The following is a 57,671-nucleotide window of genomic DNA, read 5'->3' on the forward strand; positions in this document are numbered from 1 at the left end:
GATGGGCAGCGTGGACGTGTTGGAAGCGATCACCGTGTCGGCACCGACCACGCTTTGCGCCGCGGCCGAGACCTTGGCCTTGAGCTCGCGATCTTCGAACACAGCTTCAATGATCAGATCGCAGCCCGCCAGGTCGGCATCGAAGGCCGTAGGCTGAATCCGCGCCAGGGTGATTTCCCGCTGTTCAGCGGTCAATTGCCCACGGCTGACCTTCTTGTCCAACAGCGCGGCTGAGTGCGCCTTGCCCTTCTCGGCAGCTGCAAGGTTGATGTCCTTGAGCACCACTTCGACGCCTGCACTGGCGCTGACATAGGCGATGCCCGCGCCCATCATCCCGGCGCCAAGCACACCGACTTTGCGCGTGACATAAGGCGCAAACCCTTTTGGCCGCGAGCTACCCGCATTGATTTCATTGAGCTGAAACCAGAAGGTGCCGATCATGTTTTTCGCCACTTGCCCGATCACCAACTCGGTGAAGTAGCGGGTTTCGATCAGGTGCGCAGTGTCGAAATCCACCTGAGCACCTTCCACGGCAGCACAGAGGATTTTCTCCGGGGCCGGGAAGCAGCCGTTGGTTTTACTGCGCAAAATCGACGGCGCGATGGCGAGCATCTGCGCCACTTTCGGGTTCGACGGCGTACCGCCGGGAATCTGATAAGCCTTGTTGTCCCAGGGCTGCTTTGCCTCAGGATTGGCGAGAATCCAGGCACGGGATTTGGCCAGCAGCTCATCGCGATCCGCCGCCAGCTCATTGATCAAGCCGGCTTGCAACGCCTGCTGCGGCCGGACTTTTTTGCCTTCCAGCAAATACGGCAAGGCCTTTTCCAACCCCAGCATGCGCACCATGCGCACCACCCCACCGCCGCCCGGCAACAAACCCAAGGTGACCTCAGGCAAGCCAAGCTGCACCGACTTATCGTCCAGTGCGACCCGGTAATGGCACGCCAGGCAAATCTCCCAGCCGCCGCCCAGCGCCGCGCCATTGATCGCGGCCACCACCGGTTTGCCGAGGGTTTCCAGGCGGCGCAGTTGCGCTTTTAACACCAGCACGCCGTCGTAGAAATCCCTGGCGTGGGCCTTGTCGACTTTGATCAATTCATTGAGGTCACCGCCTGCAAAAAAAGTCTTCTTCGCCGAGGTGATGACGACCCCGACGATCGTTTCCTTCTCAGCGTCCAGGCGCGCGACGGTGGCCGCCATGGCCTCGCGGTACACGCCGTTCATGGTGTTGGCGCTCTGGCCGGGCATGTCGAGGGTCAGCACCACAATCTGGTCCTGGCCTTTTTCGTAACGAATGGCTTCGGTCATGACAATTCCTTGGGCTCAGAGGCGTTCGATAATGGTGGCGATGCCCATGCCACCGCCGACACACAGGGTGGCCAGGCCGTAACGCTGCTGGCGCACTTCCAGCTCGTCGAGCAGGGTGCCGAGGATTGCGCAACCGGTGGCGCCCAATGGGTGACCCATGGCGATGGAGCCGCCGTTGACGTTGACCCGCGCAACGTCGATGTCCATGTCTTTGATGAACTTGAGGACTACAGAAGCAAACGCTTCGTTGACTTCAAACAGGTCAATGTCCTCCACGCGCAAACCGGCTTTGGCCAGGGCTTTACGAGTGGCCGGTGCAGGGCCTGTGAGCATGATGGTCGGGTCAGTACTGGTAACCGCCGTGGCGACAATGCGCGCCCGCGGTTGCAGGCCCAGTTCACGGCCACGGGCCTCTGAGCCGATCAACATCAGTGCGGCACCGTCGACGATGCCTGAGCTGTTGCCGGGCGTGTGCACATGGTGGATGCGCTCAACATGGCTGTAGACCCGCAGCGCGGTGGCGTCGAAGCCCATCTGGCCCATCATTTCAAAGCTGGGCTTGAGCTTGCCCAGGCCTTCGAGGGTGGAGTCGCCACGGATAAATTCGTCATGGTCCAGCAGCACGATGCCGTTCTGGTCCTGCACCGCGATCAGCGATTTATTGAAGGAACCCTCTGCACGCGCCCTGGCCGCTTTCTGCTGTGAGTGTAGGGCGAAGGCGTCGACGTCCTGACGGGTGAAGCCTTCCAGGGTGGCGATCAGGTCAGCACCAATACCCTGGGGCGTAAAGTGGCTGTGCATATTGGTTTGCGGGTCGAGTACCCAGGCACCGCCATCGCTGCCCATGGGCACGCGGGACATGGATTCGACGCCACCGACCACCACCAGGTCTTCAAAGCCGGAACGCACTTTCATCGCGCCAAGGTTCACCGCTTCGAGGCCCGAGGCGCAGAAGCGGTTGATCTGTACGCCAGCGACGCTGATATCCCAGTCCGCCACCAACGCAGCGGTCTTGGCGATGTCGGCGCCCTGGTCGCCCACCGGGGTAACGCAGCCCAGGACAATGTCATCCACCTGGCGCGTATCGAGGTCGCTGCGTTGTGCCAGCGCCGTGAGTAAGCCTGCCACCAGGTTTACCGGCTTCACGCTGTGCAAGGCACCGTCGGCCTTGCCTCTGCCTCGTGGCGTGCGTATCGCATCAAAGATCAAAGCTTCGGTCATGACGTCCTCGAACCACTGTGCATGTGTGCCCCTACCTTAGGCCCGATTGACACGGTTTCAATGACGGATGCGCTCATTGCTTTTGACCCACTCGCTCGGACGAACGGTAGGCAGCTACGGGAAACCGGTGATTAATCGTTTTAGCTGTCTAGCCCTAGGGCTGGCGCCAAGATGGCGATAGGCCTCATGCCGTTTTTAGCAAAATTTCTGATTAGCTGATATGAAATGGATCTAAGCCGCGCAGAACGAGGGCTCTAAGGTTGAATCTGTAAGGAGTTGCTGCCGGGTTTTGCTGGAGCAGCTGTAAGAAAAGTGCAACGTCACATCGCGATACTGAAAAGAAACCGGCACGCATTTGACGCTCAGGAATAACAACAAAAGGCAGTCAGCCATGTTCAAACATACGAAAGTACGTCAGGCGGGACTTATTCTCTTCGCCACCACACTGATTCTGATCTTACCCAATTTAACCAAGGTTATTGGGTGACGACCCGATTCCCACACTTCATGTACACACAGCACCAAAACTGCAGTTTTTGGCAGCACCTGCCGGGACATTGCTTATAGCGGTCCTGTTGCAGGGGCTGCCGTTTTGCGTGCGATTTTCCGGTATCGTGAGCCCCAACCGCCACTTCGATCCGGGCCCTCTCTTGAAATCGACCCTTGCCGTCCTCGCCTTGCTGTTGGCCCTGCCCGCTTCGGCCGCGCAACTGACCATTGAGTTGGACCATGCCAGCAAGACCTGGCAGACCGCGGACCTGCTCAGGCACCCAGATGCGCAAACGGTGCAGGTCGTCGATGACGTTTCCTACAAGCGCAATATGACCTATCGCGCAGTGCCACTGGCGGCGCTCCTACCGGGCCTTAAACCAGAAAACCACCTACAAGCTGTCGCCCTAGATGGCTTTGCTGCCGAACTTACCGCTGCACCTTTGCTGGAAACCCACGGCGCCCGAGCCTGGCTGGCGGTGGAAGACCCCGCCCAACCGTGGCCCGCGCTGGCGGATGGCAAACCGAGTGCAGGGCCGTTCTACCTGGTGTGGACCGACCCGCAAGCCGGGCATATCAGCCCTGAGCAATGGCCGTTTCAGATTTCCGGGATCAAGCAATTGAAGACCGTGGCCGAGCGTTTTCCCGCGTTGTTACCCGACCCGAAACTGGCCGTGAATGACCCGGTCAACAGAGGCTTTGCGGTGTTCCAGAAGAACTGCCTGGCTTGCCACCGCCTCAATGGCGCTGGCGATGCGCAGGTGGGGCCCGACCTGAATGTGCCCTACAACCCGACCGAATATTTCAGCGGTGATTTCCTCAAGCGTTACATCCGTGACCCGCAAAGCCTGCGGCATTGGCCACAGGCGAAAATGCCAGCGTTCGCTGTCAGTGTGTTGCCTGACAGCGAGTTGGATTTGCTGGTGGGGTATTTGAGGCATATGGCGGGGCGTAAGCAACAGTAAACCGATCATTCCCACGCTCTGCGTGGGAATGCCTCTTGTGACACTCCGCGTCACGCTTTGGGACGCAGAGCGTCCCGGTCTGCATTCCCACGCGGAGCGTGGGAACGATCAGTTACTGTTGCTGAACTGAAATGACGGGCGTCGGCGCCACGAACACCTTGGCGTGCATCTGCTCATGCCCACCGCCACGACGCATGCCACGCACCGGGCATGCATCCAGGTAATCCAGGCCCACCGCCAGTTTCAAATGCCGCTCCGGCCGTGCCAGTTGGTTGGTCACGTCAAAGCTGTACCAGGCGTCATCCAGCCAGGCTTCGGCCCAGGCGTGGCTGGCCAGGTGTGTACTGTCTTCGCTGTACAAATACCCCGACACATACCGCGCTGGAATCCCCAGGCTGCGCGCGCACGCCAGGAACGCATGCGTGTGGTCCTGGCACACGCCCGCACGCCCGGCAAAGGCCTGGGCGGCGCAGGTATCAACTTCAGTGGCACCTGGCGTGTAAACCATCGATTGGTTGAGCGCATGCATTAAGTCGATCAGCGCGGTACGGTCACGACGCTGATGGCAGTGCTGCTCGGCGAAGCCGCGCAGGGCCTCATCGGGCTCGGTCAGGCGTGTGCTGCGCAGGAACGGAAAGGCAGACTGGCTCTCGTGTTCGGCCTCGCGCAGCTCGTCGATATCCACTTGGCCACGGGCACCGATGATGATGCCGTCATGGGGCTCGTCCAGGGTCAGCACATGCAGGATGTTGCCGAACGGGTCCACTTGCGCCCGCACCGGGCGCGGCAGGTCGAGCTGCCAACTGAGTACATGCTGACGCTCACTGTCGTGGGGCGTGAGGCGCAGGTACTGGATGCTGGCGCGCACTTGGTCTTCGTAGTGGTAGGTGGTTTCGTGGCTGATGGAGAGTCTCATGCGGCCTCCAGATAGGAACTGTAGATGGCGTCGCCCAACTGGCGGACCAAGGGGATAAAGTCGGTCAGCCAGGCGTGCAGGCCTTCCTCCAGGATTTCATCGATAGCGGTAAAGCGCAGGCGTGCGTCCATCTCGGCGGCCAGGCGCTGGGCTGGGCGGCCGTTGAGACCGGGCAGGCTGGCGAGGATCTGGTCGATCTCTTCGCTGCAAGCACGCAGCGAACGCGGGACGTCGGCGCGCAGCAGCAACAACTCCGCCACTTGCCGGGCGCCGGGGGCGTCGCGATAGATTTCGGTGTAGGCCTCGAACGACGACAACGCGCGCAGCAAGGCACTCCACTGATAGTAGGCGTGGGCCGTACCGTCGGTGACCGCTGCGGCTCTGTCGCCAGCCATTTCATAGCGCGCATCCAGCAGTCGTAGCGTGTTGTCGGCACGCTCAATGAAGGTGCCCAGACGAATGAAACGAAAGGCATCGTTACGCATGATGGTGCCGTAAGTGGCGCCACGAAACAGATGGGACCGTTCCTTAACCCACTCACAGAACCGGCTCATGCCATAACGGCTGAGCCCCTGCTGAGCGATATCGCGAATATCCAGCCAGGTGGCGTTGATGTTTTCCCACATGTCGGCGGTGATTCGCCCACGCACCGCATGGGCGCTGGCCCGCGCAGCGCCGAGACAGCTGTAGATGCTGGCGGGGTTGGCGGCGTCCAGGGCGAAAAAGTGCAGCAAGCGTTCGGCATCCAATTCGCCGTGACGTTCGTGGTAATCCTCCAAGGTCCCGGTGATCAGCAGCGGCATAGCCAATTCATGCAGGCCATCACCGTGCCCATCTTGAGGCATCAGCGACAGCGAATAGCTGACATCGAGCATCCGCGCGAGGTTCTCCGCGCGCTCCAGGTAGCGCGACATCCAGTACAGATCAGAGGCAGTTCTACTCAACATGGCATCAGTCCTCGACCACCCAGGTGTCTTTGGTGCCGCCGCCCTGGGACGAGTTGACCACCAGCGAACCTTCACGCAGTGCCACGCGGGTCAAGCCGCCAGGCACCACGCGGGTTTCCTTGCCGGACAACACAAACGGCCGCAGGTCGATATGGCGCGGCGCAATACCGTTTTCGACGAAGGTCGGGCAAGTGGATAAACACAGGGTCGGCTGTGCGATATAGGCATGCGGCTTGGCCTTGATGCGTGCGCGAAAGGCTTCAATTTCCGCGGCCGTGGACGCGGGCCCCACCAGCATGCCGTAGCCACCGGAGCCTTGGGTTTCCTTGACCACCAAGTCCGGCAGGTTAGCCAGCACGTGGGACAATTCATCGGGCTTACGGCACTGGAACGTCGGAACGTTCTTCAGGATCGGCTCTTCATCCAGGTAAAAGCGGATCATCTCGGTGACGAAGGGGTACACCGATTTATCATCCGCAACGCCGGTGCCGATCGCGTTGGCCAGCACCACATTGCCCGAGCGATAGGCCGCGAGCAGGCCGGGCACGCCGAGCATGGAATCCGGATTGAAGGCCAGCGGGTCGAGGAACGCATCGTCGAGGCGACGGTAGATCACATCCACCGCCTTGGGGCCGTCGGTGGTGCGCATAAAGACGCGGTCATCGCGCACAAACAGGTCGGCGCCTTCCACCAGTTCCACACCCATTTCCCGAGCCAGGAACGCATGTTCGAAAAATGCGCTATTGAAACGCCCAGGGGTCAGCACCACCACACTCGGGTTATCCAGTGGGCTGGAGCTTTTCAGCGTGTCGAGCAGCAGGTTCGGGTAATGGTCGATTGGCGCGATGCGTTGGGCGGCGAACAGTTCGGGGAACAGGCGCATCATCATCTTGCGGTCTTCGAGCATGTAGCTGACGCCGCTTGGTGTGCGCAGGTTGTCTTCCAGCACGTAGTAGGTGCCGTCGCCATCGCGTACGAGGTCGACCCCAGAGATGTGGGAATACAGATCGCGGTGCAGGTCCAGGCCCTGCATGGCCAGTTGGTATTGCTCGTTGGCCAGTACCTGCTCGGCGGGAATGATCCCGGCCTTGATGATGCGTTGCTCGTGGTACAAGTCGGCGAGAAACATGTTCAGCGCCTTGACCCGCTGAATACAGCCGCGCTCGACAATCCGCCATTCACTTGCTGGGATGCTGCGCGGGATGGTGTCAAACGGGATCAGGCGCTCAGTGCCCTGCTCGTCCCCGTAAAGGGTGAAGGTGATCCCCGCGCGGTGGAACAGCAAATCGGCCTCACGGCGGCGCTGGGCCAGCAGTTCGGCAGGGGTTTCGGCCAACCAGCGGGCGAACTCGCGGTAATGGGGGCGAACCTGCCCTGCCCCGTCGTACATTTCATCGTAATAAGTGCGGGTCATGCCGTACTCCTTGTCACTCGGACGCAAGAACCATCGCAAGGCCCGTGCCAGCGGCATAAACACTTCAATATCAGTTAGTTAGATAAACGCCGAGATTCGATCGCACCGTCCTGGTGCGCAGAATGCCCGGCGTCAGATCGCATGCCTCATCGCAATGCGGGCTTTAACTATCAACAGCATAGTCAGAGTTGATTTCACTGCCCGGCCAAGCCTGCCGATAATCGCCCCCATCTGCTGAACAGGATGCGTCCTACAACTTCAGCGCTCCGCTCTTCCCTTTAGGCCACCCTCTTCGGGTGGCTTTTTTTGTGCTAAGAAATAGGGCGCACGCTCCTAACAGTTTTCCCACAGCACAAACAAAATCGGCCGACCCAAAGGTCAGCCGATACGCTGCGTTTTTCATATAACTGCATGCATTGAATTACATAGGTAACCCACGCACCTCCTGTTTGACGCCCCATCCCTCGATGATCCCGCCCAGCGGCTCGACCACCGCTCCAAAGTCTTGCTCGAAGTCTCCTATGCCGTCGTAGGTTGCGAACATGATTTTGCTCAGCTCCAGGTACCAGGCGCCATCATCGCGCGCACTGACCTGGGCATTCAGGGATTCCCCACGAAATCGACCCGCAGCCCTTCGCGCCCGTTCCTCATCCGGGAAAATGGCGTAGAACTCGATGGGGTGGAAACGCGAGAAGTCAAAGCCGCCTTCTTTCATGCGGCGCAGAACGTTGGTGCTGATGTCTTCTTGATAGGCTGTGCTCATGAAACGTCCTCCTCAAACCGATGGATAGACTTTCCGTGCTTCCCGAAGCCCGCGCCCTACTGGCGCGGGTACTACGGCAATAACAACACCGCTGGAAAACAAGCATGTAGCTGACAAGACCAGACCTTAGCGATTCATTCGCTGATCTCACTTGCAGAGTAGCGCGAAGCTATCACCTCCACCAGAGGGGTTTGGACGCCCGTCAGGGAATGTTCAGGCGGCGGGAGAAATGTCGAGGATTTGAATGCTGTTCTGGTCCTTGAGGATCTTGACCGTAGGCTCGGGCTTGCGACCTTCAAGGTCATTGAGATCAAGCTCGGCCGCAACTGGTACCAGCTTGGCGCGAATCAGGTGCGCAGCGTCTTCGAGGCTGGGCTTTTGTTCGCAAGTGAACTGCTCCACGGACTGAACGCCGTGATCATCAACGAAGGTGATTTGCCACGTTTGCATCAGTGCCTCCTCGATAAAGCCCGTGTGTGGACTCACCTCTATCTTGACCTTGAGCAGGGGTCAAACGTTCCACTCAAGGCAGGAGGCACCGGATCAGGTGCGCTTACTTTTCAGCGCGTTCTTTGAGGGCTTTCAACGTGTTAAACGGCGCGTCCACTACGAACTTGTTGGCCAACCACGATGGCACGCTGCCGCCTGGCTCGGTGTGCACCTGGTAGGTCACTTCGGTCTGGCTATCGCCTTTGGGCACCAGTTTCCAGTAACCATCCACTTGGGCCACACGCACGTAACCTTTGACTTCCGGCTGGTAGGTCGGGACTTCCAGCAGTTTGCGGGTCACGGTGCCGTCGGCAGCCTTGGAGGTGGTGATCTCAAGGATCGAGTCGCGGTCGGTTACCGGGAATGGGGCCTTGAACTGGGTGTAGGTCCAGCTCTTATCGCCGTCCTGTTTGAGCAGTTTTTGCGATTTGCATTCGTGGATCCAGGAGCAGGCACCGGCCACGTCTTCCTGCAGCGCCTGGATCTTGGCGAGCGGGGCCTTGATCACAGTTACACCGCGATACGCCTTGTACTTGGAGCCGGCAATTTCGCTCAAGGATACTTTGATGCCGTCTTCGTCCTTGGCGACTTGCCAATCCTCAGCCTGGGCAGTGGCAGCAAACAACACCGTAAAACCGCACAGCACAGCCATTCGTTTCAGCGAACCCATTGTTGTATTCCTTATTGTTGAAGTTCCGATAGTAAAGCCCATCAAGCCGCCGTCATCTGCTCCCACCAGCCGATCAACCGGATCGCATCGGCCTGGTCATGGCCACAAACTTCAAGATCCGCCTTGAAATCACTGCACACCGCCGGTCGCTCCGGTTGCCCGAACAGCAGGCATAGCTGTTCGACTGACAGGTGCAGGCAACGTTCTCCTGCGGGTTTGCCGTGGGGCATTCCCGGGAGGGGTGAACTGATGGAGGGGGCGATGCAGCAAGCACCACAGCCTTCACGGCATTTCATGACCAACAGGTCCTCGACGGCTCAATGTGGATGGCCGGGCTAGAGTACGCCCTTAAACAGCCGTTTTAAAATGGTCTAACAAGGGTTTTTCGCACAAAAAAAATGTGACTGACCAGTCTGCGACAGATGGTCAACGGCCTGCGTCACCGTTGCCGGAAAAGTTTATTGCTTGAACTCAAAATCCAGCGCCGCACCTTCAATCTCGCGTCGCTCTTCGTTACGCAGTTGCAACTTCATCTCATTGCTGAGCAAGCGGCCGTTGATCTGAAACGCGCTGTTGTCGGAAGGCTTTTCACCAAACATCGGCGGTAGCAAAGGCACACTCTTGGGTTTGGGCATGGTACCGATGGGCTGCAAGTGCCTGACCATGTCCGAAGGCAGGGACAGGTCCAACTGTGCCGGTGGCAATTTAGTCTGGGCCACTTCATTGGCCGACTTGGACTTGCTCGCGATCGGTGCGCGCTTTTTAACCGCTGCGGCTTTCTTCTTGGCTGCCGGGGCTTTTTTAACAGGCGCCGGTTTCTTCGCGGGGGTCTTATGCTCGGTACTGGCGACGGGCTTGTTTTCAGTCACAGGGGCCGCCGCCAGTGCTGTGCCCACGTTACACAGGCTTAGCAGGCCAATCACCAGAACAGCGCGAAAAATAGAAGTCATATCGCCAACAGCTTTAACGGCAGAGGGCCATATGCTCGCTTGTTGTGCGCGGCATGACAAGTACGGTGATCAGCCAGCGATCGGCATTGCCCCCTTTGTACACCTCAAAAGCCGACGGCTGTTTCCTGGCACAACTGGCTGGCCAACATCCCCAACGTCATGAGCGCCCGCTCTGCCTCGCGGTTCCACGGCGTACCGCAGTTGAGGCGAATACAGTGGTTGAACTGTTCGGTATTACTGAAGATCACCCCCGGCGCAATACTGATGCCCTGCTGCAGTGCGCGCACGTGCAGTTCCTGGGTATTGACCCGCCCCGGCAAACTGACCCACAGAATGAAGCCGCCGGTCGGGCGGGTCATCTGCGTGCCTTCAGGAAAATACTGCTGCACCGCCAACTGAAACGCGCTGAGGTTCTTACGGTATTCCTGGCGGATGTAGCGCAGGTGCCGGTCATAGCCACCGTTCTCCAGGTACGCGGCGACGCCCATCTGGGTGACGCTGCACGCCGAATGGGTGCTGAACATCTGCAACCGCTGGATTTCCTGCTGGTACTTGCCGGCGATCATCCAGCCGATGCGCACTCCGGGAGACAAGGTCTTGGAGAAACTTGAGCAGTAGATGACCCGGTCCAGGCGGTCATAGGCTTTCAGGGCCTTGGTGCGGCCCAGCTCGAACATCAGCTCGCCGTAGATATCGTCCTCGACGATCTGGATATCGAAATCCGAAGCCAGGCGCAGCAACTGTTTCTGCCGCTCCTCGGGCATGGTGGCGCCCAATGGATTGCTCAGGCGCGTGGTCAGCACCAGAGCCTTGATCGACCATTGGTTGGCCGCCAGTTGCAAGGCTTCCAGGCTCATGCCGGTGGACGGGTCGCTGGGGATCTCAATGACCTTGAGGCCCAGCAGGTCAGCCAGTTGCAGCAAACCGTAGTAAGTGGGTGACTCAGCGGCGATCAGGTCGCCGGGGCGGGTCAGCACGCGCAAGGACATCTGCAATGCATCGACACAGCCGTGGGTGATCACCACTTCGGAGGGGTCCACCACCACACCGGCATCACGCATGCGAATCGCCACTTGGCGGCGCAGCGGTTCAAAACCGGGGCTGAACATGTAGCTGAACGCCCGCGGGCTCTGGAAGCGTGTGACCTTGGCCAACTGCTGGTGCAACGCGCGTACCGGGAGGTAGTCGACGCTCGGCACGGCGGCGCCCAGCGGGAATACGCCTTCGCGACGCGACTCGACCAATACTTGCTGGATGATACTGCTGCGGGTGACCAACCCCGGACGTTCAACCCGTGCAATGTCCGGCGTCGGCGCCGTCAGCGCAGGAGTCTGGTGCACGTAATAGCCGGATTGCGGTCGCGCCCGAATCAGCCCCTGGTCTTCCAGGTTGGCGTAGGCCTGCAACACTGTGGCGTGGCTGACGTTGAGCTGGGAGCTCATTTTACGCACCGAAGGCACGCGCTCCCCCGGTTGATAGACACCGCGCCGGATATCTTCAGCCAGTTGCTGGGCGATACGTTGGTAAAGCAACAGATTGGTCATGACGCAGCACTCGATTTCACGGGTATTTTATTTTTGTGTGAAACATACCGGCACAGTTTAGAAGTGTACGGGGACAGTTGCCACAATAGTCGAGCGCGGGCGGCAGTGATAGAAAAAACTGTAAGGGTGTTGAACATGAAAAACCCGATCAGCGATCGGGTTTGCTTTGGGTGGGAGCTGGCTTGCCTGCGATAGCATCAGCTCAACTTGCCTGATGTACCGAGAGCCTGATCAGCTCCCACAGGGGTTCAGCGGGCGGCGCCGAGTTGGCCCTTCTCATCGGAGAACACAATTTCCACCCGACGGTTCTGCGCGCGGCCACGTTCGGAGGCGTTGGCTTCAACCGGGTACTGGTCGCCGTAGCCTTCGACCTGGATGCGTTTTTCGTCGATCCCCAGGTCCATCAGCACATCGGCGACCGATTGCGCACGGTCACGGGACAGTTTCAGGTTTTCCTGCTCACCACCGGTGTTGTCGGTGTAGCCCTCGATGCGCACCACGCGCTTGGGGTTCAGTTGCAGGAACTGCACGATTTTCAGCACAGTACGGTTGGCCGAATTTTCCAGCTCCGCTTCACCGGTGTCGAACAGCATATCGCCCAAGGTCATCACCAGGCCGCGATCGGTCTGGGTGGTGGTCAGGCTGGCGATTTGATCTTCGAGCCATTTGCCCTGCTGTTGCACACTGGCCAGCTTGTTTTCACGCAGGGCCAGTTGCAAACGCTGACGCTCCAGCTCGAGCTTGGTGCCGCGCTCCGCGTTAAGCCCCTGCTCGGTATGTTCGCGGGCGATCGCACTGTAGCGCTGGCTCAGGTAGGCGTAATGCACCACGTCGGCGCCGCTGCCCCAGTAGCTGGACAAGCGATCGGCGCGGGCCAGGGATTCACCGGCGCGAATCACATCCTTGGGTGCAAAACGCAGTACGTTGGAGTCTTCCTTGACCTTCTGGAAGTCGCTGCCGGCTTGTTGCAACGCCTGCTCGCTATTCGGTTGGCTGGCGCAGCCACCCAAGGCGGCACTGCCCAGCAGCAATACACAGCTCAAGCCACGGATCATCGGGCTCATTGGGCTTCTCCCAACTGCAATTGCTTGCGCAGGCGGGTGATACGGGTGTTGAGCACGTTCAATTGTTCCTGGCTTTTACGGGTCAGTACTCGGGCTTCGGCGAGGCGCGCGTCCAGCTCGGCCTGTTCAGCCTGCATGCGCGCATCCTTGTAGGATTGGTCAGCCATATCAGCCTTGGCTTTGGCGAACTTGTCTTCGGCCAGTTTCAATTCCGGCGATTCGTCGGTGCTGGTACCCACAGCGCCAGCTTGTTCCAAGGCCTGTTGGGTGAGGCGAATTTGTTCATTCGGCGCAGGATCGGCTGCACATCCCGCCAGAGCGACAACGGCGAGGGCCGCGAAAAGAGGTCGAAGAGTCACTGTAAATCCTTACTTTGCTGGGGTGCCGACGGGTTGCTGCAATTGCGCTTTCCAGCGCTCGATGTTGCGCTGCATTGCCTCTTGCGCCACACCGGACGCGGGCAATTCTGTCATCTTTTTGGCCAACTGTCCGCGCAGCCACGGATCATTGCAGGCGGAGTTGTGGGAGATTGCCAGGTACAGGCCGGGCTGATCGACGGGGATTTCGCGAGCAACCAGGTCGTTGCTCATGCCCAGGGTCTGGGCCATCGCCATGCCGGAATAACGCCCGGCGAGGACGTAGTCCACCTCCCCCAGCAGCAGTTTCTGGAAGGCCGGCGTCAACGTGGGCAGGCGTTGCAGTGTCAGCTGCTGGCCTGCGAAGATTTCGAAGTCAGCACTCAAGCGTGCGCGCTCCGACACCGCACCTTTGTGGCCATGCAGGTCAGCGGCCGTGTTGTAGACCAGTACCGAGTCCTTACGCGTCCAGACTAGATAGTCGATCTGCACCAACGCCGGATGGATGTAGTCAAGGGTGTCCAGCTCGCCCAGGTTCATCGGCGCATCAGCAAGGATGTCCATACGCCCGCTGCGCACTTCATCCAGGGCCAGGGAGCGCTTGCCGCCGTAGAGCAAGTCGACTTTCAGGCCAAGGTCCTTGCCCACTTGTTGCAGCACATCAGCGATGGCGCCGATCAGGTGCGTCGGGTCTTGTGGATCACGCCATAGCAGGGGCGGCGCGTCCGGGCTGCCGGTGATCACCAGGCGATCACACTTGCCCGCGGCCAGCGACAAGGTCGGTAGCAGCAGCGTGAGGCCCAGCAGTGCGGTCCAGGGACGCAGTTCCATGGCGGTTTCTCCAATGTTCAAAAAAGCCAGGCAAAAAAAAGCCCGGTCCAAAGACCGGGCTCTTTATAAGTGAAGCAGCTGTATTAGACCAGCTTCTCAAACTCTGGGACGGCTTCGAACAAGTCCGCGACCAGGCCGTAGTCGGCCACCTGGAAGATCGGCGCTTCTTCGTCCTTGTTGATCGCAACGATCACTTTGGAGTCTTTCATACCGGCCAAGTGCTGGATCGCGCCGGAAATACCGACGGCGATGTACAGCTGTGGCGCAACGATTTTACCGGTCTGGCCGACCTGCATGTCGTTGGGTACGAAGCCTGCGTCAACGGCCGCGCGGGAAGCGCCGACCGCAGCACCCAGCTTGTCAGCCAGGGCGTACAGGTGCTTGAAGTTGTCACCGTTCTGCATGCCACGGCCGCCCGAGACGACGATCTTGGCAGCGGTCAGCTCAGGACGGTCCGACTTGGCCAGCTCTTCGCCAACAAAGCTGGAAGTGCCTGCGTCGTGGACAGCAGCAACGGCTTCAACGGCAGCCGAACCACCTTCGGCTGCAACCGGGTCGAAACCGGTGGCACGCACGGTGATCACTTTGATGGCAGCGGTCGATTGCACGGTAGCAATGGCGTTACCCGCGTAGATCGGGCGCTTGAAGGTGTCAGCGCTTTCTACCGAGATGATCTCGGAGATCTGGTCAACGTCCAGCTGCGCAGCAACGCGCGGCAGGATGTTTTTGCCGTTGGAGGTAGCGGCAGCCAGGATGTGGCTGTAGCCAGCACCCAACTCTGCAACCAGAGGGGCAACGTTTTCCGGCAACTGGTGAGCGTAAGCGGCGTTGTCGGCCAGCAGTACTTTGCTCACGCCAGCGATTTTCGCAGCGGCTTCAGCCACGGCGGCTGCGCCCTGACCTGCAACCAGCACGTGAATATCACCACCGATTTTAGCGGCGGCAGCCACGGTGTTCAGGGTGGCCGGGGCCACAACCTTGTTGTCGTGTTCAGCGATTACCAAGATAGTCATGATCAGATTACCTTCGCTTCGTTCTTCAGTTTCTCGACCAGTTCAGCCACCGACTTGACCTTGATGCCTGCGCTGCGAGCAGCCGGCGCTTCGACTTTAACGGTCTTGTTGGTGGAGGCGGTGGAAACGCCCAAAGCTTCTGGAGTCACCGACTCAAGCGGCTTCTTCTTGGCTTTCATGATGTTTGGCAGGGACGCGTAGCGCGGCTCGTTCAAACGCAGGTCGGTGGTGACGATGGCCGGCAGTTTCAGGGAAACCGTCTGCGCGCCGCCGTCGATTTCACGGGTCACCGCTACGCTGTCGCCACTCACTTCGACTTTCGAGGCGAAGGTGCCCTGGCCGTAACCGGTCAGTGCAGCCAGCATCTGGCCAGTCTGGTTGTTGTCGCTGTCGATGGCCTGTTTGCCAAGGATCACCAGTTGAGGCTGTTCCTTGTCGACAACGGCTTTGAGCAACTTGGCCACGGCCAGCGAGGTCAGCTCTTCAGCGGACTCAACCAGGATGGCGCGGTCGGCGCCCAGTGCCAGGGCGGTACGCAGCTGCTCTTGAGCAGTGGCAGGGCCGATGGAAACCACAACGATTTCAGTCGCCACGCCTTTCTCTTTCAGGCGTACGGCTTCTTCCACAGCGATTTCACAGAAAGGGTTCATCGACATCTTGACGTTAGCAAGATCGACGCCGGAATTGTCCGCCTTGACGCGAACTTTCACGTTGTAATCGACAACGCGTTTGACAGCTACAAGAACCTTCATGGATTCCTCGTTACTCTCCGGTGAAAAGAAAGTCGCCTAGGCGAACCTGGCGGTTGATGCTCATCGGCACACAAGGGCACCTCCAAAAACCTCGGCGTATGACCTTGCTCACGGGAAGTGATGACCGTTCGTCAGTGGTGACTGAGAGGTCATTCTTAATCGCGGCGTGTAAACTACGCGCCATCGTTTGAGCGCGTATGCCTTTGCCAGTCTTTGGACGTGCTCTTGAAACCTGCTGTCTGCCTACGGTCAGCGCAAAACCGACCGTATATTGACCGGAACGCCTATTCTGGTCAATACGGCAAAATAGCCAGTCATAAGCCGCGTCTCTTTGATTTACCTAGCCTGCGAGCAATTCAAACAAACGTTTGTATTGGACGCTGACAGTGGTCTATATATAATGCGCCACCTAGAGAGAAAGGTGGGTCATGCCCTGCCCTTAAACGCAGTGCTGACGGACACGACACCGAACCTCCACCCATTAGAAAAAAAGCCTGTTGAGCCTTGAGTAGGAGATAGCCTGTGGAACGCGAATACATGGAATTCGACGTGGTCATCGTCGGCGCTGGCCCGGCAGGCCTGTCTGCCGCCTGCCGACTGAAGCAGAAGGCCGCCGAAGCCGGTAAAGAAATCAGCGTCTGCGTGGTCGAGAAAGGCTCCGAAGTCGGCGCGCATATCCTCTCCGGTGCCGTGTTTGAACCACGCGCCCTGAACGAACTGTTCCCGGACTGGAAAGCACTCGGCGCCCCGCTCAACACCCCCGTGGTGCGCGACGACATCTATGTACTGCGCAGCCCCGAAGCCTCCACCAAGGTGCCTGACTTCTTTGTGCCCAAGACCATGCACAACGAAGGCAACTACATCATCTCCCTGGGCAACCTGTGCCGCTGGCTGGCCCAGCAGGCCGAGAACCTGGGCGTGGAAGTCTACCCAGGCTTCGCCGCCCAGGAAGCCCTGTTCGACGAGAACGGCGTAGTACGCGGGATCATCACCGGCGACCTCGGCGTCGACCGTGAAGGCAACCCAAAAGAAGGCGTGTACACCCCGGGCATGGAACTGCGTGGCAAGTACACGCTGTTCGCCGAAGGTTGCCGTGGCCATATCGGCAAACAACTGATCCAGCGCTTCAACCTGGACAGCGACGCCGACGCCCAGCACTACGGCATCGGTCTCAAGGAAATCTGGGAAATCGACCCAGCCAAACACCAGCCAGGCCTGGTGGTGCACACCGCCGGTTGGCCGCTGGACATCATGAGCGCCGAGAACACCGGTGGTTCGTTCCTCTATCACCTGGAAAATAACCAGGTAGTCGTTGGCCTGATCGTCGATCTGTCCTACAGCAACACCTTCCTGTCGCCATTCGATGAGTTCCAGCGCCTCAAGCATCACCCGGTGCTGGCCCAGTACCTGGAAGGCGGCAAGCGCATCAGCTACGGCGCCCGCGCCATCTGCAAAGGCGGCCTGAACTCGCTGCCGAAGATGGTCTTCAAAGGCGGCGCGCTGATCGGTTGCGACCTCGGCACCTTGAACTTCGCCAAGATCAAAGGCAGCCACACCGCGATGAAGTCCGGCATGCTCGCCGCCGACGCCGTGGCCGACCGCCTGTTCGCCGAGTCCGAAGGCGGTGATGAACTGACCGCTTACGTCGACAGCTTCAAATCCAGCTGGCTGTATGAAGAGCTGTTCGCCAGCCGCAACTTCGGCCCGGCGATGCACAAGTTCGGTCCGATCATCGGCGCCGGCTTCAACTGGTTCGACCAGAACATCCTCGGCGGCAAGATGCCGTTCACCTTGCACGACACCAAGCCGGACTACGCCTGCTTGAAGCTGGCCAAAGACAGCAAGAAGATCGACTACCCAAAACCCGACGGCAAGCTGAGCTTCGACAAGCTGAGCTCGGTGTTCATCTCCGGTACCAACCACGAAGAAGAACAGCCGTGCCACTTGAAGTTGAAAGACCCAAGCATCCCGATCGGCACCAACCTGCCGCTCTACGATGAACCGGCGCAGCGCTACTGCCCGGCCGGCGTATATGAAGTGGTGACCAAGGAAGACGGCGAGAAGCGCTTCCAGATCAACGCCCAGAACTGCGTGCACTGCAAGACCTGTGACATCAAGGACCCTTCGCAGAACATTACGTGGGTCACACCGGAAGGTGCGGGCGGGCCGACTTACCCGAATATGTAAGCCCCGCCACTGATCGTTCCCACGCTCCGCGTGGGAACGCCTCTTGTGACGCTCCGCGTCACGACTTTAAAAGCGGACGCGGAGCGTCCAGGGCCGCATTCCCACGCAGAGCGTGGGAACGATCATCGTGTCAGTGTGATCAGGCGGCGCGTTCTTCGCCGGGGTTACGCAAGAAATAGCGTTTGTACTCACGGCTGAACTGCGACGTACTCTGATACCCCACTCTGTGCGCCGCCTGCGCCACACTCATGCCGTCCACCAGCAGCAATTGCTGGGCCTTGAGCAACCGCAATCGCTTCAGATACTGCACCGGCGACAACAAGGTGCAGCGCTTGAAATGCTCATGAAAGGTCGACGCACTCATGTGCGCATACCCGGCCAAGGTCTCGATATTCAGCGGTTCGTGGTAGTGCGCATGCAGGTGATTCAACGACGTGGCGATGCGTGAGAACTGCCCCTGCTGCTCCACCAATGCACGCAGTACATCAGCTTGCGGCCCACGCAACGCGGTGAACAACAATTCGCGTACCCGTGCCGGGCCCATGATCCGGCTTTCCAGTGGATCGTGCAGGCACTGCAACAGCCGCTCGACGCAGCCACGCATCACGTCATCCAGCACCACCGAACTCATCGACTCCAGGGTTTGCGCGGCGGGTGGCGGCCCCGCCTGAATGCCCATGGCCATGACCAATTCGCCCAGCACCACGCGGTCAATACCGACGGCTACGCCATACAACGGCGCATTCGGCAGGGCAAACGTCTCACATTCGAAGGGCACCGGCATTGCCTGGATCAAGTAATGCCCGGCGCCATACTCCAGCGTACGCGGGCCCAGATAGGCAACTTTACTGCCTTGCGCGACGATCATCAGGCTCGGCTCATAGATCTGCGGCCCACGCGCCACGTCGCAACTGGCGCGCATCACCTGCACGCCCGGCAGGTTCGTCGGGGAAAAGCCGTCACGCGGCGTAAGCCTTTCGATCAAGGAAACCAGCGCAGCATTGGCGTCGAGATGACGGGTCAACAACATGGCAAAAAACTTCGCGAAAAAGGGATGAGAGCATCATCGCAGGTCTGGCGACACATAAATCCAAACACGGGGCACTCCCGGACGAATAGGCATGAGACTCGGAGCAATCGCCATGGCCGCATCCGAGGTCGGCGCGGAGAATGCGCCGCCTCCACTGTCATTTTTTTGCGAGGTTCTCCCATGTACACCGCCATCGGTTATGCCGCCCAGTCGGCCACCACTCCCCTCGCCCCCATGTCCTTCCAGCGCCGTAGCCCACGCGCCGATGATGTGGCCATCGAGATCCTTTACTGCGGCGTGTGCCACTCCGACATCCACCAGGCACGCAACGAATGGGGCATCGCCGTGTACCCGCTGATGCCGGGCCACGAGATTGTCGGCAAAGTCACCGCCGTCGGCGCCAGCGTCACCGCGCACAAAGTCGGAGACCTGGTCGGCGTAGGCTGTATGGTCGACTCGTGCCGTCATTGCGACGCCTGCCATGCGGACCTGGAGCAATATTGCCTCGAAGGCCCGACCATGACCTACGCCACTCCAGATCGCGTGGATGGCAGCATCACCATGGGCGGTTACTCCGACAGCATCGTGGTCAGCGAGCACTTCGTGGTGAAGATCCCGGCCAAGCTCGACCTGGCCAGCGCCGCGCCGATTCTGTGCGCGGGCATCACCACCTACTCACCGCTCAAGCACTACGGCGTCAAGGCCGGCGACAAAGTCGGGGTGCTCGGTATGGGCGGCCTGGGCCATATGGGCATCAAGTTCGCCAAGGCCATGGGCGCGGAAGTGACGCTGTTCACCCGCTCCGCGAGCAAGGCTGAAGAAGGCCGTCGCCAGGGCGCCGATCACGTGATCGTGTCCACCGATGCCGAGCAGATGAAAGCCGCTGCCGGGCACTTCAACTTCCTGCTGGACACCATTCCGGTACAGCACGATCTGAACCCCTACCTCGATACCCTGCGCTTTGATGGCGTGCATATCCTGGTCGGTCTGATCGAGCCGGTGGACCCACCGGTCAACGCCGCCAAGCTGGTGTTGGGCCGTAAAGTGCTGGCAGGCTCCTTGATCGGTGGCATTGCCGAAACCCAGGAAGTCCTGGATTTTTGCGCCGAGCATGGCATCACCTGCGACATCGAAATGCTCGACATTCGCCAGATCAACGAGGCTTACGCCCGCATGATCGCCGGTGATGTGAAGTACCGCTTTGTCATCGACATGGCGACCTTGAAGGTCTGATAACTGCCGATCCATGTAGCAGCTGTCGAGCGCCAGCGAGGCTGCGTCAACGGTGTACCTGATACTCCGCTGACGCAGCCTCGCTGGCGCTCGACAGCTGCTACGTGCGGAGAACGGGAAGGTCAGTTTTTTGCGCCTAACTCTGCTGAAAGCCGGGCCGCGACCTGTTTGATAACAGGGATCAGCTCGGCCATTTTCTCCAGCGGCATATAGGGCACGGTACTCGCGATGCTGATGCCGGCGACAATCCGCCGGCTGGCATCGCGCACCGGTGCCGCCACACAACGGATCGACGGTTCGTTGTCTTCCAGATCGAACGCATACCCTCCCACCACGTATTCGCGCATGCGCTGCTCGAACTGTGCCCAAGTCTGCTCAGGGCGCTGCGGCCACTGCTGGCTTTTCCCGCCCGCGGGCAAGCTGACTTCGTACAGACGCTGCCACTCTTCCACTGAATCATCCAGCAGCAGGGCTTTACCGATACCGGTGCGCGCCAGCGGCATGCGATGACCAACCCGTGAGCGCATTTCCGGGCCATTACGGCCGGGGTTCTTGTGTAGATAAAGCACGTCGTCGTATTCGCGAATCGCCAAATGGATGGTGTCGCCGGTCAGCGCCGAGAGTTCATCCAAATAGGGGATGGCCAAGGTCACCAACGGCAGCTCTTCACGCGCCTGGAACCCCAGCTCGATCAGCTTCGGCCCCAGCAGGTAACCGACTTGCGGCACCACGCGCAGGTAACGCTCTTCCACCAGGCAACTGGCCAGGCGGTGCGTGGTGCTGCGGGTGGTGCCGATGCGCTTGGCGATCTCTTTCAGATCCCGCGCACCGGCCGCCACCGCTTGCACCACGCCCAGGCCACGCAGCAAGGTCTGGGTGCCGGTGGGCGCAGCGTCTTTGACAGAGGTGTGGGCGTTTTCCTGCATATCGGGCCTATTGGAAAGTACGAAAACGGCGCCATTATGGCAAATACCGAACCTCAACACAGCGCAGATCCAAATGTGGGAGCGGTGTCCTTTTTATCGTTGTTTCATGCGGTCGATAATCACCGCCAGCAACAGGATCGAACCACGGATCACGTACTGGTAAAAGGTGTCGATATTCTTCAGGTTCATCGCGTTTTCGATGATCGCCAGAATCAACACCCCTGCAATCACATGGCGGATCATGCCGATGCCGCCGCTCAACGACACCCCGCCCAACACGCAGGCAGAAATCACCGTCAACTCAAAACCCTGGCCAATCATCGGCTGGCCCGAAGTCATGCGTGACGCGAGGATTACCCCAGCCAATGCGCCGATCAATCCGTGCACGGCAAAGATGATGATCTTGATACGGTCAACGTTCACCCCGGCCAGCAGCGCCGCTTCCTGGTTACCGCCGATGGCCATGGTATTGCGCCCGTAGGTGGTGTAATTGAGCAGCCAACCGAAGAACACAAAGCACAGCACAGTGATGATGATCGGCACCGGCACACCCAGCAGTTGGCCGTTACCGAACACGAAGAAGTTCTCGTCCATCACCCCCACCGCTTTGCCGTTGGAGAAGATATAGGCCAGGCCGCGCACGATCTGCATGGTCGCCAACGTCGCGATCAACGCATTGATGCGCAGCTTGGCAATGACGATGCCGTTGATCAGCCCCACCACCAGGCCCATGGCCAACGCCGCCGACACCCCGAGCACCACGCTGTCGGTGTCGCGAATCACAATCCCCGCCACCACCCCGGCGCAGGCAATTACCGAGCCCACCGACAAGTCGAAGTGCCCCGACGCCAGGCAGAACAACATAGTGCAGGCAGCGATGCCCACGGTGGAAATCGCCAGACCCAGGCCACGCATATTCAGTGGCGAGAGGAAGTTGTCGATAAACAGCGCACTGAGCACAAAGATGGTCAACGCGGCGAGCAGCATCACCCAGTCATCGAGAAATTTGCGTTGGTTGAAACCCGGCCAGAAGCCCTTTGCAGTCTTTACCTGTGACATGCCTACACCCTCAATTCTTCAAGCCCGCGAACGCGGGAGAGCCAGTTGCAACAGCCGAGCTTCGTCCGCCTGGTCTCGGGTCAGTTCGCCGGTCAAGGCGCCTTCGCTCATCACCAGAATACGGTCGGAGATGCCCATCACTTCCATCAGGTCGCTGGACACCACGATCACCGCAATGCCGCTGGCCGCCAGGTTATGAATGATCTGGTAGATCTCTGACTTGGCGCCGATATCGATGCCGCGAGTCGGTTCGTCCAGCAGCAACACTTTCATCGGCATCGACAGCCAGCGGCCCAAAATAGCCTTCTGCTGATTGCCGCCGGACAGGTACATGATTTTCTGTTCCGCGTTCGGTGTTTTGACTTTCATCGCCTTGATTTGCTGGTCGGCGTTGCCTTTCTCCCAGCCTTCACGCAACAGCCAGCCGAACGCTGAATGGGCGCCACGCGCACTGATGTTGATATTTTCAGCCACGCTGGACAGCGGAATGATGCCTTCCTTTTTGCGGTCCTCCGGGCACAACAAAACACCGGCGGCGATGGCATCGCGCGGTGAGCGCAGTGGCAGATTTTCGCCGCAGAGTTCCAGATGCCCGGCGGTGGAACGCGCCAATCCGCTCAGCAGCCGAAACAGTTCGGTACGCCCCGCGCCCACCAGCCCGAACAGGCCGAGAATCTCGCCCTTGTGCACCTCAAGGCTGACCGCTTCACGCAAGCCCGGCCCGAGTAATCCCTCGACTTTGAGCGCCACCTCACCCCGCTCGCGCGGGCGGTAGTCGTAAATATCCTGGATATCGCGGCCGACCATGCACGTCACCAACTGGTCGTGGGTCAGCGCGGCCATGTCGTCGAAAGTACGCACATAGCGGCCGTCCTTGAACACCGTGACCGCGTTGCAGATGCGGAACACTTCCTCCATGCGGTGGGACACGTACAGCACCACTTTGCCCTCGTCACGCAGTCGCGTAATGATCGCCATCAAGCGGTCGATCTCCCTCGCCGACAGGCTACTGGTGGGTTCGTCGAAGGCAATCACATGGGCGCCACGGGACAGCGCCTTGGCAATTTCCACCAGTTGGCGTTGGCCCAGGGACAGGCGCCCGAGCTTTTCCTCTGGATCAATTTCATCCGCCAAACCTTTGAGGCAAGCCAATGCCTGCTCGCGCAGCCGACTGCGATTGACCACGCCGAAGCGCGACGGCAAATGCCCCAGAAACAGATTTTCGGCAACGGTCATTTCCGGCACCAGATGCAACTCCTGGTGGATCACCGCCACACCGCTGGCAATGCTGTCGGCGGCGTTTTTGAAATCCATGGTCTGCTCGCCGATCTGCAGTGTGCCGCTGCTCGGGATGTAGGCGCCGCCGAGAATTTTCAGCAGCGTCGACTTGCCTGCGCCGTTCTCGCCCATCAGCGCATGGACCTCGTGCGGCCGTGCTTCAAAGCTGATCTGCGCCAGGGCTTTCACACCGGGAAATTCCTTGCCGATGCCGTTGAAACGCAAGGCCGCCCCGGTCATTTCCACAGACCGATCTTGCTCAACTCTTCCTTGAAGTTGGCGCGGGTGATCAGGGTCACGTTGTCCAGCGCGGTGAACTTGGCAGGCTCAGTGCCTTTGGTCACCCACTCGAACATCGCCGTGGCGGTTTTGTAGCCCGACGCATCAGGGCTGAGCAGCATCGAACCGTAGAACCCGGTGTCGGATTTTTTAAGTTCTTCGATGGCATCGGTACCGTTGATGCCGACCCCGATCACATTGGCCGCCTTAAATCCGGCGCTTTCAGTGGCGCGTACGCCGCCCAGCACTGTGCTGTCGTTCATGCCGCCGATGATCAGGTTTTTCGCGGTGCCCGGCAGTTTCACCAGGGCTGAGTTGGTGGAATCCATGCTGCCCGGTACGTCGAGGGTTTTCTGTGCGCTGAACAGGATATGGTCGGCGGGCAGGCCTGCGGCCTTGAGGCCTTCTACCGAACCGTCGGTGCGTTTCTTGCCGGTTTCCAACTCGTCAAAGGTGTTGATGACGGCATAGGTTTCCTTCCAATCCCAGTTGCGATGCTTGGCTTCGGTGGCCATGGCCTCGCCTTGTTTCTGGCCGATTTTGTAGGCGTCCAAGCCGACGTAAGGCACGTCCTCCATAGGCTTGCCTTTGGCGTCGACAAAACGGTCGTCCACCGCCAGCACTTTCAAACCGTTGAGCTTGGCCTTGGCCATGATGGCCGGGCCGAGCGACACGTCCGGCGGGCAGATCACAAAGCCTTTGGCGCCGTTGGCCGCGAGGGTATCGATGGCCGAGAGGGTTTTCTCGCCGTCGGGCACGGCGATCTTGATCACGGTGAACCCCTGGTCCTTGCCGGCTTTTTCAGCGAAGGCCCATTCGGTCTGAAACCAGGGCTCTTCGGCTTGTTTGACCAGGAAGCCGATCTTCACTTCTTCGGCAGATGCAAAGCCACTGAAGGCCATCGCGAGTGCCAGGGTGCCGAGTGTTTTCTTGAACATGAACCACCTCCTTCTTGTTATTGGAGAACTATTTAGTCGTGGTACATCACAGATCGCCCGCCATCGATCATCAGGCAGGTGGCATTGATAAAAGGCGCCTCGTCGGTCGCCAGAAACAGCGCGGTCATCGCCACTTCAATCGGCTGGCCGATGCGCTTGGGCGGGTGCAGGTCAAACGCGCGCTGACGCTCGGCGTGAGGGTCGGGAAAGCCGTTCCAGTAGTCGACATTGAGCTGGGTTTCGATATAACCCGGGGCGATGGCATTGACGCGGATGCCCTTGGATGCGTATTCGATGCCGAGGGCGCGGGTCAGACCGAGCAAGCCGTGCTTGGCGACGGGATAGGGAAAGCAGCCCGGGATGATGTGGCTGGAATGGGTGGACGCGATGTTGATGATGTTGCCGATGCCTTGCTCGATCATAGGCGGCAGCACCGTGCGGCAGCCGAACCAGGCGCCGTCGAGGTCAATGGCGAAGCAGCGGCGCCAGTCTTCGTCGGTCATTTCCAGCGGGTCGCGGAACACATTGACCCCGGCACAGTTGACCAATACATCCACACGGCCAAAGCGCTCGATGGCCAGGTTGACCAGCGACTGCCATTGGTCCTTGGACGTGATATCGACGGGTTGCGCATAGATGTCGGCGCCGCGCTCGCGCCAGTGGGCGGCGACTTTCTCGACTTTTTCGCCCTGGATATCCGCAATGACCAAACGCGCCTGCTGTGCCTGGAAGCAGGCGACGATCGCCTCGCCAATGCCTTGGGCGGCGCCGGTGATGATCACCACTTTGTTCTTCAGCCGCTCGCCATACGTTGGCTCGGGCACGGCGGGTAATGACAGCGGTTGTGCCTGCATCGCTTCACCTGTTTTATTTTTGGTAGTGAGTGCTGATGCAGCCGACTATAAACCCATCACTTGAAATATCTCAATATATAAATTTGCATCCCATATAGTGAGCGAAAACATAAAAAAACCGGCCTGTAATAGCCGGTCCTTTTGGCAATTGGGCAATCAGCCGTGGGCGAAATCTCGTAGCGCGTTCCCTTCCATGCGGTAACGCACCCACTCCTCCTGCGGCTGCGCGCCGATGGATTTGTAGAAGGCAATCGCCGGTTCGTTCCAGTCCAGAACGCTCCACTCGAAGCGCCCGCAACCGTTGTCGCAGGCGATCTTCGCCAGATGGCGCAATAACTTTTTGCCCGCCCCGCCACCACGCTGCTCCGGGTTGATGTACAGGTCTTCCAGGTACAAGCAGTTGCTGCCAAGCCAGGTGGAATAGCTGAAAAAGAACACCGCAAACCCAATCGGCAACCCGTCCCGCGAGCAGATCAGGCCATGGGCGGTAGCGCCCTCGCTGAACAGGCTGCGCTGGATATCCACCACACTGGCGATCACTTCATGCCGGGCCTTTTCATACTCGGCAAGCTCGGTGATGAAGGTCAGGATCTGCGCAGCATCGCTGGGCACGGCGGGGCGAATCTCGATGGTCATGGGCGAACCTTGGGCAAATTCAAAGCCCACATACTAAGACGGTTTCATGACCGATTGCAGTGCAATTTATGCACGCAGTGCCAAGGCGCCAACCAGCCCTGCCGGTAAGCCCACCTCAACGGTACGACAGCCTCGCGCTGCCCGCGGCGACCATTCGCCCAGCGCCTGCCCCACACACTTGAGGCGCGCCTCACGCTCACACCATGCGCGAGTGAACAAGTGGGCACGCTGCGCCTGAGTCGCAGCACTTAATCGCGCCAGCACCTGGGGGCCCAGATAGTCACTAGCGACAATCCGCCAATCAGGCGTGTCCTGTACGGCCATCACATCGATCCCGACCGGGCCATGCAAATGCACGGCGGCCACCGAAAAATCGCCGTCGTGGCTGATGGAAAGCCCAGCGTTCTCATGACCCGGCACGCGAATCTCTGGAGGCTGGCCAGGCTTGGAGTGGTAGTCGATGCGGCACTTTGGCACATCGAGCACCTGCAACAATGCCTCACTCAGCGCCTGACGTACCCTTAACCGAGCTGTATCGCGCGCCGTGCCGGGCAAATGCTGCATGCCCACCAGCAAAACACCGTCCTGCCAGCGCGGCCTTGCTTGGGGCCACATAAACACCTGCATCGTTATCAGCTCCGCGCCGGTGCCGCCGGGCAACCGACCCAACTGCTGGACGCCGGAATGCACTCCCCCTTCATCACCAGGGTCAACGGCCCGAGCCACGCGCCGTTGCCGACTTCAGCGCTGTACAGCACAGAACTGCGCGGCCCCATGTAGACCCGCTCACCGATCAGCACCTGATCAATTTTCATCACACGGTCTTCGAACAGGTGGGTCTGCGGGCAGGCGCCAGCGTTCAGCTCGCTGTGGTCACCGATGGTCACGCAGTCAAATTCAGTGATGTCGGTAGTGTCCATGTACACCCCGCGGCCGATCTTGCAGCCCAAGCCCCGGAAGGCCAATGGCAGCCACGGCGTACCGCGCAGGTAACTCATGAAATTGGGTGCGGCCATGCCTTCGTAGAGGCTGGTGATGCCTTCGGACAACCAGACAAAGGGCGTCCACATCGCCTCGGAACGTTTGCGGTAGCGGCCCATCAGCAGCCATTTCAACGCCGCCACCAGCAGGTAATTACCCAGGCTGTAGGCCAAGCCGATCAGCGCCAGATAACCCAACACCGCACCCCAGCGTTCCTCTTCAGCCATCGGCATCAAGTCCATCATCACGGTGTAGCCCACGGCGATGACCGTCGCGTGGGGCAGCACAATGCGCAGGCCCTCGATCGAACCACGGGCCAGACGACGCCACAGGGATGGCCGGAATGTCAGGTTGTCCGGATAGCCGCTGACCTGCTCGCGCGCCGGCAGGTTGATCGGTGGCGAACCCAGCCAAGTGTCGCCGCTGGCGATCTCGGCATTCGATGGCGCACGTGAGTGCACACCGATCAGCACGTTCTCGGGCAAGGTCGTGCCGTCAGGGATGTAGCTGCCGTTGCCGACAAAACTGCGGTGGGAAACCACAGTCGGCTGAATACGCATCCAGCCGCCATCGACCTGTTCATCACCGAGCATGACCGCGTCGGCGATAAAGGTTTCATCGCCAAGGGTGAGCATGTCGGGAATCACACCCTGGGCCGTGGAGATTTCCGCATCGCGGCCCACCCGCGCGCCGAGCAAGCGATACCACAGTGGCGCGTAAACCGTCGCATACAGGCCCGACAACACATTAAGGCTGGCTTCCTGGATATGGCTGACCAACCATTTGCTGCAATACACACGACTATGTACCGGGTAGTTGCCCGGTTTCAGGCGCGGCAGCACGGCCCAACGCAGCGCGGCCGAGACCAGCATCATCACCACAATCAGCACCGCAGCAGCCGGAAGCGCCAGGGCAAAGTAACGCAGCAGTTGCACGCTCACGTGCTGCTCCTGCAGCCAAGGCAGTATTTGCTGCTCATCGAACCAGTCGATCAGGAAAAACGTCGGGAATACCGGGATGAAAAACAACGTGGCGATCAGCAGGATGCCGAACACATAGAACAGGTTCTCCAGCGCCAGTTGCCCACGCCCAACCACCGGCCGCGGCGGCAAGCTTGCGAGGTCAAACGCGCCGATATCGACAGCGGGCGAGCCACTCCAGATCCGCTCGGCCGGCACGCTACGCCCATCCGCCAACGCCGATTGACCTTGCAGATGGCCACTGCGGCCGACGGCGGTATTGCCTTCAAGAATCGTGTAGGAACCCAGGCAGGCGTTGTCGTCAATCGTGACCCGGCCCAAATGCAGTTGACCACGCTCGACCCGGGCGTTTTCCAGGCTCACACCGTTGCCGATGCTGACCTCATTGCCGATGTGCAGCAGGTCCGGCACACGCACGCCCAGCGAGCCGATATTCACCTCGTGACCGACCTTGGCGCCCAGTGCTCGAAGCCAGAGGCTATACAGCGAAGAACCACTCAACAGGTAGACCGGCGCCGACTCGACCATGCGCGAAGCGGCCCACCAGCGAAAATATGTCATCCCCCAAAGCGGATAAACGCCCGGCTTCAAGCGCCCGGCGATCAACCACTTGCCGGCGATGGCCAGCACGAACTGCAGCAGGGTTGCCAACAGGAACACGCCGATCGACGCCGCAGTTGCCGAGACAACGGAATCGCCAGGGATACCGGTGAGGTAGTGATAAGTAAAGAAAGGCGCCAGCCACTGGCTCATACGCAAGCAGATCATCGCCGGCATGACCACCGCCTGGGCCAACCCGCAGCGCCAGCGGGCCCAGGCCGACGGCGGTGTCCAGGCGGCTTGCTGCGCGGCCGGTTGCGGCATGGCTTGCAGGACTTGCGCGATGGCACCGACGCGGCGCTGCTGATAAATATCGCGCACGGTGATGTGGGCGAAACGCTCATCCGCACGCAGGGCCGAGGCCAGCCGCGCAGCGAAGAACGAGTGGCCGCCCAAGTCGCTGAAGAAGTCGGCATCACGGCGAATCGGCTGGCCGGGGAAGAGTTTTTCCAGGGCGCCGAACAGCACGGTTTCACCCGGGTTTTCCGGGGTGTCCGACTCCAGGTTCGCACCACGGGTGTCCACACCCAATGGCCGCGCCTTGAGGGCTTTGCGGTCGATCTTGCCGGAGGTCAGACGCGGCATGCCGTCGAGCAATTCAAAGCGGCCCGGTACCATGTACGCCGGCAGCCGCGCCTGCAATGCCTTACGCAGCTGTGCAGGTAACCCGTCGACCGACAGGCCGCCCTCCGGTACCAGATAGGCAATCAACTGATCCATGCCACCGTCATTACGCAGCAGCACCGCCACGGTTCCGACGCCTGGTTGCTGGGCGAGCAAGGCTTCGATTTCACCCAGCTCGACACGAAAACCACGGATCTTCACTTGGTCATCAGCACGCCCCAGGCACACCACTTGGCCGTCGGCATCGATACGCGCCAGGTCACCGGTGCGGTACAGCCGCTCATCGTAGTAACCGGTGGACCAGGGGTTTTCGATAAATTTTTCGCGGGTCAGGTCGGGGCGTCCCAGGTACCCATCGGCCAAGCCGGGGCCGATGATGCACAGCTCGCCGGTTTGCCCACGCGACAGCAAGGTCGGCGTAGCACCGAGGACGAGGTCGGCTTCGATCACCAGCAACCCGTAGTTGGGCAGCGGCGTGCCGATGGTCACCGGCGCGCCGGGCACCAGGCGGGCCAGGCTTGCGGAGACGGTGGCCTCGGTGGGGCCGTAGGTGTTGAAGATCTGCCGGCCGGGACGGCTCCAGCGCTCGACCAATGACTCCGGGCACATCTCGCCGCCAAGGTTGATCAGGCGCAGGCTGGGCACGTCTTCGCTGAACAGCGCCAGCAACGTAGGCACCGCGTGCAGCACGCTGATCCGCTGCTGAGTGAGCATGCGCGGCAGCGCTTCGGGGTCGCCGGTGATGTCCTTGGGGCCGATCCACAGGGTTGCGCCCACCAGGTAGGCGATCCAGATTTCTTCGAACGACATGTCGAAGGCCACCGAAAATCCCTGGTAGACCCGGTCGCTGGCCTGGATGCCGAGGATCGCATTTTCACTGCGCAGGAAGTGGCAGATGCTGCCTTGGGAAATCAGGATGCCCTTGGGTTTGCCGGTAGAGCCGGAGGTGTAGATAACGTAGGCCGGGTCTTCGGGCATGGCATTCGAGCGACGCTGCAAAGGGCCCGCAAGCGGCGCAAGCATTTCACTGGCGCACCACGCTGTCAGCCCTGCCTCACGCAGCGCCTGGGCGTTGTCGTCGCCGCACACCACACCGACCGCCTGAGCGTCTTCCATGCAAATCTGCAGGCGCTCCAAGGGCGTGTCCTGATCCAGCGGCAGCCAGGCCGCGCCGGTCTTGGCAATGCCCGCCTGCGCGATCAACAACTCCAACCCGCGCGGCATCCACAAGCCGATAATCTGACCTGGCCGCACCCCCGCCTCGATCAACCGCGAGGCCACGCAACTGGCCTGTCGATCCAGCTCGCCATAGTTGAGCTGACGCTCACCGTCGATCAACGCGACCTGTTCGGGGTTGCGCCGCACCGTGGCTTCGAGCAAGTCGGCCAGCACCTCATTACGCAACAACTCAGGCTGGAGGGGGCCGTACAGCACCTCTGTCGGTCGGGTGATAACGGGGTCTTTCAGCAAGGTCACGGTAGTCATGGCGGCAGTGTTCGCTGTGTAGGGTCAATCCGGCTAAGGCGCCGACTTGTAGTACTGCGTGTCCCCTTGGTATCTCTCTAGATACATTTACAGGCGAACGAGGCCCTTGGTTCTGACTTGAAAGCGACAGATACCGCGCGACCTGGACAACGCATCAGGACTATCGCAAAGGTCAGCTGTACGGCGGTTGAACGAACGCGTTCGGCTTGACCGCCTATCTGGAGGCAAGGCAAACAGCGGCTTTACTCCGCTCGGGACTAATGCTGAAACCAGTAACGGCACAACAAACCGAGGGCTCAACCGTGCTTAAAATTGGCGCTATAAATCCAATAACGGTCAGGTCCCGCATGCCCACCGCGCCGATGTTTTCCAAAAAGCTATTTGCAATGTTTTGCCTGGCCAGCTTCTTGTTGTCTCTGTCCTACGGCTCGACGTTTTTGCTGTCGCTGCTGATCCACTCCCGCGGTGGCAATGAGCACGACGCCGGCAGCGTGATTTCCATGGCGATGCTGAGCACCTTTGTCGCGGTACTGGTTTGCGGTCATCTGGCCGATTGGTTGGGGGCCGCGCGCTCGATTGCAGCGCTCGGCCTATTGCTGGTGGTGGCATGCCTGGGCTTTGCCCTGGCGCCGGGGTTCGGCGAAGGCTTGATGATATTTGGCCTGGCGTTGGGGTTGGGTTGGGGGGTGTTCTATACCTTGGGGCCGATCATCGTGGCCCTGCTGGTGAACCCCGAGCATCGGGCCCGCTACTTTGCGCTGCTGTCGGGCAGCATGATGAGCGGCATCGGCTCTGGCCCCTTGCTGGGGCGGGCCGCAAGTGCGCTGGGGCTGCCGCTGACCAGCGCTTTTTACATCGCAGCGTTAGCCAGCCTGGTCGGCGTGGTGATGTTCTGGCGCCTGGGTGCCCATCTCAAGCAGCAGGTGAATGCCCCGCTGGCAAAAATCTCGTGGGTCGCCACACGCCAGGTACTGTCCTCCAAAGCGGTGTTCGCGATCCTTATGGTCGGCCTGGGCGGTTGTGTTTTCGGTGGATTGTCTTCGTTCCAAACCAGCTATGCAGCGGCACATTCGTTGGACTACTCGCTGTTCTTCCTGGGCTTTCTGAGCGCTGCGATCACCAGCCGTCTGTTGATTGCCGGTTTCGTGGTCAAGCGCGATGCATATGGCGCGGCGTGTGTGTTGTCGGGGTTGATGCTGGTGTCGGTGTTGCTGTTTGCCTTTGGGGTTTCGGGCAGCTTCAGCTACTTGCTGGCAGCAATCACTTTGGGGGTGGGTTACGGCCTGACGTACTCGGTGATCAATGGGTTGGTGGCGAATGAAGCACCTGCCGGCACTACGTCCCAGGCCTTGCTGCTGTTCAGCCTGGCGTATTTTGTCGGGGTGCTCGGCTTTCCCCTGTTGGCGGGCAAGATCATCGTCGATTACGGCCTGCCGACACTGCTGGCGAGCGTGTTGGGTGTGGCGACGTTCAATTGGTTGATCACGGTGGCGCGGCTGGTGTGGCGACGAATGTCGGTACACAAAATCCTGCAGGTGAGCTGAGACCGCTCGCCGCCAGCGCACATGGACACCCCATAGCGCCTAGCGCTGGGCGGCCACCAGTAACATCATCGGCCGTTCCAGCTCTTCCGCCAGTTCTGGACGGGCTTTGAGGTCCGCTTCACTCGGCCCCCACTCTTCGACGTGACTTAGCGTAAACCCCGCCTGGATCAACAGATTCAGCAACGTGCCCAAGGTGCGGTGTTGTTTGATCACACCCTCCGCCAGCCAGTTCGTTACTCGTGGCCCTTGCAGCTGATAGTCATCGACTGGCCAGCTTTTGCGACCTTGTTCGTCAATCAACCAACCTGGGTTGCGTGGCGCCATGAAGATCGGATGTTCGATGGAAAATACCAAGCGACCGCCAGGGAGCAGCGCCTGATGGATGCGCTCGAACAGTCCCTTGAGGTCGACGATGTAATGGAAAGCCAGGGAGCTGTAGGCCAGATCGAATGCGCCCGCAGGAAGGTCGAGGTGTTCCAGGTCGCTTATCGCATAGGTGATGGCGGGCGCCGAGGTCATCTCTGTTGCTCGCGCCAACATCTTCTGCGACACATCCAGCCCAAGGACATGAGCAGCGCCCTGCTCCTCGGCCCAGCGGCTGAACCAACCGTAGCCACATCCCAGGTCCACCACTTTCAAACCGGGCATCGGCGGCAACAAGGCCTGCAAAGCAGGCCACTCCGGCGCTCCGGCGAGGCCTTCGACCGAGCGGCCCATCTTGCTGTAGCCCTCGAAGAAAGTCGGTGTGTCGTAGATGTTCTGGGTCATGGGATCGCTCCGTGCTGAGTGGCGCCTATTCTGCCAACAACGCATCCACTTCGGCAGTACCCGGTGACGTTGCCGGACCCCAGCGTGTGACGGCCAAGGCTGCGGCGGCATTTGCGCGACGCGCGGCTTGCGTGGGCGGTAAACCAACGGCCAACCCGGCAAGAAACACACCGGCATGGGCATCGCCGGCACCATTACTGTCGACCGCCGTCACCTTGAAACCTGGTACATGCTCGGCTTTGCCTCGGCAACTCACCCAGCAACCATTCGGCCCATCGCGCACCACCAGCAATGTCTCGACAGGCAGATGGCGATTGAGGTCGAGCAGTGCGTCGGCAAGCGAACGGGCGCCGGTAAACGCCAGGGCTTCCGGGCCGTTGCTGGTCCAGATATCGATACGCGGCAGCAACGCGGCCATCAACGCCGAATCCGGTGCCTTGACCAACGGCCCCGGGTCGAACACCACGCTGATTTCACGCGGTAACGCCAGCAGCCAGTCGAGCAACGCTTGCGCCTTGCCCGCCAGCAACAGGCTGTAGCCGCTGACGTACACGTAATCGTCCGCGCGCGGCACGACGCCCGCCAAGTCCTCAGCGCTCAAGTCGCCCTCAGCGCCGATATGGGAAATGAAGGTGCGCTCGGTGGTGGCTTCGGTCAGTGACACACACAAGCCCGTGTCCTTGCCTTCGCTGGCGGCCTGGGCCATCTCCACGCCTTCGGCCTGCATCGCCGCGCGCGCCAGGTCGCCGAAGCGCCCGTTGCCATGACGCCCGAGATACACCACCGGCAAGCCATTGCGCCGAGCAGCGGCCATCACATTGAAGCCGCCACCGGCTTCGAAGCTGGCGGATTTCGCCAGCACGTCGCCGCCGGTCGCAGGCAGAGTATCGAGGGCCATGACCAGGTCGACGATGACCTGGCCGGTGTGCAGCAATCTAGACATTGGCGCTCTCTACTAAAGCCGGACGACGGTCAGCCGCGCCGCCCAGTACCGCATAAATCCCGCCGGCCACCAGGAAGGTGACGATCCAGCCCAGGCCGTTGTGGCCCAACCAGGAGTCGGACAAAGGCCCGGCGAACCAGATGTTTTCGGCCGTGGTGCCGATGGTGGTGAAGCTGAAGCCCAGCACGATCGCTACAGCCCAGGCGCCGAACGCACGCCATTCCACGCCACCGCGATACCAGTAGGCGCTGCTTGGGCTCACATCCAGCAAGTCTTGGGCACTGTAGTGGTGACGATGAATCAGATCGACCACAAAGATCCCGACCCACGCAGTGATCGGTACTGCCAGCAACGAGATGAAGGTGATGAAGGGGCCGTAGAAACTGTCGGCGATCAGCATGAAGTAGATGGAGCCGGCGAAGATCGCCACGATGTCGACGATCACCGCATGGACACGCTTGACCTTCAAGCCGAGGGTCAAGGTGGTGAGGCCTGCCGAGTACACCGATAAGTTGTTGGAAAGCAGCAGCCCACCAAAGGCGGTGATCAGGTACGGCACGGCCATCCAGGTCGGCAGCATGTCGCGGATCGCGATGATCGGGTCAGTGGCCGAGGCCAGGTCGTTGTTGCCCACCGACAGCAGGCCGCCGAGGGTGATCAGCAGCACCAGCGGAATGCCCGCACCAAATGCGGCCGACGCCACCAGGCGCACGGCCTTGACGCTGCGGTGCTGGTAGCGCGACATATCGGCACCGGCGTTGGCCCAACCGATACCGGTACCGGCGGCCATGGTGCCGACACCAATGATCATCGCGCTCAACGGTGCCGGAGTGGCGTTGAACACCGCGCTCCAATCAATGGTGGCGCAGAGGAACCCGCCGACCAGGATGTTCAAGGCGCCGAACACGTAGGTGGCCCACTTCTGGATCACCAGCAGCGTGGCGTGGCCCAGGCCGGAAACGGACAGGGTCAGCAACACGAAGATGGCAATGAACAGCAGGGTCAGCACCGGTGCGCTTTTCGCCTCGACCGGGGAATGGAACAGGATCGAACACAGCGACAGCAGCACGAAAGCGGCGGTGGTGGTGTTGACGGTCTCCCAACCCAGGCGCGACATCAGCGACACGATGGTCGGGCCGATGTTACCGCGCACGCCAAAGATCGCCCGGGACAAGGTCAAGCTTGGCGCACGGCCACGACGACCGGCGATGGAGATGATGCCCACCACCGCGAAGGAGCCGGCGGCGCCGAGGACCGCCACGATGACGGCCTGCCAGATGGCCAGGCCGCGAAACGCCACCAGCGTCGCACCAAGCGGCAAGCCGAGAATGCTGATGTTGGCCGCGAACCACACCCAGAACAATTGCAGTGGGTGGCCGTTGCACTCGCTTTCAGGGACCGGTTCGATGCCGCGTGTTTCCAATTGCCCGGCGCTTTGGCCGGAAGAAGTGGTGCTCATGAGGGGGTGCTCCTGGTGCCTGTATTGTTGTGGTTGTGGCAGATTTTTAAGGTGGAACGACTCTCGGTCTCCCTGACTCATCGCACTCAATGTGGGAGCTGGCTTGCCTGCTCCCACACATTTTGCTTTGCGGCGCTTAACGCAGACTGAGCAGCCCTTGGACCAGCGGCTGTAGATCCAGGCCATTGACCTGTTTGACCTGATCGATCAACGCCTCTGGCCAGCACTGCATCCCCAGGCACGCCCCCAACATCGCGCCGAGGATCGCGGCAATGGTGTCGGTGTCGCCGCCAAGGCTGGCGGCCAGACACAGGGCTTCGAAAGCGTTCATCTCGCCGACCGCCACTTGTTGCGCGAGGGCAAACGAGACCACCACCGATTCCTGGGACGCAACGGAGGTACCGATCAATTCGTAGAGCAAGTCGGCAAACAAGGCTTTGTCACCGCTGCCGACGCTTAGGGTCCGCGCCCAACTGATGCGAGTGGAAATGCGCCCACCGGCAATCCAATGACCGTGACCCTCCGCTTGCTGGGCGATCTGGGTACCGATGTTCAGTGCTTCACCCAAATCCACGCCGTTGATACCGGCCGAAACCACCGCCGCTACCGCTGCTGCGCTGGAGATGCCCAGGCTGGTGTTATGGGTGACCTGGCAGGCCTGGATCACCGACTGGATAAACTGCGCCGGGTCACTGACGTCGGCCGCGATACCCACCGGAGTGATGCGCATCGCAGCGCCGTTGGTGGTGCCGTAGCGCCCCGACTCCTCCGGGGTGTGGCCCGCAAGGATCATGTCGATTGCACGCTTGGTCGACGGGCCCAGCAAATCCTGGGAGCCCTTGGCGCGCATCACCGCTTCCCAGTCGATCAAGCGTTGGGCGAGCACGGTCGGTTGGATCTTGCCCTGGCCTTCTACCAGCAATTCGCCAACCAGGATCGCCTGTTCGGTGTCATCAGTGATCGAACCGGCGGGCATGTTCGGCGCAATGGGCTGGTCGGCATCGGCATCTTCCAGGCCCGTGATGGCACCGAAGCGCGCCCGGACCTGTTCGCGGCTCAAGGACTGGGTGGGCATGCCCAAGGCATCGCCCAACGCCAGGCCATAGAAAGCGCCGAGCGCACGGGAAATCGGGGTCATTTCGACGCTCCAAACTGCAGGTGTAGGCGAAAGTGCAGAGGGTCGAGCAAGCTTTCGACATGTTCCATGAAGCGCTCGCGGCGGTCGTAGGTGGTGCGCGAGGCTTTGAGAAACACAGTGCCGGCGGGACGACCGAGCAGTTCGGCGTCTTCATCGCTCAGGGGTTCGGCGCCGATCCATTGATCACCTTCGGCGCCAACATAGCCATAGGCCGCCAGGGTGATGGTCAGGGAATTGTCGATCAGGCCGGTCCTCGGCAGGCTTTCCAAGCCACCGACAGCAGGCATCAGCGAACGCTCCAGGGACACGGCGATGCCGTCAGTGGTGCGCCGACGGCGATCGAGCGCGATAAATTGATCGCTGCCGAAACGGCTGAGCAGGTCCGGACGGGTCACGGCTTCCAGGCGCAGGATATCGGTGGTCACCAGTGCTCCTGTATCGGCCAGCGCCTGGGCCCAGCCGCTGCGTTGGTCGAGCACCATGCCGTCAAAGGTGACGATGGAGCCGACACCGCTTTGGGTGGCGATGTAGTTGCGGCGTTTAAGCTCGGCGAGGGCTTCGCGCAGGGTGCCTCGGCTGACCGCAAACTCTTCGGCCAACTGATGCTCGCCCGGCAGCAGGAAACCGTCGGCCATCACTCCACCCTCGATACGGCGGATGAGCTCGTCGACGACGCGTTTTTTCTTATCAAATCGGACATGTCTAATCATGTACAAATTGATAACCGAAAGCGGCCGTTTCCAGCAAGATAATTATTTCAGGAAGATGAAAAAATCGGCCTCAGGGCTCCAGGCCAATACGGAAAAACTCCCCACCGCTCCAGACGCCCAGCCAGTTCTGACCGTTGATCGGACGACTCACCGCCAGCTCAACCAATTGGTAAAACGCGTTGCGGTGCACGAGGGCTTCGAGGTTGGTGCGCACCCGCAGATAGGGCGCGGGTTCCTGGGTGACGGGGTCGATCACCACCCGCAACGGGTGTTCGAGGCCTGCCTCAACCTGATCGTCAACGTTGGTGGTAAAGCGCAGTACCTGACTTTCGCCCTGCCCTTCGACTTCCAGGGTTACGGCGACAAACGGCGCATCATCGACGGTGATGCCAACTTTTTCCACCGGAGTTATCAGGAAATACTCATCGCCGTCGCGGCGAATGATGTTGGAGAACAACTTGACCATCGGCTTACGCCCGATCGGCGTGCCCTGGTAAAACCAGGTGCCGTCACGGGCGATGCGCATGTCAATGTTGCCGCAAAAATCCGGGTTCCACAGATGCACCGGTGCCGGCCCCTTGCCCTTGGGCAGTTGAGCCAATAAATCATTGGCCTTGGCGGAATCGGTCATAGGGTTTGCTCCGGTCTTACTGATCGCTCATGCCCAACAGGCCTCGGGCGTATTGCGCCAGCGGGCGGGCAATCAGATCTTGTGGCTTGGTATCGTGGAACGTCAGTAAACCGCCACGACTGCGAATGCGCACAGTATCAATCAAATATTGGGTGCTGGTCTCAATCAGCATGACCTGTATTACGCCGCTGTCGAGGCCCAAGCGATCCAGAGCCTGTTGATCGGTCCACTCATCGGCGTTGCCGATACGGTCATCGGCTGCCGCAAAGCGGCAATACAACAGGTAGTGAGCGCCTGCCGCGCGGGCTTCGGACATCGCTTGTTCGAGGCCTTCAGGCTTGTGGGCGCGGCGTACCATGGGGAAGTATTCGACGAAGCCGTTGAAAGCTTCTTCTGCCACCACGTTAGGTCGCGGATAGGCACTGCCCGGCGGCACGAACGCGCCCTGGGCGATGAAGACAAAGGAGTCTGGCTGTATGCGGATCGACGCGGTGCGGCGCGTATCACTGTGGTCCAGCAGCCCGGCGTCACTCATCTGATAGCGGGTGCCTTCGGCCATATCGCTGACGGTCATACAACCACTTAGCGTCAATGACGCCAGCAACAAAACCAGACTACGCATCCTAATCCTCCAGAGGCCGGTGACGGAAAACCGGCGAATGGGCACGTAATGCAGGTTCTGCGCCAGCTTGGGCTAGCCGCCAATGATCTTCATGATCGTCGCACCGCCAGAGAAGGCCACTTCCTGCTTGTCACCCAGGGCCTTCATCAACAGGCCTTGCAAGGCAGGCAGTGCCTGGTGGCGCGGCTTGTCCAGCAGGTCGCCGATGTAGTGACGGTTACTCGATGACAGGCAGCCATGCAACCAACCGGTGGAAGACAGCCGCAGACGCGAACAGGTACGGCAGAACGGCACACTTTCGTTGGCGATCACGCCAAAGAAGCCCTTGCCCGGAACCTCGTAGCGCACGGCCGTGGCGTCGACAGGCGCATTGGCTTGCAAGTATTCGTGATGTTCGCCGATCAGGCTGAGCAGTTGCTGCAAACTGACGAACTGCTGCAGAAACGCATTGGAATCCTTGGCCAGGTGGCCCATGCGCATCAGTTCGATAAAGCGCAGCTCATAGCCACGTTCCAGGCAATAGTCGAGCAGCGGCATCACTTGGTCGAGGTTCTGCCCGCGCAACGGCACCATATTGACCTTGATCTTGATCCCGGCAGCGCGGGCTTGGTCCATGCCGTCGAGCACAGTGGCCAGGTCGCCTCCACGCGCAATACTGCGGAAGGCGTCAGCATCCAGGGTATCGAGGGAGACGTTGATCCGGCGAATACCGGCGTCCACCAGCAGCGGCAGTTTGCGCGCCAACAGTTGGCCGTTGGTGGTCAGGCTGATATCACTGAGGCCCATCTGCCCCACCGCGCCCATGAAGGCTTCCAGCTTGGGGCTGACCAGCGGCTCGCCGCCAGTGATGCGCAGGCGATCAATGCCGGCTGCTTCAATCAGGTAAGCCACGCCACGCGCCATGGCCTCGGCCGAGAGTTCGTCCTGGGCAGCCACCAGCCGCTTGCCGTTGGGCACGCAGTAGGTACACGCATAATTGCAGGCTGAGGTCAGGCTGATCCGCAAATTGCGAAATCGCCTGCCTTGACGATCAACGATCATGGATCACTCCGGCAGAAGATATTTCGGGCGCGCTAAAAACTGACTCATAAATCAGTTTTTAGCAAGATCCTTACCTGAGTATATTCCTGGGGCACTGCACCTGGCAGTAAATCATTGGCCCATCACTGTGGCGAATGACTTACGTGGCGGGGGTTTCGCTGCTCTTCGGCTCAGCGCTTGGCAGTTCAGTGCTGTGCTTGCGCTTATTGCCCATACGCACACCGATATCCATCAGGAATTGGAAGAAGCCTTCCTGATCTTCCAGCACATTGCTCCAGAACGGTGAGTGATACAGCGCCACAGCGCCATGCACCAACGCCCAGGCGGCGCAGTAGTGGAAATACGGCGGCACGTCTTCAAGCTTGCCTTCGCTGATGCGGCCTTTGATCAGCAAGGTCAGACGCTCGAAGTTCGAGGCGCGGATCTTGTGCAACTCCTCGACCATTTCAGGCACTTGGTGGCCCTTGACCACCTTCTCTTCCAGGCGGTCGAACAGGCGGTAGCGCTGCGGATCACGCATGCGGAACTCAAAGTAGGCCCGGGACAGCGCTTCCTTGTCCTTGTCGACATCGGCCGAATGCAGCAGCTCGTTCAAATCACGCTCGTAGTCGAGCATCAGGCGCAGGTAGATCTCGGCCTTGGACTTGAAGTGCTTGTAGATCGTGCCTTTGCCGATACCCACGGCGTCCGCAATCATCTCGACGGTGACGCTGTCTTCACCTTGTTCGAGGAACAGCTTGAGTGCGGTGTCGAGAATTTCCTGCTCACGGCGGCGAAACTCACGGACCTTACGGGGTTCTTTTTGCATGAGGGAGAGGTCTGCAGAGGTCAATGTGGGAGGGTTGCGCAGAGCCAATGATACGTGGCGATACGATTTACCCAGTGCGAGGGATTATCCCGACTGAGCGGTCGTTGGGCAACGCCTATGTGAACCGGTTATACACTTAACTTTCAGTGCGCCAACGTTTTCACCCTTCTCGGTCAGAAACAATACGCAACAATGACACTCGTGCACCTGCTCAATGAGAACTCAAGCGAAGCGCGCGTATTCCAAATCTGTTTAAAAAACGACCAATCACCACTGGACTGAATCGGATACTGATCAATACTTCAGTAGTCGACGCGACATCTCCCCCAAGTGACGCGTTGACCTGGGTACCGACGGACTGCGTGCCCTTGTTTTACTCCTAATGGTCTTAGCCCGGATTCACCCCCCAGAACCCGGGTTTTTTTTGCCTGTGATTTAGCCGCTCTAGCCTGCCACGTGGGCCAACGGGAACAGACGTTTGAAGTTCTCAGTGGTCTGTTCGGCAAAACGCTCGTAGGACTCACCGCGCAGCATCGCCAGGTAATCCGCCACGTCACGCACGTATTCCGGCAGGTTCGGCTTGCCGCGATGAGGGATCGGCGCAAGGTACGGCGAATCGGTTTCCACCAGCAGACGGTCGACCGGCACCTGACGCGCGACGTCACGCAGGGCGTCGGCGTTGCGGAAGGTGACGATACCCGACAGGGAAATGTAGAAGCCCAGGTCCAGGGCGGCCTTGGCCATGTCCCAATCTTCAGTGAAGCAGTGCAGCACGCCGGCCTGGGGCAGCGCGGCTTCGCGCAGCAGGGTCAACGTGTCGGCGCGGGCGCCACGGGTGTGGACGATCACCGGCTTGCCGGTTTGCTGGGCGGCTTGCAGGTGCAGGCGGAAGGAAGCTTGCTGCAATTGGGCAGCTTCAGGCTCGTAGTGGTAATCCAGGCCGGTCTCGCCAATGGCCACTACGCGTGGGTGATTGAGTTCGTTCAACAACCAGTCCAGGGCGGGAGCCTCGCCGGGCTTGAGGTCCAGCGGGTGGATACCCACCGAGCAATCAACATCGGCATAGCGATCAGCGAGAGCTTTGACGTCGGCGGCATTTTCGGCGCTGACGCCAATGCACAAAAAGTGCCCTACCCCACGCTGACGCGCAGCTTCAAGGGCGGCGTCAAGAGAACCGCCGTGTTGGGCCAGGTCGAGGCGATCAAGGTGGCAATGGGAATCTACGAGCATAGGAAGTTACGACTTAAGTCACGGAAAGTGTCTGGCCAACAATACACCCGTCGGCCACTGAAATTAACGACGGCCGAGCAAGCCTACCCATTGCACCAGCAGCGCTTCGAGCAACAGCACGCGGTTGAGGTTAGCCTTGCCGAGGACCTTCTGGCGTTGCGCGAGGATCCAGTCCTGGATATTCAGCACCTTGTCCTGCGCACTTTTCTGCGCAAGGTACTGCACCACCTTGCGCATATCCGGCAGGCCCAGCCCGCTTTCATCCTGGGTCAACTGGTAGCGCAGGATCAGGCTGGACCAGTCGCAGAACCAGTCGAACAGCAGCAACAAGGGAATATCTTTCCAGGCGCCTTCGGCCAGTTGCGTAGCGGACTGCTCTTGCTTGAGCAGCTTTTTGACGCCATCCACCACCAGCGCCCGTTGCTCCCGCACGCCTTGGGCTTGCAGCTTTACGGCGGCCAACGGTGAACCTGCGGCCAGGGTCAATAGTTCGACCCGCTCATCCTCGGAACACTCGGGCAGCGCCTGAGCCAGCCATTGCAAGCTCATCGCCTCACTCGGCAAGGGGCAAGCCTGCTGCACACAACGGCTGCGAATGGTCGGCAGCAAACGGCTGGACTGGTGACTCACCAGTAGCAGCACTGTGTCGCCGGACGGTTCTTCCAGACTCTTGAGCAAGGCGTTGGCGGCGTTAATGTTCATCGCCTCCACCGGCTCGATCAGGACCACCTTGCGCCCCCCCATCTGCGCGGTCTGCACCACAAAGCTGACGAGGTCACGCACTTGGTCGACCTTGATCGCCTTGTCGGCTTCTTCAGGCTCCAGCAGGTAGTTATCCGGGTGGCTGCCAGCCTTGAGCAGCAGGCAGGATTTGCACACGCCGCAGGCTTCCAGGTTGACGGGTTGTTTGCACAGCAGGCTGGCCATGAGGCGTTCCGCCAACGCACGCTTGCCGATACCCATAGGCCCGTGCAGCAAATAGGCATGGGCATGGTGAGTACGGCTGGCCAATTGCTGCCAGAGATTGTCCTGCCACGGGTAGGCTTCAGCCACGGACGCGCTCCAGGAGTTTCGGCAGCAGGGCATCGATGGCCTGCTGCACTTTCGCCAGGGGCTGGGCCGCGTCCAGCAGGTAATAACGCGCAGGTTCGGCCTTGGCACGCTTGAGGAACGCAGTGCGTACAGCGTCAAAGAATGCCTGACCTTCCAGCTCGAAACGGTCCAGACGGCCACGGGCGCTGGCACGGGCCAGGCCCACTTCCACCGGCAAGTCGAACACCAGCGTCAGATCAGGGCGTAAATCGCCTTGGACGAAGGTTTCCAGGGTGGCAATACGCTCCAAGGACAAGCCCCGGCCACCGCCCTGGTAGGCGTAGGTGGAATCGGTAAAGCGGTCGCAAATCACCACGGCGCCGCGTGCCAGGGCCGGGCGAATCACTTCAGCCAGGTGCTGGGCACGGGCAGCAAACACCAGCAACAGCTCGGTGTCCGGGTTCATCTGTTCTTCACCCGGCGCCAGCAGCACTTCACGAATGCGTTCGGCCAACGGCGTACCGCCCGGTTCACGGGTCAATACCACCTCGACGCCCTCGACGCGCAAGCGCTCGGCCAGGTAATCACGGTTGGTGCTTTTACCAGCGCCTTCCGGCCCTTCCAGGGTAATAAACAAGCCAGTCACAGGCAGTCCTTAGTCAGAGTCATTGCGAGCTTTGCGGCGCGGCGGTGTCCGGCGCAGGCTCGGTAGGCACATCGGCCGGTGGCGGGGCGTCTTCCTGCGGTTTTACCGACGGCGCCGGGCTGGATCGATAATCCGCACGGCGCTTGAGCTGAAACTCACGCACAGCGGCATTATGCGCATCCAGATCATCAGAGAAAATATGGCTGCCATCGCCACGGGCGACGAAATACAGGCTGCTGCCCGACACCGGGTTCAGTGCCGCATGGATCGCCTCGCGGCCGACCATGGCGATTGGCGTCGGTGGCAGGCCAGCGATCATGTAGGTGTTGTACGGGTTGGCTTCCTTGAGATGAGCACGGGTCAACTTGCCGTTGTAGCGCTCCCCCAGGCCATAGATCACCGTCGGGTCGGTCTGCAACAGCATGCCGATCTTCATGCGCCGTACAAACACGCCGGCGATCTGCCCACGTTCTTCCGGTACACCGGTTTCTTTTTCGACCAGAGAGGCCATGATCAGCGCTTGATAAGGGTCGGTGTACGGCGCATCGGCAGCGCGTTTACTCCACTCCTGAGCGAGCACATCGTCGAGGCGGTTGTAAGCTTTTTTCAGGAAGTCGACATCGGTCATGCCACGCACGAAGCGATAGGTATCGGGAAAGAAGCGCCCTTCAGGGAACACACCAGGGTGACCGAGCTTGTCCATCACTTCGCTGTCACTCAGGCCCGAGAGGGTCTGCACAATTTTTTCGTGCTTGGCCAGGGCTGAGCGCACCTGACGGAAGTTCCAGCCTTCCACCAGGGTCAGGCTGTATTGCACCACTTCGCCGCGCTGCCACAGGCCGATCAAGCCTTCGGCGGTCAGACCGGGGGCCATGCGGTATTCGCCGCTGTGCAGGGGCTGGCCGTCGAGGTTGAAGCGCCAGTAAAGGCGCAGCCAGAAGGCATCGTCGAGCACGCCTTCAGCTTCAAGGCGATTGAAGGTGCCCGTCGGGGTTGCCCCGGCAGGCACGTCGAGCAATTGTTCCTGGGTCAGATTCAGGGGTTGCTTCAAGGCAGAGTCGAGCTTCCAGGCTGAGAAGCCCAGCAGCAAGCCTGCCGAGACCAGGCCGATCTGCAGCAGTAAAACCAGTTTTCGTATCAACTCAAATATCCAATAGCGCGCGAACAATGCCCTGCAGTTTACGGGTGAGCGGCCCAACCGACCAGCTCATCGCAGCGCACCCACGCACCGGCCAAATGCCATAAACGCTGTTGCACACAAAGACTTCGTCGGCTTGCTGCAACTGCTCGAGGCTGATGTCGACCACAGCCTGCGGGATGCCCAGCGCCTGCGCCTGCGTCAGAATCTCCGCACGCATGACCCCGGCAACCCCGCAACGATTCAGATCAGCGGTTAGTAACACGCCGTTGCGCACCAGAAACAGGTTACTGAATACGCCCTCGATCACGCGACCGGACATATCCAGCATCAAACCCTCAGCATGCTCGGCGTCTTGCCACTCGGCGCGGGCGATGACTTGTTCGAGGCGATTAAGGTGCTTGAGACCGGCCAGTAACGGCTGTTCGGCCAGGCGGGTGGCGCAGGGAAACAGGCGGATGCCATCAGTTCCATGAGCCTGGGGATAGGTAGCGGGCGGACTGCCCTGCAAGATACGGCGCACCGGGGCGCCGGGGTTGATGCCATAACCGCGCAGGCTGTCGCCGCGAGTGAGGATCAACTTGAGCACACCATCGCCAAGAGCCGCGGCATAGGCCAGCACTTCGCTGCGGATCAGCACTTGATCCGCAACCAAGGCAAGGCGCCTGCAACCCTCATCGAGGCGTTGCAGGTGGCGGTCGAGCAGCACGGGCTGCCCAGCCTTGACGGCGATGGTTTCAAAAACGCCATCGCCATACGCCAGGCCGCGATCTTTCAGGGGCACTGTGTCCGCTGGCTGACCGTCGACCCAGCTGTGCATCACTCGGCGAACCGGCGGAACACCAGGGAACCGTTGGTGCCACCAAAACCGAACGAGTTGGAGATCACCACATCGATCGGCATCGGCTGCGCTTCGTGCGGCACGAAGTTCAGGTCGCAGCCTTCGTCCGGCTCATCGAGGTTGATGGTCGGCGGAGCGACCTGATCCTTGATGGCCATCACGCTGAAGATCGCCTCAACCGCGCCCGCCGCACCCAACAGGTGGCCGGTCATGGACTTGGTGGAGCTGACCGCCAGGTTGTAGGCGTGTTCGCCAAACACCGACTTGATGGCCTGGGCTTCCGCCAAATCGCCAGTCGGCGTCGAAGTGCCGTGGGCGTTGATGTACTGCACCTGGTTGGCGTTGACCTTCGCATCGCGCAAGGCGTTGGTGATGCAACGTGCAGCACCGGCACCGTCGGACGGTGGCGAGGTCATGTGGTAAGCGTCGCCGCTCATGCCAAAACCGATCAGTTCGGCGTAGATAGTGGCACCACGCGCTTTGGCGTGCTCCAGCTCTTCCAGCACCAACGCGCCGGCGCCGTCGGCCAATACAAAGCCGTCACGGCCTTTGTCCCAGGGACGGCTGGCACGGGTCGGCTCATCGTTGCGGGTCGACAGCGCACGAGACGCGCCAAAGCCGCCCATGCCCAGGCCGCAGGCGGCCATTTCGGCGCCACCAGCGATCATCACGTCGGCTTCGTCATAGGCGATGTTGCGCGCCGCCATGCCGATGCAGTGAGTCCCCGTAGTGCACGCCGTAGCAATGGCGTAGTTAGGCCCCTGTGCGCCCAAGTGGATGGACAGGAAACCGGAAATCATATTGATGATCGAGCCCGGTACGAAGAACGGTGAAATTCGACGAGGGCCGGAATCGTGCAGCGTGCGGCTGGTTTCTTCGATATTGGTCAAACCGCCAATACCCGAACCCATGGCCACGCCGATGCGGTCACGGTTGGCGTCGGTGACTTCCAGGCCGGCATTACGCACCGCCTGAAAACCGGCTGCCAGGCCGTATTGAATGAACAGGTCGAGTTTGCGGGACTCTTTGACCGAGAGGTATTCCTCGACATTGAAGCCCTTTACCGAGCCGCCAAAACGGGTGGAATAGGCAGAAAGGTCCGTGTGTTCGATCAGACCAATACCACTGTGGCCAGCCAGAATGCCCTGCCAACTGCTCGGCACATCCGTACCCAGTGGCGACAACATACCCATACCGGTGACTACGACGCGTCTACGCGACACAGCACTCTCCTTTTTTCTAATGACGACACTTTGCTATAGAGCTAAAGAAAAAACCGCACGCTGTAACAGCAGTGCGGTTTTTCCCAACAGCAAGCGACGACTAAAAACTATTACGCCTGGTGGGCAGTAACGTAGTCGATAGCAGCTTGAACAGTAGTGATTTTTTCAGCTTCTTCGTCCGGGATTTCGGTCTCGAATTCCTCTTCCAGAGCCATCACCAGCTCAACGGTGTCAAGGGAGTCGGCACCCAGGTCTTCAACGAAGGAAGCGGAGTTGGTCACTTCTTCTTCTTTAACGCCCAGTTGCTCGGCAACGATTTTCTTGACGCGCTCTTCGATGGTGCTCATACCTTGTTTTCACTCCTAATGGACAAATTCAGGCAGCTGGCCAGTGGGTAAGTGTATAGAAAGGCTTTTCAGCTTTTCAACTGAAAGCTTCACCCCCGTACCCGGTCGACCACCTGCCTATAAATTAAGTTGCAGCTTTATAACGGATTTTAGACAGCTCGTATGACATTTTTTTGAAGCGATCCGTCACAATTTAACTCATGTACATCCCGCCGTTAACCGGGATTGTAGCCCCAGTCACGTATGCCGCACCGTCGGATGCCAGGAAAGTGACCACATTCGCGATCTCTTGAGCCTGGCCCAAGCGGCCCAGCGGAATCTGTGTCAGCAAGGCTTCACGCTGCGCTTCCGGCAGTTCACGGGTCATATCGGTGTCGATGAACCCAGGGGCTACCGAATTGACCGTAATCGACCGCGAACCGACTTCACGGGCCAATGCACGGCTGAAACCTTCCAGACCGGCCTTGGCGGCTGCGTAGTTTACTTGGCCTGCGTTGCCCATGGCACCCACTACGGAGCCAATATTGATAATTCGGCCCCAACGCGCCTTGGTCATACCGCGCAAAACACCCTTGGACAGGCGAAACAGACTGTTCAAGTTGGTATCAACGACATCATGCCACTCGTCGTCTTTCATACGCATCATCAGGTTGTCGCGGGTAATACCGGCGTTGTTCACCAGAATAGCCGGCGCGCCGAACTGTGCAGTGATTTCGGCCAGGACAGCGGCAACTGACTCATCATTGGTCACGTTCAGTTCAAGGCCGGTGCCCTGAACGCCGTTTTCCTTCAAGGTCGCGGCGATACGCTCGGCACCCGAGGCGGAAGTGGCGGTGCCGATCACAATGGCGCCCTGACGGCCCAGTTCCAGGGCGATCGCCTGGCCAATGCCACGGCTTGCGCCGGTAACCAGTGCAACTTTACCTTGCAGACTCATGCAGGCTTCTCCTTAGTTCGGGGATCAGGGGTTCAGACCAGTGCCGCGCGAGCGGCAGCAAAGGCATCCGGGGTATTCAGGTTGGAAGTCGACACGCCGTCGGCGCAGCGCTTGTTCAAGCCAGCCAGGACTTTGCCCGGGCCACACTCGACCAATTCTGTGGCGCCATTGGCGGCCAGGGTCTGGACCGACTCAACCCAGCGCACCGGCTTGTAGAGTTGCTCCAGCAGGTCGCGCTTAAGGGTATCGAGGTCGGCGGCAACGGCCGCGCTGACGTTCTGCACCAGCGGGATCTGCGGCGCTTGCCAGTTGATGGCGGCGATGGACTCGGCAAAACGCTCGGCGGCCGGACGCATCAGCTCGCAGTGGGACGGCACGCTGACCGGCAAAGGCAAGGCACGCTTGGCGCCACGCGCCTTGCAGCCTTCGATGGCGCGCTCGACAGCCGCCTTGGCGCCGGCGATTACCACCTGGCCCGGGGAGTTGAAGTTTACCGCGCTGACGACTTCGCCTTGGGCCGCTTCAGCGCAGGCTTCAATCACAACAGCATCATCCAGACCGAGGATAGCGGCCATGCCGCCCTGCCCGGCCGGAACGGCTTCCTGCATCAACTGGCCACGACGCTCAACCAGCTTGACCGCTTCACCAAGGGTCAGGCTGCCCGCAGCCACCAGGGCGCTGTATTCGCCCAGGCTGTGACCGGCCACGTAAGCCGGGCGCGCGCCGCCTTCGGCCAGCCACAAGCGCCACAGGGCGATCGAAGCGGTCAGGATGGCCGGCTGGGTTTTATCGGTTTGATTGAGTTGCTCTTCCGGCCCCTGCTGGGTCAGCGCCCACAGGTCGTAACCCAGGGCATCGGAAGCTTCCTTGAAGGTTTCCAGGACCAGCGGATATTGCGCGCCCAGCTCGGCCAACATGCCGAGGGACTGCGAACCCTGCCCTGGAAAGACGAATGCGAGGGATGTAGACATGTAACAAGCCCCTAATGATCTGGTCGTCAAAAATACGCGCTCCTACGGTGGGAGCGTACGAAACTGACAGATTGGATGGTCAATTGAACTGGCCGGTCACATTTAAGCACTCCCGGGCCGATTCGCCTAAGGCAACAGATCCTCAAGACGGCCGTGCAAGCGTTGCGGCAGGTTTTCCTGGATCTCGATCAACGCCCGCGCAATCGCACTTTGAAAGCCCTCTACGCCCGCCGAGCCATGGCTCTTCACCACAATGCCTTGAAGCCCGAGAAAGCTTGCACCATTGTGCCGCGCCGGCGCCAGGTCAGCCTGCAAGCGTCGCATCAACGGCAGCGCTAGGGCACCTACCATGCGCGACGCCAGATTCTGCTTGAACAAGGCTTCGATACGCGTGGCAATCATGGTCGCCAAGCCTTCGCTGGACTTAAGCAGGATATTGCCGACAAAACCGTCGCACACCACCACATCCGCCTCGCCACGGTACAAACCGTCACCTTCGACAAAGCCGATGTAATTCAAGCCCCGCGCACCTTGCAATAAGGTGGCGGCGAGCTTGACCTGCTGGTTGCCCTTAATGTCCTCGGTGCCGATATTCAGCAACGCTACCCGAGGCCGGGCCACGCCCAGCGCTTCGGCAGCCACCGAGCCCATCACGGCGAACTGGAACAGGTGCTCGGCACTGCAATCGACGTTCGCACCCAAGTCCAGCAATTGGCAATAGCCTTTCTGCGTCGGAATTGCCGCGACCATCGCCGGTCGATCAATACCCGGCAGCGTCTTGAGCACATACCGCGACAGTGCCATCAGGGCTCCAGTATTGCCGGCACTGACACAGGCTTGCACCTTGCCATCACGCAACAACTCCAGAGCCACACGCATTGAAGAGTCGGGCTTGCCGCGCAGGGCCGTCGCCGGCTTGTCATCCATGCTGATGGTTTCGCTGGCTGGCGTAATAGTCAGGCGCGCGCGATCCACCGCCGGATGGCTGGCAATCAGTTCTTCAAGGAGGGAGGGTTGACCGACGAGGGTCAGGTGCAGCGAGGGCGTGGCGGACAGGCTGGCAATGCAGGCCTGAACAATGCTGCGGGGACCGAAGTCCCCGCCCATTGCGTCTATCGCGATGACTAGAGCAGACAAGTGATTACTCGTCAGCGCCCTTGTCGATCACTTTACGGCCACGGTATACGCCTTCTGGCGATACGTGGTGACGCAGGTGAATTTCACCGGTGGTTTTTTCTACAGACAGAGTGCTCGCCGTCAGGGCGTCGTGCGAACGGCGCATGTCACGGGCGGAACGGGATTTTTTGTTCTGCTGAACAGCCATAATTGATTAACTCCTAAACGTTTGGGTCACGCTTTAACTGCGCCAATACACTGAACGGGTTGGACCGCGTTACCTCGTCCTCGCTCGGTTCGAGCTCGTCATCGAGCCCCTCCGGCTGCTGGCATTCTTCCGGATGATGAGCAGGCACAATGGGCAAGGCGAGCAAAAGCTCCTCCTCGATCAGTGCATGCAGATCCAAAGGATCTTCGCCCAGTTCCAGCACGTCATAACCTTTCGGTAACGACTGGGTATTCGCACCCTCCTTCACCACAGCGTAACTGCATTCGCTGTGAATCGGCAGGGTGACCAGCTCAAGACAACGCTGGCAAACCATTTTGACTTCGGTGTCGATAAAGCTGTGGATTACCACAGACTTACGTTCATCTCGTTCAAAAACGAATTTAGCCTGCACCGTACCGACAGTGTCGGAAAGCGGGTCGCAGAGTCTCTCCAAATCGGCCAGCAGCAACTCACCTTGAAGGGAAGTGCCACGATCTGCCAATTTGCGCGGGTCAACGTGAGGTGGAATCGGGTCATTCAACATAGGCGCAGCATTATAGGGATGCACCCAGCCATGTCAAAGGAAATTCAGCCCTGTGCGTCAGCCGGTCGCCCCGCTAGAATCCCCCGCAGCCCTGAGGAGACGCCCATGCTGCCTTTATTACTCGCATCCAGCTCGGTTTATCGCCGGGAATTGCTGAGCCGCCTGCACCTGCCATTCATCTGCAGCTCACCGGATATCGATGAAAGCCATCGCGCAAATGAGTCCGCGATTGAGCTGGTCAAACGCCTGGCCGAAGAAAAAGCCCGCGCCCTCGCCAGCAGCCACCCAAGACATCTGATTATCGGCTCGGACCAGGTGGCCACATTGGAAGGCCGCATCATCGGCAAACCCCACACCTTCGAAAACGCCCGCGAACAGTTGCTGGCGGCCAGCGGCAAGCGTGTCAGCTTCCTCACTGGCCTGGCACTGCTAAATAGTGAGACCGGACACTGCCAGGTGGACTGCGTGCCGTTTACCGTGCAAATGCGAGCGTTGGATGCTGAGCGTATAGAGCGTTACCTGCGGATCGAGCAACCCTACGACTGTGCAGGCAGCTTCAAGGCCGAGGGGCTGGGCGTGAGCTTGTTCCAGAGCACCGAAGGTCCGGATGCCACCAGCCTGGTGGGACTGCCGCTGATTCGCCTGGTGGACATGTTGCTGGCCGAAGGCGTGCAAACGCCTTAAGGCCACCACAAAACCAGTGCGGGAGCTGGCTTGCCCGCTCCCACACTTTAAACTCTGCGCCTGCTAGAACTCAGCGCAAGGTCGGGCCTTGAAAGCCCATGTACAACGCCAACTTCTCAGCCACGCTGGCACCAAGTTTCTTGGAGAAACGGTCAAACGTTGACTCTTGAACGGTGAAGTCCACCAGCTCTTTCTCGCCAATCACATCCCGCGCCACCGAACTGGCACTGCCCAGGCCATCGATCAAGCCCAGCGGCAAAGCCTGCTCGCCCGACCAAACCAGCCCGGAGAACAGCTCTGGGTGATCTTTATCCTTCAGACGATCCCCGCGACCCTGCTTGACGCTGGCAATGAACTGACGATGGGTAGTGTCGAGCACGCCCTGCCAGAATTGGGTTTCATCAGCCTTTTGCGGCTGAAACGGGTCCAGGAACGACTTGTGCTCACCCGAAGTGTAGGTCCGACGCTCCACACCCAGCTTTTCCATGGTACCGACAAAACCGTAACCCGCCGCCGTGACACCAATGGAACCTACCAGACTGGCCTTGTCGGCATAGATCTGGTCAGCCGCACTGGCAATGTAATAGGCGCCCGAGGCACCCAGATCGGAAATCACTGCGTACAGCTTGGTATCCGGGTGCAATGCACGCAGACGGCGGATCTCGTCATACACATAGCCCGACTGCACAGGGCTGCCGCCCGGACTGTTGATGCGCAGGATCACGCCTTTGACCTTAGGGTCTTCGAACGCAGTACGCAGACTGCTGACGATATTGTCGGCACTGGCTGACTCCTTGTCGGCAATCACCCCGCGCACTTCGATCAATGCGGTGTAGTTGCTGCCGCGAGTGGCGCTCTTTTCCACGTCCATCAGCGGACTGAACAGCGCCAGCATGCCAAGCAGGTAAACAAAGGTCAGCAGCTTGAAGAAGATCCCCCAACGCCGTGCACGACGCTGCTCCTGAACACCGGCCAGGAGGGTTTTCTCCAGCAGCTTCCAGCTTTTGTCATCACCGCTTTCGGCCTTTTCGGGCGCTTTCCACTCATCACTCATGCCATCAACCCCAGCAAAGACTTATTGAGCCCGACTTAGCCAGGCCTGCAATTCGGAAAAATGATCAATCGTCAGCCTGGGCTCGTATTGCTGCAAGGCCTCGGCTGACTGGGCGCCATAGCTGACTGCCACGCTGTCCATGCCAGCGTTGCGCGCCATCATCAGGTCGAAGGAGGCATCGCCCACCATCAACGCCTGGCGTGGAGCTACGCCACAATGCGCAAGAATCTGCTCCAGCATCAGGGGATGGGGCTTGCTGGCGGTTTCATCCGCAGCGCGGGTGATATCGAAATAGTCTTCCCAACCATGGGCCTTGAGTACACGATCCAGGCCGCGACGGGCCTTGCCGGTAGCTACGGCCAGGTGATAACCCTCGGCGCGAAACGCTTCCAGGGATTGCCTTACGCCATCAAACAGCGGCGAAGGCTCAGCTTCCAACGCAATGTAGTGATCAGCGTAGTGCTGCCGAAACGCTATCAACTCTTCGTCGCCGATCTCCGGGTACAAGGTGCGGATCGCCTCAGGCAAGCCCAGGCCGATGATGCCCTTGACCGCATGGTCGCTGCACAGCTCGAAGCCCGAACGGGTCGAAGCCACGTGCATCGACTCAACAATCCGACCAATGGAGTTGGCCAGCGTCCCATCCCAATCAAAAATCAGCAGCTTGTAATCAAGGTGCGACACTCAAACGCTCCACGGTTTTGGCCCACATTTCATCGACCGGCGCCTGCAGCTTCAGTTCACCGCCATCAGGTAACGGCACTGTGAGCATGTAGGCATGCAAAAACAGGCGCTTGCCGCCCAGATCGCGAATCTCCTTGGAGAAATCCTCGTCGCCGTACTTGGTGTCGCCAGCAATGCAGTGACCTGCATGCAGGGTATGCACACGGATCTGGTGGGTACGACCAGTAACCGGCTTGGCCTCAACCATGGTGGCGAAATCGCCGAAACGGCGCAGCACCTTGAACAAGGTCAGGGCTTCTTTGCCCTCCTCGTCCACTTCCACCATGCGCTCACCGGAACGCAGGTTGCTCTTCTGCAACGGCGCGCGGACGCTCTTGATGGAACTGGCCCAATTGCCACGCACCAGCGCCATGTAGCGCTTGTCCACGCCATCGCCACGCAGGGCGGTGTGCAGGTGACGCAACATGCTGCGCTTCTTGGCGATCATCAACAGGCCGGAAGTGTCACGGTCCAAGCGGTGAACCAACTCCAACTCCTTGGCATCCGGACGCAACTGACGAAAGGCTTCGATCACGCCAAAAGTCAGGCCGCTGCCGCCATGAACCGCAATGCCGCAAGGCTTGTTGATCACAATCAGCTTGTTGTCTTCGAAGACAATCGACGCTTCAAGGCGTTGCAACAGGCCTTGGGCCAATGGCACGGGCTCATCACGTTCAGGCACACGAACTGGCGGTACACGGACGATATCGCCCGCCTGCAGCTTGTACTCAGGCTTGATCCGGCCCTTGTTCACGCGCACTTCGCCTTTACGCAAGATGCGGTAAATCAAGGTCTTGGGCACGCCTTTGAGCCTGGCCAGGAGAAAATTGTCGATGCGTTGGCCGGCATATTCCGGCGAGACCTCGAGCAGCTGGACGCTGGGGGTCTGGGGGGCGGTAGTCGTCATGACGGCGATGATAACAATTTTTTATGGAATTGAAGCACTTAATCATTGCTGCTATAGTCGCGAACGCCGCCAAAAGCGGCCTGGACAGAGGACTTGCGGCAAACTGCCGGCCCTGACCATCGCAATTCATCAGGACGCGAGGCCGTCCTACGGGGCTTTCGCCACCTTGGAAGGCTCGAGATTGTAACAAGCGCAGGTGACATGAGGCCTGAAGCGAGTGCAGAAAGCAGAGTGAATACTCGCGTTCTGCGCCGATATTTACGGCCAGTTCACAAAGTGCAGTCAGTCTTGAGCCAGACCATGGCGAATGCTTCGGAAACAACGCCTGTTAAGAGCTGAGTGAGAGCGCAGTCGCCCACACCTAGTCTTGTTTAGCCATGAGCGTGGACTCCCCATTGGAGAACACGGTAAATGCCAACCCGCTGCGGATTCTGCGCGCGGCAGCACCCGAATTATCAGGGATACGTGTAGGGTGGAGATGCACAACCGTCGGACCGTGTAGCACTAGGCTTATATTTAGACGCTTCATCTCGTCCACAGTCGCCGGTTGATTCCTCCTCCTGACCTTAGCTTTTGTTGAAGTGGTGCCTTTGTCACCACCGCTAACAAGCAGGACGCGTCCGTCGCGATACCGGCCCAATTGGCTGGTTTTTGCTGGACACTGGAGTGGCCAACCACTCTTGACGCACCTGACACCGACCGTGAGAAGTCGTGTGTGCCGAACGCCGTTTCCGGCAGCCCGGAAACCGACGGTACAACATGAAAAGAATGCTGATTAACGCAACTCAACCCGAAGAGTTGCGTGTTGCACTGGTAGATGGCCAGCGCCTCTACGACCTGGACATCGAATCCGGTGCACGCGAGCAAAAAAAGGCCAACATCTATAAAGGCCGTATTACTCGCATCGAACCAAGCCTTGAGGCTGCCTTTGTCGATTTCGGCTCCGAGCGCCACGGCTTCCTGCCCCTCAAAGAAATCTCCCGCGAATACTTCAAGAAAGCCCCTGAAGGCCGCGTGAACATCAAGGACGTCCTGAGCGAAGGCCAGGAAGTTATCGTTCAGGTCGAAAAAGAAGAACGTGGCAACAAGGGCGCAGCCCTGACCACCTTCATCAGCCTGGCTGGCCGTTACCTGGTCCTGATGCCGAACAACCCACGTGCCGGCGGCATTTCCCGTCGCATCGAAGGCGAAGAACGCAACGAATTGCGTGAAGCGCTGAACGGCTTGATCGCACCTGCCGACATGGGCCTGATCGTTCGCACTGCCGGCCTGGGCCGCAGCAGCGAAGAAATGCAGTGGGACCTCGATTACCTGCTGCAACTGTGGACCGCTATCAAAGAAGCGTCCCTGGATCGTTCCGCGCCGTTCCTGATCTATCAGGAAAGCAACGTGATCATCCGCGCCATCCGCGATTACCTGCGCCAGGACATCGGCGAAGTGCTGATCGACAGTGTTGAAGCCCAGGACGAAGCCCTGACTTTCATCCGTCAAGTGATGCCGCAGTACGCCAGCAAGATCAAGCTGTACGAAGACAGCGTTCCGCTGTTCAACCGTTTCCAGATCGAAAGCCAGATCGAGACCGCCTTCCAGCGCGTGGTCGAACTGCCTTCCGGCGGCTCCATCGTGATCGACCCGACCGAAGCCCTGGTGTCCATCGACATCAACTCGGCGCGCGCCACCAAAGGCAGCGACATCGAAGAAACTGCCCTGCAGACCAACCTGGAAGCGGCTGAAGAAATCGCCCGCCAGCTGCGCCTGCGTGACATCGGCGGCCTGATCGTGATCGACTTCATCGACATGACCCCAGCCAAGAACCAGCGCGCCGTGGAAGAAAAAGTCCGCGAATGCCTGGAAGCTGACCGTGCCCGCGTGCAAGTCGGCCGTATCTCGCGCTTCGGCCTGCTGGAAATGTCCCGTCAGCGCCTGCGCCCATCCCTGGGTGAAAGCAGCGGCATCGTCTGCCCGCGTTGCAACGGCACCGGCATCATCCGTGACGTTGAATCGCTGTCTTTGGCGATCCTGCGCCTGATCGAAGAAGAAGCACTGAAAGACCGTACCGCCGAAGTCCGCGCACAAGTGCCGATCCCGGTTGCCGCTTTCCTGCTCAACGAAAAACGCAACTCGATCACCAAGATCGAACTGCGCACCCGTGCCCGTATCGTCATCTTGCCGAACGATCACCTGGAAACGCCGCACTTCGAAGTGCAGCGCCTGCGTGATGACAGCCCGGAAGCCCACAACAACCAGTCCAGCTACGAAATCGCTGCTGCCGCTGCTGAAGTGGAAGAAGTCCAGCCGGCTGCCGCGACCCGCACACTGGTTCGCCAGGAAGCTGCCGTTAAAACCGCGCCGGCCCGTGCCAACGCTCCAGTCCCGACTGAAGTTGCCGCTCCGGTTGCCGCTCCGGCCGCCCTGCCTGAGCCAAGCCTGTTCAAAGGCCTGGTGAAGTCGTTGGTGAGCCTGTTCGCGACTAAAGAAGAGCCTGTTGCTCCGGTAGTGGTTGAAAAACCGGCTACCGAGCGCCCGGCGCGTAACGAAGAGCGTCGCAACGGTCGCCAGCAGAGCCGTAACCGCAACGGTCGCCGTGACGAAGAGCGCAAGCCTCGCGAAGAACGTGCACCGCGTGAAGAACGCGCTCCACGTGAAGAGCGTGCGCCTCGCGAAGCCCGTGAAGAAACCCCGGCCGTAGCCCGTGAAGAACGTGCACCGCGCGAAGAGCGCGCACCACGTACTCCTCGCGCTCCGCGTGAAGATCGCAAGCCACGTGGCGAACGCGAAGAACGTGTGCGTGAACTGCGCGAGCCACTGGACGCTGTGCCAGCCGTTGCTGCTGAAGCGACCACCGAAGAACGCCCGGCGCGCCAGCCGCGTGAAGAACGCGCACCACGTGAAGAGCGCCAACCGCGCCCACCGCGCGAAGAGCGTCAACCACGCGCTGAACAAGCCGCTGCCGACAGCGAAGAAGAAGTGCTGACTGGCGAAGAGCAACTGCAGGAAGATGGCCAGGACAACGCCGAAGGTGATCGTCCACGCCGCCGCTCCCGTGGCCAGCGTCGTCGCAGCAACCGTCGTGAGCGTCAACGTGATGCCAACGGCAATGTGATCGAAGGCTCGGAAGAGACCGGCGAACACGCTGAAGGCGCTACCGACGAACCAACGGGTGCCGAACTGGCTGCCGGCTTGGCCGTTACCGCTGCCGTTGCCAGCTCGGTCATCAGCGCGCCTGCGCAGGCCCAGGCTCACGAGCAGGCTGAGCGTGCTACTGCTGCTGTCGTGGAAACCGCCGCTGTAGAAGCGCCAGTCGCCGACACTCCAGTGGTTGAAGCGCCGGTAGTTGAAGCAACTACTCCGATTGAAACCCCAGTGGTTCCGGAAGTGGAAGTAGCACCGGCTCGCGAAGCCCAACCAGAAGTGGAAGTGGCTGCTGTTGAGCCTGCTCCGGTGGCTGAGCCTCAGCCCGTGGTTGAAGCTGTTGTTGAAGCGCCGGTTGTCGAAGCCGCCCCGGTAGTGCGTGAAGTTCGCGAAGAACAGACTGCCTTCCAGTGGACCGCCGAGCCAGCCGCGCCGGTTGAAGCGCCAGCCCCTACCCCTGTGGTAGAAGAGGCGCCTGCACCGGTTGCCGAA

55 protein-coding genes (2 of these 55 running past the window's edge) are annotated in these 57,671 nt (G+C 60.0%); 6 read left to right on the top strand and 49 right to left on the bottom strand.

Annotated elements, in window-relative coordinates:
- Both BFL40_RS06310 and BFL40_RS06315 read right to left on the bottom strand, forming a co-directional pair.
- Positions 1-1,308, bottom strand: partial view of a 3-hydroxyacyl-CoA dehydrogenase NAD-binding domain-containing protein gene (locus BFL40_RS06310; RefSeq protein ID WP_071483136.1) — the 5' portion only. Its footprint begins 837 nt before the window's first position; the window shows 1,308 of its 2,145 coding nt (coding positions 1-1,308); the start codon lies at positions 1,306-1,308; its stop codon lies beyond the left edge, outside the window.
- Between the two features lie 15 nt (positions 1,309-1,323).
- Positions 1,324-2,529 carry an acetyl-CoA C-acetyltransferase gene (locus tag BFL40_RS06315; RefSeq protein ID WP_071483137.1) on the bottom strand — a complete coding sequence of 402 codons (1,206 nt, stop codon included), beginning with the start codon at positions 2,527-2,529 and terminating at the stop codon, positions 1,324-1,326.
- A 650-nt stretch (positions 2,530-3,179) separates the two neighbouring features.
- Here BFL40_RS06315 and BFL40_RS06320 point away from each other — a divergent pair.
- A complete protein-coding gene (locus BFL40_RS06320) occupies positions 3,180-3,983 on the top strand; it encodes a c-type cytochrome (RefSeq protein WP_071483244.1) in 804 nt (267 codons plus the stop codon).
- A gap of 112 nt (positions 3,984-4,095) precedes the next feature.
- Here the strand turns inward: BFL40_RS06320 and BFL40_RS06325 are convergent, their stop codons facing one another.
- The 14 genes from BFL40_RS06325 to BFL40_RS06385 all read right to left on the bottom strand — a co-directional run bounded on the left by BFL40_RS06325 (position 4,096) and on the right by BFL40_RS06385 (position 15,692).
- The gene (locus BFL40_RS06325) at positions 4,096-4,899 is read right to left on the bottom strand and encodes a transglutaminase family protein (RefSeq protein ID WP_071483138.1); all 804 of its coding nucleotides are present in this window, start codon (positions 4,897-4,899) and stop codon (positions 4,096-4,098) included.
- The gene (locus BFL40_RS06330) at positions 4,896-5,846 is read right to left on the bottom strand and encodes an alpha-E domain-containing protein (RefSeq protein WP_071483139.1); all 951 of its coding nucleotides are present in this window, start codon (positions 5,844-5,846) and stop codon (positions 4,896-4,898) included. The genes BFL40_RS06325 and BFL40_RS06330 overlap by 4 nt, the downstream gene beginning before the upstream one ends.
- 4 nt (positions 5,847-5,850) lie before the next feature.
- Positions 5,851-7,260, bottom strand: a complete 1,410-nt coding sequence (locus BFL40_RS06335) for a circularly permuted type 2 ATP-grasp protein (protein WP_071483245.1) — start codon at positions 7,258-7,260, stop codon at positions 5,851-5,853.
- Between the two features lie 421 nt (positions 7,261-7,681).
- The gene (locus BFL40_RS06340) at positions 7,682-8,023 is read right to left on the bottom strand and encodes a ribonuclease E inhibitor RraB (RefSeq protein ID WP_071483140.1); all 342 of its coding nucleotides are present in this window, start codon (positions 8,021-8,023) and stop codon (positions 7,682-7,684) included.
- 213 nt (positions 8,024-8,236) lie between these two features.
- A complete protein-coding gene (locus BFL40_RS06345; RefSeq protein ID WP_071483141.1) occupies positions 8,237-8,473 on the bottom strand; it encodes a hypothetical protein in 237 nt (78 codons plus the stop codon).
- 103 nt (positions 8,474-8,576) lie between these two features.
- The gene (locus BFL40_RS06350) at positions 8,577-9,182 is read right to left on the bottom strand and encodes an START domain-containing protein (protein ID WP_071483142.1); all 606 of its coding nucleotides are present in this window, start codon (positions 9,180-9,182) and stop codon (positions 8,577-8,579) included.
- A gap of 41 nt (positions 9,183-9,223) precedes the next feature.
- Positions 9,224-9,478: a YkgJ family cysteine cluster protein gene (locus BFL40_RS32790; RefSeq protein ID WP_053257529.1), complete on the bottom strand. Its 255-nt coding sequence runs from the start codon at positions 9,476-9,478 to the stop codon at positions 9,224-9,226.
- 162 nt (positions 9,479-9,640) lie between these two features.
- Positions 9,641-10,132 carry a translation initiation factor 2 gene (locus BFL40_RS06355; protein WP_071483143.1) on the bottom strand — a complete coding sequence of 164 codons (492 nt, stop codon included), beginning with the start codon at positions 10,130-10,132 and terminating at the stop codon, positions 9,641-9,643.
- Positions 10,133-10,236: 104 nt separating this feature from the next.
- Complete coding sequence (locus BFL40_RS06360; protein ID WP_071483144.1) at positions 10,237-11,676, bottom strand: aminotransferase-like domain-containing protein; 1,440 nt, start codon at positions 11,674-11,676, stop codon at positions 10,237-10,239.
- 248 nt (positions 11,677-11,924) lie between these two features.
- Complete coding sequence (locus tag BFL40_RS06365) at positions 11,925-12,740, bottom strand: OmpA family protein (RefSeq protein ID WP_071483145.1); 816 nt, start codon at positions 12,738-12,740, stop codon at positions 11,925-11,927.
- Positions 12,737-13,099, bottom strand: coding sequence for a DUF4398 domain-containing protein (locus BFL40_RS06370; protein ID WP_071483146.1), 363 nt, complete (start codon positions 13,097-13,099; stop codon positions 12,737-12,739). Before BFL40_RS06370 ends, BFL40_RS06365 begins: the two co-directional genes overlap by 4 nt.
- 9 nt (positions 13,100-13,108) lie before the next feature.
- Entirely contained in the window at positions 13,109-13,927 is an 819-nt protein-coding gene (locus BFL40_RS06375) for a substrate-binding periplasmic protein (RefSeq protein ID WP_071483147.1), read from the bottom strand.
- Between the two features lie 83 nt (positions 13,928-14,010).
- The gene (locus tag BFL40_RS06380; RefSeq protein WP_071483148.1) at positions 14,011-14,940 is read right to left on the bottom strand and encodes an electron transfer flavoprotein subunit alpha/FixB family protein; all 930 of its coding nucleotides are present in this window, start codon (positions 14,938-14,940) and stop codon (positions 14,011-14,013) included.
- A gap of 2 nt (positions 14,941-14,942) precedes the next feature.
- Positions 14,943-15,692: an electron transfer flavoprotein subunit beta/FixA family protein gene (locus BFL40_RS06385; protein ID WP_025857810.1), complete on the bottom strand. Its 750-nt coding sequence runs from the start codon at positions 15,690-15,692 to the stop codon at positions 14,943-14,945.
- A 522-nt stretch (positions 15,693-16,214) separates the two neighbouring features.
- On the opposite strand from BFL40_RS06385, the gene BFL40_RS06390 reads away from it, so the two are divergent.
- On the top strand, positions 16,215-17,879 hold the full coding sequence (locus BFL40_RS06390; RefSeq protein WP_071483149.1) for an electron transfer flavoprotein-ubiquinone oxidoreductase: 1,665 nt from the start codon (positions 16,215-16,217) through the stop codon (positions 17,877-17,879).
- A 139-nt stretch (positions 17,880-18,018) separates the two neighbouring features.
- Here BFL40_RS06390 and BFL40_RS06395 read toward each other — a convergent pair whose 3' ends face one another.
- Positions 18,019-18,909, bottom strand: a complete 891-nt coding sequence (locus BFL40_RS06395; protein ID WP_071483150.1) for an AraC family transcriptional regulator — start codon at positions 18,907-18,909, stop codon at positions 18,019-18,021.
- 180 nt (positions 18,910-19,089) lie between these two features.
- Here BFL40_RS06395 and BFL40_RS06400 point away from each other — a divergent pair, with 180 nt between their 5' ends.
- A complete protein-coding gene (locus tag BFL40_RS06400) occupies positions 19,090-20,142 on the top strand; it encodes an NAD(P)-dependent alcohol dehydrogenase (RefSeq protein ID WP_071483151.1) in 1,053 nt (350 codons plus the stop codon).
- 122 nt (positions 20,143-20,264) lie between these two features.
- On the opposite strand, the gene BFL40_RS06405 is transcribed toward BFL40_RS06400, so the two are convergent.
- The 8 genes from BFL40_RS06405 to BFL40_RS06440 all read right to left on the bottom strand — a co-directional run bounded on the left by BFL40_RS06405 (position 20,265) and on the right by BFL40_RS06440 (position 30,782).
- Positions 20,265-21,068: an IclR family transcriptional regulator gene (locus tag BFL40_RS06405; RefSeq protein ID WP_071483152.1), complete on the bottom strand. Its 804-nt coding sequence runs from the start codon at positions 21,066-21,068 to the stop codon at positions 20,265-20,267.
- A gap of 93 nt (positions 21,069-21,161) precedes the next feature.
- The gene (araH, locus tag BFL40_RS06410; protein WP_071483153.1) at positions 21,162-22,127 is read right to left on the bottom strand and encodes an L-arabinose ABC transporter permease AraH; all 966 of its coding nucleotides are present in this window, start codon (positions 22,125-22,127) and stop codon (positions 21,162-21,164) included.
- An 18-nt stretch (positions 22,128-22,145) separates the two neighbouring features.
- Positions 22,146-23,645, bottom strand: a complete 1,500-nt coding sequence (gene araG / locus BFL40_RS06415) for an L-arabinose ABC transporter ATP-binding protein AraG (RefSeq protein ID WP_071483154.1) — start codon at positions 23,643-23,645, stop codon at positions 22,146-22,148.
- Positions 23,642-24,622, bottom strand: a complete 981-nt coding sequence (locus BFL40_RS06420; RefSeq protein WP_071483155.1) for a substrate-binding domain-containing protein — start codon at positions 24,620-24,622, stop codon at positions 23,642-23,644. Before BFL40_RS06420 ends, araG begins: the two co-directional genes overlap by 4 nt.
- Positions 24,623-24,654: 32 nt before the next feature.
- Positions 24,655-25,476 (bottom strand): SDR family oxidoreductase, encoded by an 822-nt coding sequence (locus BFL40_RS06425; protein WP_071483156.1) that lies wholly within the window; start codon positions 25,474-25,476, stop codon positions 24,655-24,657.
- 156 nt (positions 25,477-25,632) lie between these two features.
- Positions 25,633-26,112: a GNAT family N-acetyltransferase gene (locus BFL40_RS06430; RefSeq protein WP_071483246.1), complete on the bottom strand. Its 480-nt coding sequence runs from the start codon at positions 26,110-26,112 to the stop codon at positions 25,633-25,635.
- 66 nt (positions 26,113-26,178) lie between these two features.
- Positions 26,179-26,802 (bottom strand): 4'-phosphopantetheinyl transferase family protein, encoded by a 624-nt coding sequence (locus BFL40_RS06435; protein WP_083374558.1) that lies wholly within the window; start codon positions 26,800-26,802, stop codon positions 26,179-26,181.
- Complete coding sequence (locus tag BFL40_RS06440; protein ID WP_071483157.1) at positions 26,745-30,782, bottom strand: Pls/PosA family non-ribosomal peptide synthetase; 4,038 nt, start codon at positions 30,780-30,782, stop codon at positions 26,745-26,747. The genes BFL40_RS06435 and BFL40_RS06440 overlap by 58 nt, the downstream gene beginning before the upstream one ends.
- Positions 30,783-31,129: 347 nt before the next feature.
- Between BFL40_RS06440 and BFL40_RS06445 the strand changes: the two genes are divergently transcribed.
- Positions 31,130-32,326 carry an MFS transporter gene (locus BFL40_RS06445; RefSeq protein WP_071483158.1) on the top strand — a complete coding sequence of 399 codons (1,197 nt, stop codon included), beginning with the start codon at positions 31,130-31,132 and terminating at the stop codon, positions 32,324-32,326.
- A gap of 39 nt (positions 32,327-32,365) precedes the next feature.
- On the opposite strand, the gene BFL40_RS06450 is transcribed toward BFL40_RS06445, so the two are convergent.
- The 21 genes from BFL40_RS06450 to BFL40_RS06550 form a co-directional block, all read right to left on the bottom strand.
- Positions 32,366-33,094 carry a class I SAM-dependent methyltransferase gene (locus BFL40_RS06450; RefSeq protein ID WP_071483159.1) on the bottom strand — a complete coding sequence of 243 codons (729 nt, stop codon included), beginning with the start codon at positions 33,092-33,094 and terminating at the stop codon, positions 32,366-32,368.
- 25 nt (positions 33,095-33,119) lie between these two features.
- A complete protein-coding gene (locus tag BFL40_RS06455; protein ID WP_071483160.1) occupies positions 33,120-34,037 on the bottom strand; it encodes a PfkB family carbohydrate kinase in 918 nt (305 codons plus the stop codon).
- Positions 34,030-35,496, bottom strand: coding sequence for a purine-cytosine permease family protein (locus BFL40_RS06460; RefSeq protein ID WP_071483161.1), 1,467 nt, complete (start codon positions 35,494-35,496; stop codon positions 34,030-34,032). Before BFL40_RS06460 ends, BFL40_RS06455 begins: the two co-directional genes overlap by 8 nt.
- Before the next feature lie 136 nt (positions 35,497-35,632).
- Positions 35,633-36,634 carry an ADP-ribosylglycohydrolase family protein gene (locus BFL40_RS06465; protein WP_071483162.1) on the bottom strand — a complete coding sequence of 334 codons (1,002 nt, stop codon included), beginning with the start codon at positions 36,632-36,634 and terminating at the stop codon, positions 35,633-35,635.
- Positions 36,631-37,344 (bottom strand): GntR family transcriptional regulator, encoded by a 714-nt coding sequence (locus BFL40_RS06470; RefSeq protein ID WP_071483163.1) that lies wholly within the window; start codon positions 37,342-37,344, stop codon positions 36,631-36,633. The genes BFL40_RS06465 and BFL40_RS06470 overlap by 4 nt, the downstream gene beginning before the upstream one ends.
- A gap of 70 nt (positions 37,345-37,414) precedes the next feature.
- Positions 37,415-37,975, bottom strand: coding sequence for a DUF1285 domain-containing protein (locus BFL40_RS06475; protein ID WP_071483164.1), 561 nt, complete (start codon positions 37,973-37,975; stop codon positions 37,415-37,417).
- A 16-nt stretch (positions 37,976-37,991) separates the two neighbouring features.
- A complete protein-coding gene (locus BFL40_RS06480) occupies positions 37,992-38,597 on the bottom strand; it encodes a DUF4823 domain-containing protein (protein ID WP_071483165.1) in 606 nt (201 codons plus the stop codon).
- Between the two features lie 72 nt (positions 38,598-38,669).
- Entirely contained in the window at positions 38,670-39,638 is a 969-nt protein-coding gene (locus BFL40_RS06485; protein WP_071483166.1) for a GTP 3',8-cyclase MoaA, read from the bottom strand.
- A gap of 139 nt (positions 39,639-39,777) precedes the next feature.
- Positions 39,778-40,446, bottom strand: coding sequence for a TetR/AcrR family transcriptional regulator (locus tag BFL40_RS06490; RefSeq protein ID WP_071483167.1), 669 nt, complete (start codon positions 40,444-40,446; stop codon positions 39,778-39,780).
- 444 nt (positions 40,447-40,890) lie between these two features.
- On the bottom strand, positions 40,891-41,676 hold the full coding sequence (locus tag BFL40_RS06495) for a TatD family hydrolase (RefSeq protein WP_071483168.1): 786 nt from the start codon (positions 41,674-41,676) through the stop codon (positions 40,891-40,893).
- A 63-nt stretch (positions 41,677-41,739) separates the two neighbouring features.
- Positions 41,740-42,729: a DNA polymerase III subunit delta' gene (locus BFL40_RS06500; RefSeq protein ID WP_071483169.1), complete on the bottom strand. Its 990-nt coding sequence runs from the start codon at positions 42,727-42,729 to the stop codon at positions 41,740-41,742.
- Positions 42,722-43,354, bottom strand: a complete 633-nt coding sequence (tmk, locus tag BFL40_RS06505) for a dTMP kinase (RefSeq protein WP_071483170.1) — start codon at positions 43,352-43,354, stop codon at positions 42,722-42,724. Before tmk ends, BFL40_RS06500 begins: the two co-directional genes overlap by 8 nt.
- A 19-nt stretch (positions 43,355-43,373) precedes the next feature.
- Positions 43,374-44,495 (bottom strand): endolytic transglycosylase MltG, encoded by a 1,122-nt coding sequence (gene mltG / locus BFL40_RS06510; protein WP_071483171.1) that lies wholly within the window; start codon positions 44,493-44,495, stop codon positions 43,374-43,376.
- A 1-nt stretch (position 44,496) separates the two neighbouring features.
- Positions 44,497-45,312 carry an aminodeoxychorismate lyase gene (gene pabC / locus BFL40_RS06515; protein ID WP_071483172.1) on the bottom strand — a complete coding sequence of 272 codons (816 nt, stop codon included), beginning with the start codon at positions 45,310-45,312 and terminating at the stop codon, positions 44,497-44,499.
- Positions 45,312-46,556 (bottom strand): beta-ketoacyl-ACP synthase II, encoded by a 1,245-nt coding sequence (gene fabF, locus BFL40_RS06520; protein ID WP_071483173.1) that lies wholly within the window; start codon positions 46,554-46,556, stop codon positions 45,312-45,314. Before fabF ends, pabC begins: the two co-directional genes overlap by 1 nt.
- Before the next feature lie 110 nt (positions 46,557-46,666).
- The gene (gene acpP / locus BFL40_RS06525; RefSeq protein WP_016973676.1) at positions 46,667-46,903 is read right to left on the bottom strand and encodes an acyl carrier protein; all 237 of its coding nucleotides are present in this window, start codon (positions 46,901-46,903) and stop codon (positions 46,667-46,669) included.
- Positions 46,904-47,096: 193 nt separating this feature from the next.
- Positions 47,097-47,840: a 3-oxoacyl-ACP reductase FabG gene (gene fabG, locus BFL40_RS06530; RefSeq protein ID WP_071483174.1), complete on the bottom strand. Its 744-nt coding sequence runs from the start codon at positions 47,838-47,840 to the stop codon at positions 47,097-47,099.
- 32 nt (positions 47,841-47,872) lie between these two features.
- Positions 47,873-48,811, bottom strand: coding sequence for an ACP S-malonyltransferase (gene fabD, locus BFL40_RS06535; RefSeq protein ID WP_071483175.1), 939 nt, complete (start codon positions 48,809-48,811; stop codon positions 47,873-47,875).
- A 126-nt stretch (positions 48,812-48,937) separates the two neighbouring features.
- The gene (gene plsX / locus BFL40_RS06540; protein WP_074851596.1) at positions 48,938-49,948 is read right to left on the bottom strand and encodes a phosphate acyltransferase PlsX; all 1,011 of its coding nucleotides are present in this window, start codon (positions 49,946-49,948) and stop codon (positions 48,938-48,940) included.
- Positions 49,949-49,952: 4 nt separating this feature from the next.
- Positions 49,953-50,135, bottom strand: coding sequence for a 50S ribosomal protein L32 (gene rpmF / locus BFL40_RS06545; RefSeq protein ID WP_008152339.1), 183 nt, complete (start codon positions 50,133-50,135; stop codon positions 49,953-49,955).
- Between the two features lie 13 nt (positions 50,136-50,148).
- Entirely contained in the window at positions 50,149-50,679 is a 531-nt protein-coding gene (locus BFL40_RS06550; protein WP_071483177.1) for a YceD family protein, read from the bottom strand.
- A gap of 105 nt (positions 50,680-50,784) precedes the next feature.
- Here BFL40_RS06550 and BFL40_RS06555 point away from each other — a divergent pair, with 105 nt between their 5' ends.
- Positions 50,785-51,363 carry a Maf family protein gene (locus BFL40_RS06555; protein ID WP_071483178.1) on the top strand — a complete coding sequence of 193 codons (579 nt, stop codon included), beginning with the start codon at positions 50,785-50,787 and terminating at the stop codon, positions 51,361-51,363.
- A 70-nt stretch (positions 51,364-51,433) separates the two neighbouring features.
- Here BFL40_RS06555 and BFL40_RS06560 read toward each other — a convergent pair whose 3' ends face one another.
- Genes BFL40_RS06560 through rluC form a run of 3 tightly spaced genes read right to left on the bottom strand, consistent with a single transcriptional unit; the run spans position 51,434 to position 54,047 of the window.
- The gene (locus BFL40_RS06560; protein WP_071483179.1) at positions 51,434-52,417 is read right to left on the bottom strand and encodes a S49 family peptidase; all 984 of its coding nucleotides are present in this window, start codon (positions 52,415-52,417) and stop codon (positions 51,434-51,436) included.
- Between the two features lie 21 nt (positions 52,418-52,438).
- A complete protein-coding gene (locus tag BFL40_RS06565) occupies positions 52,439-53,101 on the bottom strand; it encodes an HAD-IA family hydrolase (protein ID WP_071483180.1) in 663 nt (220 codons plus the stop codon).
- Positions 53,088-54,047, bottom strand: coding sequence for a 23S rRNA pseudouridine(955/2504/2580) synthase RluC (gene rluC, locus BFL40_RS06570; RefSeq protein ID WP_071483181.1), 960 nt, complete (start codon positions 54,045-54,047; stop codon positions 53,088-53,090). Before rluC ends, BFL40_RS06565 begins: the two co-directional genes overlap by 14 nt.
- Before the next feature lie 768 nt (positions 54,048-54,815).
- Between rluC and rne the strand changes: the two genes are divergently transcribed.
- Positions 54,816-57,671, top strand: the 5' portion of a protein-coding gene (gene rne, locus BFL40_RS06575; RefSeq protein WP_071483182.1) for a ribonuclease E. Its footprint extends 339 nt past the window's final position; the window shows 2,856 of its 3,195 coding nt (coding positions 1-2,856); the start codon lies at positions 54,816-54,818; its stop codon lies off the right edge, out of view.

The sequence above is a fragment of the Pseudomonas costantinii genome, assembly GCF_001870435.1.
Taxonomy (GTDB): Bacteria; Pseudomonadota; Gammaproteobacteria; order Pseudomonadales; family Pseudomonadaceae; genus Aquipseudomonas; species Aquipseudomonas costantinii.

Coding starts and splice junctions, on each gene's coding strand:
- BFL40_RS06315 (WP_071483137.1), bottom strand. CDS start 2,529: ATGACCGAAGCTTTGATCTTTGATGCGATACGCACGCCACGAGGCAGA.
- BFL40_RS06325 (WP_071483138.1), bottom strand. CDS start 4,899: ATGAGACTCTCCATCAGCCACGAAACCACCTACCACTACGAAGACCAA.
- BFL40_RS06330 (WP_071483139.1), bottom strand. CDS start 5,846: ATGTTGAGTAGAACTGCCTCTGATCTGTACTGGATGTCGCGCTACCTG.
- BFL40_RS06335 (WP_071483245.1), bottom strand. CDS start 7,260: ATGACCCGCACTTATTACGATGAAATGTACGACGGGGCAGGGCAGGTT.
- BFL40_RS06340 (WP_071483140.1), bottom strand. CDS start 8,023: ATGAGCACAGCCTATCAAGAAGACATCAGCACCAACGTTCTGCGCCGC.
- BFL40_RS06345 (WP_071483141.1), bottom strand. CDS start 8,473: ATGCAAACGTGGCAAATCACCTTCGTTGATGATCACGGCGTTCAGTCC.
- BFL40_RS06350 (WP_071483142.1), bottom strand. CDS start 9,182: ATGGGTTCGCTGAAACGAATGGCTGTGCTGTGCGGTTTTACGGTGTTG.
- BFL40_RS32790 (WP_053257529.1), bottom strand. CDS start 9,478: ATGAAATGCCGTGAAGGCTGTGGTGCTTGCTGCATCGCCCCCTCCATC.
- BFL40_RS06355 (WP_071483143.1), bottom strand. CDS start 10,132: ATGACTTCTATTTTTCGCGCTGTTCTGGTGATTGGCCTGCTAAGCCTG.
- BFL40_RS06360 (WP_071483144.1), bottom strand. CDS start 11,676: ATGACCAATCTGTTGCTTTACCAACGTATCGCCCAGCAACTGGCTGAA.
- BFL40_RS06365 (WP_071483145.1), bottom strand. CDS start 12,740: ATGAGCCCGATGATCCGTGGCTTGAGCTGTGTATTGCTGCTGGGCAGT.
- BFL40_RS06375 (WP_071483147.1), bottom strand. CDS start 13,927: ATGGAACTGCGTCCCTGGACCGCACTGCTGGGCCTCACGCTGCTGCTA.
- BFL40_RS06380 (WP_071483148.1), bottom strand. CDS start 14,940: ATGACTATCTTGGTAATCGCTGAACACGACAACAAGGTTGTGGCCCCG.
- BFL40_RS06385 (WP_025857810.1), bottom strand. CDS start 15,692: ATGAAGGTTCTTGTAGCTGTCAAACGCGTTGTCGATTACAACGTGAAA.
- BFL40_RS06395 (WP_071483150.1), bottom strand. CDS start 18,909: ATGTTGTTGACCCGTCATCTCGACGCCAATGCTGCGCTGGTTTCCTTG.
- BFL40_RS06400 (WP_071483151.1), top strand. CDS start 19,090: ATGTACACCGCCATCGGTTATGCCGCCCAGTCGGCCACCACTCCCCTC.
- BFL40_RS06405 (WP_071483152.1), bottom strand. CDS start 21,068: ATGCAGGAAAACGCCCACACCTCTGTCAAAGACGCTGCGCCCACCGGC.
- araH (WP_071483153.1), bottom strand. CDS start 22,127: ATGTCACAGGTAAAGACTGCAAAGGGCTTCTGGCCGGGTTTCAACCAA.
- araG (WP_071483154.1), bottom strand. CDS start 23,645: ATGACCGGGGCGGCCTTGCGTTTCAACGGCATCGGCAAGGAATTTCCC.
- BFL40_RS06420 (WP_071483155.1), bottom strand. CDS start 24,622: ATGTTCAAGAAAACACTCGGCACCCTGGCACTCGCGATGGCCTTCAGT.
- BFL40_RS06425 (WP_071483156.1), bottom strand. CDS start 25,476: ATGCAGGCACAACCGCTGTCATTACCCGCCGTGCCCGAGCCAACGTAT.
- BFL40_RS06430 (WP_071483246.1), bottom strand. CDS start 26,112: ATGACCATCGAGATTCGCCCCGCCGTGCCCAGCGATGCTGCGCAGATC.
- BFL40_RS06440 (WP_071483157.1), bottom strand. CDS start 30,782: ATGACTACCGTGACCTTGCTGAAAGACCCCGTTATCACCCGACCGACA.
- BFL40_RS06445 (WP_071483158.1), top strand. CDS start 31,130: ATGCCCACCGCGCCGATGTTTTCCAAAAAGCTATTTGCAATGTTTTGC.
- BFL40_RS06450 (WP_071483159.1), bottom strand. CDS start 33,094: ATGACCCAGAACATCTACGACACACCGACTTTCTTCGAGGGCTACAGC.
- BFL40_RS06455 (WP_071483160.1), bottom strand. CDS start 34,037: ATGTCTAGATTGCTGCACACCGGCCAGGTCATCGTCGACCTGGTCATG.
- BFL40_RS06460 (WP_071483161.1), bottom strand. CDS start 35,496: ATGAGCACCACTTCTTCCGGCCAAAGCGCCGGGCAATTGGAAACACGC.
- BFL40_RS06465 (WP_071483162.1), bottom strand. CDS start 36,634: ATGACCCCGATTTCCCGTGCGCTCGGCGCTTTCTATGGCCTGGCGTTG.
- BFL40_RS06470 (WP_071483163.1), bottom strand. CDS start 37,344: ATGATTAGACATGTCCGATTTGATAAGAAAAAACGCGTCGTCGACGAG.
- BFL40_RS06475 (WP_071483164.1), bottom strand. CDS start 37,975: ATGACCGATTCCGCCAAGGCCAATGATTTATTGGCTCAACTGCCCAAG.
- BFL40_RS06480 (WP_071483165.1), bottom strand. CDS start 38,597: ATGCGTAGTCTGGTTTTGTTGCTGGCGTCATTGACGCTAAGTGGTTGT.
- BFL40_RS06485 (WP_071483166.1), bottom strand. CDS start 39,638: ATGATCGTTGATCGTCAAGGCAGGCGATTTCGCAATTTGCGGATCAGC.
- BFL40_RS06490 (WP_071483167.1), bottom strand. CDS start 40,446: ATGCAAAAAGAACCCCGTAAGGTCCGTGAGTTTCGCCGCCGTGAGCAG.
- BFL40_RS06495 (WP_071483168.1), bottom strand. CDS start 41,676: ATGCTCGTAGATTCCCATTGCCACCTTGATCGCCTCGACCTGGCCCAA.
- pabC (WP_071483172.1), bottom strand. CDS start 45,312: ATGCACAGCTGGGTCGACGGTCAGCCAGCGGACACAGTGCCCCTGAAA.
- acpP (WP_016973676.1), bottom strand. CDS start 46,903: ATGAGCACCATCGAAGAGCGCGTCAAGAAAATCGTTGCCGAGCAACTG.
- fabG (WP_071483174.1), bottom strand. CDS start 47,840: ATGAGTCTGCAAGGTAAAGTTGCACTGGTTACCGGCGCAAGCCGTGGC.
- fabD (WP_071483175.1), bottom strand. CDS start 48,811: ATGTCTACATCCCTCGCATTCGTCTTTCCAGGGCAGGGTTCGCAGTCC.
- rpmF (WP_008152339.1), bottom strand. CDS start 50,135: ATGGCTGTTCAGCAGAACAAAAAATCCCGTTCCGCCCGTGACATGCGC.
- BFL40_RS06550 (WP_071483177.1), bottom strand. CDS start 50,679: ATGTTGAATGACCCGATTCCACCTCACGTTGACCCGCGCAAATTGGCA.
- BFL40_RS06555 (WP_071483178.1), top strand. CDS start 50,785: ATGCTGCCTTTATTACTCGCATCCAGCTCGGTTTATCGCCGGGAATTG.
- BFL40_RS06560 (WP_071483179.1), bottom strand. CDS start 52,417: ATGAGTGATGAGTGGAAAGCGCCCGAAAAGGCCGAAAGCGGTGATGAC.
- rluC (WP_071483181.1), bottom strand. CDS start 54,047: ATGACGACTACCGCCCCCCAGACCCCCAGCGTCCAGCTGCTCGAGGTC.